Raw genomic sequence first — 47,933 nt, 5'->3', positions numbered from 1 at the left:
CTCCTTCAAAACGTCGAAACCCCGACCAAACGATACACGCCTAATCGAAATTCCCCCATGAATCAGTTCCCGAATGTGCGCAGTAGCTGAGTAAAATTCCTCTGTTAAAAAACTGCATCATATCCCATTATTGACAAGGATACAAAATCTATACAGAGAAATTAAACACGGCGACGTTTTGGCGGACGGCATCCATTATGTGGAACAGGAGTAACGTCTTTAATTGCTGTGATTTCTAATCCTGCAGCTTGAAGTGCACGGATAGCAGCCTCACGACCAGCGCCAGGACCTTTTACGTTTACTTCAACAGTTTTCATGCCATGCTCCATTGAAGCTTTAGCAGCTGCTTCTGCAGCCATTTGCGCCGCAAATGGAGTAGATTTACGAGAACCTTTGAAACCTAATGCACCAGCACTTGACCAAGAGATTGCATTGCCATGAACATCAGTAATTGTCACGATTGTATTGTTAAATGTAGAACGAATATGAGCAATACCTGATTCAATATTCTTTTTCACGCGACGTTTGCGTGTATTTGTTTTACGTGCCATTCGTTCATGTACCTCCTTTGCTTAATTATTTTTTCTTGTTCGCTACTGTACGGCGCGGACCTTTACGTGTGCGAGCGTTGTTTTTCGTATTTTGACCACGCACTGGTAAGCCACGACGGTGACGAAGACCACGATAGCAGCCAATTTCCATAAGACGTTTGATATTTAAAGATACTTCACGACGAAGATCGCCTTCTACTTTCAAGCGGTCAACGATTTCACGAATTTTTCCTAACTCTTCCTCTGTTAAGTCACGAACGCGAGTGTCTTCAGAAACACCTGCTTCAGCAAGAATTTTTTGCGCAGTTGGCTTACCGATACCATAAATGTATGTTAAAGAAATTACTACACGCTTTTCACGAGGAATATCTACACCTGCAATACGTGCCATGATTTGTACACCTCCTTAAAAATTACCCTTGTTTTTGTTTATGTTTTGGGTTTTCACAAATAACCATAACTTTTCCTCGTCTGCGAATAACTTTGCATTTTTCGCAAATCGGCTTCACTGATGGTCTTACTTTCATGATCTTTACCTCCTTATTCATGCGGAGTACTCATTATTTATAACGATACGTAATTCTGCCGCGAGTTAAGTCGTACGGAGATAATTCTACCGTAACTTTATCTCCAGGTAAAATACGAATGAAGTGCATGCGGATTTTACCGGAAACATGTGCTAAAACCGTATGACCATTTTCCAACTCTACTTTAAACATCGCGTTCGGCAATGTTTCAACAACTGTTCCTTCCACTTCAATTACATCGTCCTTCGCCATGGATCGGCTCTCCCTTCTTCGAATCAGTAACATATTCTTTAGCAAATTTCGTTAACGCATAACGCAATTTGCCGTTTGTCACACGACCAGTTTCAATAATGCTGTTTTGCACTTCCAAAGAAATATAGTCTAGCAACTTTAAATGCTGGACATTTTTCAGTTTTGGAAAGTTAAATTTCCGCCTACTTCCATCAGCAAGCAGAACAAATCGCTCATCAACGATTCCAATAATGACAGCATATTGCCCTGCTTCTCGACCATGTGTAATCAACACGATTTGTCCGATTTGGCATAGTGAGCCTGCATGCAATGATTTCATCACCTTCGATTAGAGGGTAGTTAAAATTTCATAGCCGGTCTCTGTAATGGCGATTGTATGCTCAAAATGAGCGCACATTTTTCCGTCGACTGTTACAACTGTCCAATCATCCTCAAGTGTTCTTACATAACGGCTTCCCGCATTCACCATTGGCTCAATACATAAAACCATTCCTGGTTTTAACCTTGGCCCTTTATTTGGCGGACCATAATGTGGTATTTGCGGGTCTTCATGTAAGTTTTGACCAATTCCATGCCCGACATACTCGCGGACAATTGAAAAGTTATATGATTCTACATACGTTTGAATTGCATGGGAAATATTCGATAACCGAGCTCCTGGCTTCGCTTCTTGCAATCCTTTATATAAAGATTGCTCCGTTACTTCAAGAAGCTTTTTCGTTTCCTCAGCAATATTACCGACCGGATACGTCCAAGCTGAATCCGCATGGTAGCCATTATACTGAGCTCCAATATCAATACTAATAATATCGCCTTCTTTTAAGATACGGTCACCCGGAATACCATGAACAAGTTGTTCATTGACAGAAGCGCAAATGCTGCCCGGAAACCCGTTGTACCCTTTAAAAGAAGGGATCGCACCATGCTGGCGAATCACCGTTTCAGCAATATGATCAAGTTCTTTCGTTGTAATTCCCGGTTTTACATGTTTCTGAAGCTCTAAATGAGTAAGGGCAACAATTCGCCCAGCTTCACGCATAATCTCAATTTCGCGAGGGGTTTTACAAATAATCATTACTGTAGGCCCCCAAGCAATTCGCAAATATCAGCAAATACTACTTCAATTGGTTGCTGTCCATCAACGTTGCGTAAGTACCCTTTCGCGCTATAAAAATCAAGCAACGGCTGTGTTTGCTTCATATTGACTTCCAAACGGTTGCCAACCGTCTCTTCATTGTCATCTGCACGCTGGTAAAGCTCACCGCCACATTTATCACAAACACCTGGACGAGCAGGCGGATTAAACACAAGATGATATGTGGCACCACAATCTTTACAAATACGTCTTCCGGTTAAACGTTCCATTAAAATTTCCTTATCGACTTGAATGTTAATTACATAGTCGATAGAACGGCCAAGCTCAGCAAGCATGTTTTCTAATGCTTCTGCTTGAGCCACTGTTCGTGGGAACCCATCAAGCAAAAATCCTTTTTGGCAATCGTCTTTGCTTAAGCGTTCACGAACGATGCCAATGGTGACTTCATCTGGTACAAGATCGCCGCGGTCTATATATGCCTTAGCCTGTAATCCCAATGGTGTACCTTCCTTGATAGCAGCCCGGAACATATCTCCAGTCGAAATATGAGGAATCCCATACTTATCTACAATTTTTTCCGCTTGAGTACCTTTTCCGGCACCCGGCAACCCCATTAAAACTAAGTTCATGATAGTTCCCCCTCAGTTCCAAATGAGGTAGAGGGAATTGGCTTCCCCGAACCTCTTACTTGATAAAACCTTTGTAATGCCGTTTCACTAATTGGCTTTCAAGCTGCTTCATTGTTTCAAGCGCAACACCGACGACGATCAGCAAGCTTGTTCCACCAATTCGGGCCGACTGCGGCACATTAGCAAACTTAACAAAGAACACAGGAAGAATAGCGATTACTGCTAAGAATATTGAACCGACAAATGTTAACCGATAAAGAATTTTTGTAACGTATTCTTGCGTGTTTCTTCCTGGACGAATACCCGGAATGTAGCCGCCTTGTTTTTTCAGATTATCCGCCATTTGTTCTGGATTCACTTGAACAAAGGCATAGAAATACGTAAAGGCGACAATCAGTGCCACGTATATAATCATACCAACTGGTTGTGTATAATCAAACGTTTTCTTAATCCATAATGTTACATCATTCGAACCAAAAAACGATGCAATTGTCGGTGGTGCAACAATAAACGACACCGCAAAGATAACCGGGATCACTCCCGCTGGGTTTACCTTTAAAGGCAAATGAGTAGAGTGACCGCCTACCGGACTGCGTCCCTCTAATCGTTTCGCATATTGAATCGGAATTTTTCTAAACGCCTGTTGGATATAGATAACTCCAACAATTACCGCAATCACAGCTAAAAAGATAAGAAGAACCGTTACAATTCTTAAAAATAGCTGATCACCAGCGTCCTCAAATTGCTGGGCATAAATTTGGTTAAGGGTGGATGGGATCCCTGAAACAATACCGGCAAAGATAATAATCGAAATTCCGTTTCCTACACCTTTTGCCGTAATTTGCTCCCCTAGCCACATTAAAAATGCCGTTCCCGCAGTCAATACAACAGCGATGAGCAAATATGTCGGTATGCCTGGGTTTTTAATTAACACTCCACCTGTCATATTATTAAAGCCATATGACATTCCAAATGCCTCGATTAAACCGAGCACAATGGTAAAGTAGCGGGTAAACTGAGCTAATTTACGCCGTCCAACTTCTCCTTGTTTGGACCACTCCGTAAATTTAGGAACAACATCCATCTGTAGCAACTGCACGATGATGGATGCTGTAATGTAAGGCATAACCCCCATAGCGAAAATGGAGAAGTTTTTTAAAGCCCCTCCTCCAAATGTATTGAGAACGCCGAACACATTTAACTGGTCTTGCACTTTCAACACATCTGCGTTCACATTAGGAACCGGAATAAAGGTTCCAATACGAAACACAATGAGCATAAGGAGGGTAAACAGAATTTTTTTTCTTATGTCACCCACGCGCATAAAATTGGAGATTGTTCGAAACATTAAATCACCTCAGTTTTACCGCCAGCAGCTTCAATCGCTTCTTTCGCAGCAGAGGAGAATTTATGTGCTTTTACAGTCAATTTTTTCTCGATTTGACCGTTGCCTAAAATTTTTACACCAGCTTTTAATTTACTGATGACACCTGTTTCTAGTAAAAGTTCAGGTGTTACCTCTGTACCGTCCTCAAAACGGTTCAACGCCTCAAGATTCACGATCGCATATTCTTTGCGATTGATGTTTGTGAAACCACGTTTTGGAAGACGACGGAATAAAGGAGTTTGACCGCCCTCAAAACCGATTCTTACACCGCCACCTGAACGAGCGTTTTGTCCTTTATGACCTCTACCAGACGTTTTACCGTTACCTGAACCGATACCACGACCCACACGATTGCGCTCTTTGCGGGATCCTGGTGCTGGTTGTAATTCATGAAGTTTCATCGCGAGGCACCTCCTTATATAATTATTGTTCTAATTCTTCTACTTTTACAAGATGTGACACTTTATTGACCATTCCGCGAATCGCTGGATTGTCGTTATGAACCACTGTTTGATGTAATTTTCTTAAACCTAAAGTTTTAACCGTTACGCGCTGATCTTCAGGACGACCGATCACGCTGCGAGTGAGGGTAATCGCTAATTTTTTTGCCATTGTATTTCCCTCCTTATCCTAACAGTTCCTCAACTGTTTTACCGCGCAATTTTGCAACATCTTCTGCACGTTTTAATTGTTTTAAGCCGTCAATTGTTGCACGTACCATGTTGATTGGTGTGTTAGAGCCAATTGATTTTGATAAAATGTCGCTAACACCCGCTAACTCCAACACAGCACGCGCAGGACCACCAGCGATAACTCCTGTACCTTCAGAAGCTGGCTTTAAGATAATTTCACCTGCACCAAAGTGACCTACTACTTCGTGAGGGATTGTTGTACCAACAATCGGTACAGTAATTAAGTTTTTCTTAGCATCCTCGATTGCTTTGCGAATCGCATCTGGAACCTCTTGAGCCTTTCCAGTTCCAAATCCGACATGACCGTTCTTGTCACCAACAACAACTAGAGCAGCGAAACGGAATCGACGTCCACCTTTTACTACTTTTGCTACGCGGTTAACGGCAACAACGCGTTCTTCAAGTTCAAGTTTATTTGGATCAATGCGACGCATCTTTGTCCCTCCTTTATGATTAGAATTCTAAACCAGCTTCACGAGCAGCGTCCGCAAGTGCTTTAACACGACCATGATATAAATATCCGCCGCGGTCAAATACTACGCTCTTAATGCCTTTTTCTAATGCGCGTTTTGCAACTAGCTCGCCCACTTTTTGAGCTGCTTCCACATTTCCAGTCGAATCCAAACCAAACTCTTTATCTAGTGTAGAAGCACTAACAAGTGTTACTGCTTTTACATCATCGATAATTTGCGCATAAATGTGCTTGTTAGAACGGAACACATTTAAGCGTGGACGTTCAGCAGTTCCGAATACTTTTCTACGAACACGAGCGTGTCTTTTTTTACGAACTGCATTTTTATCAAGCTTAGTGATCATTTCCGTCACTCCTTTCATTTACCTAAGCAGCATTATTTCTTACCTGTTTTGCCTTCTTTGCGACGTACAACTTCGCCCTCGTAACGGATACCTTTTCCTTTGTATGGTTCTGGCGCACGTACCGCACGAATATTTGCCGCTAATTCACCAACACGTTGTTTGTCCGTACCTTTAACAACAATTTTTGTTTGTGAAGGCACTTCGATTTCAAGGCCTTCTTCTGGCTCAATTTCAACCGGATGAGAATAACCGACGCTAAGCACCAATTTTTTACCTTGTTTAGAAGCACGGTAACCGACCCCTACTAATTCAAGGGCTTTCTCATATCCTTTTGAAACTCCCTCAACCATGTTTGCAAGTAAGCTGCGAGTTGTTCCATGAAGTGTACGATGTTCTTTCTCATCGCTTGGACGAGAAACTGTTAGAACATTGCCTTCCAACGCAATTGTCATATCAGGATGGAAAGTACGAGTAAGTTCGCCTTTCGGTCCTTTTACTGTAACTGTGCTGCCGTTGATTGTTACTGTTACACCAGCTGGGATTTCAATTGGTTTTTTACCAACACGTGACATACTTGACACCTCCATTCTTAAAAAGACTAATTACCAGATGTATGCTAACACTTCGCCGCCAGTTCCTTTTTGACGAGCTTCCTTATCCGTTAAAATTCCTTGAGACGTAGAAAGGATTGCAATACCTAAACCGTTCAATACACGAGGTACTTCATTTGCTTTCGCATAAACGCGCAAACCAGGTTTGCTGATACGTTTAAGGCCTGTAATAACGCGCTCATTATTTGGACCGTATTTCAAGAAAATACGGAGGATACCTTGTTTGTTATCTTCAATGTATTCGACATCACGAATGAAACCTTCGCGTTTTAGAATTTCTGCGATTTCTTTTTTCATTTTAGAAGCAGGAACTTCTAGTTTCTCGTGACGTACCATGTTCGCATTACGAATGCGAGTAAGCATATCTGCAATTGGATCTGTCATCACCATTATGTTTTACCTCCTTCCCAATTCACGGGTTCATTACCAGCTTGCTTTTTTCACACCAGGAATTTGACCTTTATACGCTAATTCACGGAAACAAATACGGCAAAGTTTAAATTTGCGATACACAGAGTGTGGACGTCCGCAACGCTCGCAACGAGTGTACGCTTGTACTTTAAACTTTGGCGTGCGTTTTTGTTTCGCGATCATCGATTTCTTAGCCACATTTTCGCCTCCCTCTTTTTACGATTGGGATTCATTATTTTTGGAACGGCATACCGAGCAATGCTAATAACTCGCGAGCTTCTTCGTCAGTGTTCGCTGTTGTAACAATTACGATATCCATACCGCGCACTTTGTTCACTTTATCATAGTCGATTTCAGGGAAAATAAGCTGTTCTTTAATCCCTAATGTATAGTTACCGCGACCGTCAAACGATTTTTTCGATACGCCACGGAAGTCACGCACACGTGGAAGAGATACAGAGATTAATTTATCTAAAAATTCATACATGCGCTCTCCACGCAATGTTACTTTTGCACCAATAGGCATACCTTCACGCAGACGGAACCCAGCGATAGATTTTTTCGCACGAGTTACCACAGGTTTTTGACCAGAAATTAGGGCTAACTCTTCAACAGCGTTATCTAAAGCTTTGGCGTTTTGTACCGCATCACCAACACCCATGTTGATGACGATTTTCTCGATTTTTGGAACTTGCATTACAGATTTATAGTTAAACTTGCTCATAAGAGCAGGTGAAACTTCTTTTAGATATTTTTCTTTTAGGCGGTTCATGTAAGTACCTCCTTTCTCACATCACGATTATTTGTCTAAAACTTCACCAGATTTTTTCGCGTAACGTACTTTTTTACCATCTACTAATTTATAACCTACGCGAGTTGGAGTTCCTGTTTTAGGATCTAAAGGCATAACGTTTGAAACATGAATTGGCGCCTCTTTGCTAATAATACCGCCTTGAGGGTTCGCTTGAGATGGTTTTGCGTGTTTTTTAACGATGTTTACACCTTCTACAAGCACTCGGTTCTTTTTCGGGAATGCTGCAAGAACAACGCCTTGTTTTCCTTTATCTTTACCAGAGATTACTTGTACTTTATCACCTTTTTTTACATGCATCGTAGTTCGCACCTCCTTGAAAGGCTTTTCCATTTCGTTAGATCACTTCTGGAGCTAGAGAAACGATTTTCATAAAGTCTTTTTCGCGTAATTCACGCGCAACCGGTCCGAAAATACGAGTTCCGCGTGGGCTTTTGTCGTCACGAATGATGACGCATGCGTTCTCATCAAAACGAATGTAGGAGCCGTCTGTACGACGTACACCGCGTTTAGTGCGGACAACAACCGCTTTTACGACTTGACCTTTTTTAACAACGCCACCTGGTGTTGCGTCCTTAACTGTCGCCACTACTACATCACCAATGTTCGCATAGCGACGGCCTGAGCCACCTAATACTTTAATAACAAGCACTTCACGCGCACCAGAGTTATCAGCAACTTTCATACGAGTTTCTTGTTGAATCATTTACGAAACCTCCCTTCGGAATTATATCAATCATCCGAACAAATTCATTAAAGAATAACTGCTTTTTCTACTACTTCTACAAGACGGAAACGTTTTGTTGCAGAAAGAGGGCGAGTTTCCATGATTTTCACGATGTCGCCAACTTTTGCTACGTTGTTTTCGTCATGAGCCTTATATTTTTTAGAGTACTTAACACGCTTTCCATAAAGCGGATGCTTTTTGTAAGTCTCTACAAGAACCGTAATCGTTTTGTCCATTTTGTCAGACACAACACGGCCAACGTATACTTTGCGTTGATTGCGTTCACTCATGCCGCGAACCTCCTCTCAAGCGTTTATTTATTAGCAGCGATCTCTCTTTCGCGAACAATCGTTTTCATGCGAGCAATAGATTTGCGCACTTCACGAATGCGAGCTGTGTTTTCTAATTGACCTGTCGCTAATTGGAAGCGAAGGTTAAACAATTCCTCTTTTAAAGATTTAATTTTTTGTTCAATCTCGGCAGTGGTAAGGTCACGGATTTCTTTAGTTTTCATTCAGATTCACCACCAATTTCTTCACGTTTTACAAACTTACATTTAATCGGAAGTTTATGAGAAGCAAGACGCAATGCTTCACGTGCCACTTCTTCAGAAACACCGGCAATTTCGAACATTACTTTTCCAGGCTTTACAACCGCTACCCAACCTTCTGGAGCACCTTTACCGGAACCCATGCGCACTTCTAGAGGTTTCGCAGTATAAGGTTTTGAAGGGAAGATTTTGATCCAAACTTTACCGCCACGTCTCATATAACGAGTCATCGCACGACGAGCAGCCTCGATTTGACGGTTTGTAATCCATGCAGACTCTAATGCTTGTAATCCGTATTCACCGAAATGCACTTCTGTGCCGCCTTTTGCACGACCTTTCATGCGTCCGCGATGTTCACGACGGAATTTTACGCGTTTTGGCATTAACATGATTAATTTCCTCCTTCCTCAGTTTTCTTTTTCGCAGGAAGGACCTCTCCACGATAAATCCATACTTTCACACCGATTTTTCCATATGTTGTATCTGCTTCTGCTGTCGCATAATCGATGTCAGCGCGAAGAGTGTGGAGTGGAACTGTTCCTTCACTATAGTGTTCAGAACGAGCGATATCGGCACCGCCTAAACGACCAGATACCATTGTTTTAATTCCTTTTGCACCAGCGCGCATTGTACGCTGAATCGCTTGTTTTTGTGCACGGCGGAATGATACGCGGTTTTCAATTTGACGCGCGATGTTTTCCGCTACTAATTTCGCATCTAGATCCGGTTTTTTAATTTCTAAAATGTTAATATGAACACGTTTCCCAGTTAATTGGCTAAGAGCTTTACGAAGCGCTTCAACTTCTGTACCGCCTTTACCAATAACCATACCAGGTTTTGCTGTATGGATTGTGATGTTGACGCGGTTTGCTGCACGCTCAATTTCTACTTTAGAAACTGCCGCATCACTTAAACGTTTCGTGATGTACTCACGTACTTTAAGGTCTTCATGTAAAAGATCTGCATAGTCTTTTTCCGCATACCATCTTGATTCCCAATCACGGATAATACCGATGCGAAGACCGACTGGATTCACCTTTTGACCCACTGATTATCCCTCCTTCTTTTCTGAAACAACGATTGTAATGTGGCTCGTACGTTTGTTAATCGCGCTGGCACGTCCCATCGCGCGAGGGCGGAAACGTTTCAACGTTGGACCTTCATCAACGTATGCTTGCGTAATCACTAAGTTGTTAACATCCATATCGTAGTTGTGCTCTGCGTTTGCTACAGCAGATTTTAGTACTTTCTCGATAATTGGAGAAGCAGCTTTTGGAGTGTGGCGAAGAATTGCTACTGCTTCACCTACTTGCTTTCCTCGAATTAAATCAATCACTAAGCGAGCTTTACGAGGAGCAATACGAACCGTTCTTGCAACAGCTTTAGCTTGCATAAATTAAGCCTCCTCTCATATTAACGTCTTGTCTTCTTGTCATCAGCAGCATGACCTTTGTATGTGCGTGTTGGCGCGAATTCGCCAAGTTTGTGTCCTACCATATCCTCTGTGATATACACTGGCACATGTTTGCGACCGTCATATACTGCAATCGTATGACCAATGAATTGTGGGAAAATTGTTGAACGACGAGACCACGTTTTAATAACTTGTTTTTGTCCTGTCTCATTTAATTTTTCGATTTTTTTCATTAAATGATCATCACAGAAAGGACCCTTTTTTAAGCTGCGACCCATAAATGAACCTCCCTTCGTGATTGTTCTACGGTTCTTAAGAACCGTAGTTCAACCCCGTTATTTTTTACGACGACGTACAATAAATTTATCAGATTTATTTTTCTTCTTACGAGTCTTGAATCCAAGAGTTGGTTTGCCCCATGGAGTCATTGGAGATTTACGTCCGATTGGTGCTTTACCTTCACCACCACCATGTGGGTGATCCACTGGGTTCATAACAGAACCGCGAACTGTCGGACGAATACCTAACCAGCGAGCACGTCCTGCTTTACCAATGTTAACAAGCTCATGTTGCTCGTTTCCTACTTGACCAATTGTAGCGCGGCAAGTTCCTAAAATCATGCGAACTTCGCCAGAAGCTAAACGAACAAGTACGTATTTTCCTTCTTTACCAAGCACTTGTGCAGATGTACCAGCAGAGCGAACAAGCTGTCCACCTTTACCAGGCTTCAATTCAATGTTGTGTACTAGAGTACCAACAGGAATATTTGCAAGTGGTAATGCGTTACCTACTTTAATATCCGCATCTGGACCAGACATGATTTCCATGCCCACTTCCAAGTTTTTAGGAGCGAGGATATAGCGTTTTTCACCATCTAAATAATGAATCAACGCAATATTCGCTGAACGGTTTGGATCGTACTCGATTGTAGCAACGCGTCCTGGAATACCATCTTTGTCGCGTTTGAAATCGATGATACGATATTGACGTTTATGACCGCCACCTTGGTGACGAACCGTCAATTTACCTTGGTTGTTGCGACCACCTTTTTTCTTTAAAGGCGCAAGCAATGATTTCTCTGGCTTGTCAGTTGTGATTTCTGAGAAATCAAGAACTGTCATGCCACGGCGACCGTTTGACGTTGGTTTGTATTTTTTAATCGCCATGTCGGTTTCCCTCCTTCTCTTTTAAACTTATGCTTCAAATAGTTCGATCTCTTTGCTGTCCGGTGTTAGTGTAACAATCGCTTTGCGACGGCGGTTAGTAAGACCGCTGTAGCGACCAACGCGCTTAAACTTTCCTTTATAGTTCATAATGTTCACTTTTTCAACCTTTACACCGAAAATAGCTTCAACAGCGTCTTTTACTTCTGTTTTGTTCGCCTTCACGTCAACTTCAAATGTATATTTTTTTTGTGCTAACAAATTCATTGAGTTTTCAGTGATAACGGGGCGCTTAATAATATCGCGAGGATCTTTCATTATGCAAGCACCTCCTCTACTTTTTCCACGGCAGCTTTCGTAATAACAAGCTTATCGTGGTTTAGAACATCAAGCACGTTAATTCCGTTTGCAGTAACAACTGTTACTCCTGGAATATTGCGCGCAGACAACATAACGTTTTCGTTCACGTCTGCTGTCACGATTAAAGCTTTGCGATCAACAGAAAGGCTGCTTAAAATTTTCACCATTTCTTTTGTTTTTGGTGCTTCAAGAGCTAAGTTATCTAATACAACAATGTTATTTTCAAGAACTTTTGAAGATAAAGCCGATTTAATCGCTAAACGGCGAACCTTTTTCGGTAGTTTGTAGCTGTAGCTGCGTGGAACTGGTCCGAATACAGTACCACCACCGCGCCATTGTGGAGCACGAATAGAACCTTGACGCGCGCGTCCAGTTCCTTTTTGACGCCATGGTTTACGGCCACCGCCGCTTACTTCAGCACGATTTTTTGTTTTATGCGTTCCTTGACGCAAAGAAGCGCGTTGCATAATTACTGCTTCAAATAAAACATGTTTATTTGGCTCAATACCAAATACGGAATCGCTTAATTCGATTTCTCCAACAGTTGCTCCGTTTTGGTTGTACAATGCTACTTTTGGCATTGGATAATTCCTCCTTTCTTAGAAAAGTTATTTCACTTTTACTTTAACCGCACTTTTGATGACAACGAGTCCTTTATTTGGACCAGGTACATTTCCTTTAACAAGAAGCAAGTTGCGTTCCGCATCTACTTTTACAATCTTTAAGTTTTGAACAGTTACGCGTTCTCCACCCATGCGGCCTGGCAATTCTTTTGATTTAAATACGCGGTTTGGCGCAATAGGACCCATTGAACCAGGGCGACGATGATAACGTGAACCGTGAGCCATAGGTCCGCGAGATTGGCCATGGCGCTTAATCGCACCTTGGAATCCTTTACCTTTCGAAACTCCTGTTACATCTACGATATCGCCTTCAGCGAAAATATCAACTTTGACTTCCTGACCAACTTCGTATTCTGCAACATTTGCTCCGCGGATTTCACGGATGAAGCGCTTAGGTGCAGTATTCGCTTTTGCTGCATGACCTTTTTCTGGTTTATTCGCTAATTTTTCGCGTTTGTCCTCAAAACCTAATTGAATTGCCTCATAGCCGTCGTTTTCTACTGTTTTCTTCTGAAGGACGACGTTTGGAGTCGCTTCAATTACTGTTACAGGAATTAAATCACCGTTTTCCGCGAACACTTGCGTCATACCGATTTTTCTACCTAAGATTCCTTTGGTCATTCGTCACACCTCCTATGATTTCATTTTTAGAATTAAAGCTTAATTTCAATATCGACACCAGATGGTAAATCAAGTCGCATTAACGAGTCCACAGTTTGTGGAGTAGGGTTTACGATATCGATCAAACGTTTATGTGTACGCATTTCAAATTGTTCACGAGAATCTTTGTACTTGTGAACAGCGCGCAAAATCGTATAAACAGTTCTTTCTGTTGGTAATGGGATCGGTCCAGACACTTTTGCACCTGAACGTTTTGCTGTTTCTACGATTTTCTCAGCAGATTGATCAAGAATTCGATGATCGTAAGCTTTTAAACGGATACGGATTTTTTCTTTTGCCATTATTTTCCCTCCTTCTTCGCCTATTTTGAAAATAGACATTCTCCGTGGAAATTTCCTCACACTCGCCATGGCAAAGCGGCCGGGTGTGTCAGCAACCTTCCACTTCATCGCAGTCAAAGACCAACATTAGATATTATACAGATATCTATAGCAAATTGCAAGCGAAATCTCGTGTATTCAAGCATTTCTTACATTATACTTGTATATAGATCGTAATTTATGAACATACCAATATAAAAAACAGGTTTGCGTTCAAGCAAACCTGTTTTTTATTATTACTCGATGATAGAAGATACAACGCCAGCGCCTACTGTACGTCCACCTTCACGGATAGAGAATTTTGTACCTTCTTCGATCGCGATTGGTGCAATCAATTCTACTGTCATTTCGATGTTGTCGCCAGGCATTACCATCTCTACGCCTTCTGGTAGAGTGATGATACCAGTAACGTCAGTTGTACGGAAGTAGAATTGTGGACGGTAGTTAGAGAAGAATGGAGTATGACGTCCACCTTCTTCTTTAGATAATACGTAAACTTCCGCTTTGAATTTTGTGTGTGGTGTGATTGTGCCTGGTTTCGCAAGTACTTGACCGCGTTGGATTTCATCGCGAGCAACACCGCGAAGAAGCGCACCGATGTTATCACCAGCTTCTGCTTGGTCAAGAAGTTTACGGAACATTTCTACACCAGTAACTGTTGTAGATTTTGGTTCTTCAGAAAGACCGATAATGTCTACAACGTCACCAACTTTTAAGATACCGCGCTCAACGCGACCAGTAGCAACTGTACCACGACCTGTGATAGAGAATACGTCCTCAACTGGCATCATGAATGGTTTGTCAGTGTCACGTTGTGGAGTTGGGATGTACTCGTCAACAGCGTTCATAAGCTCGACGATTTTTGCTTCCCACTCAGCATCGCCTTCAAGAGCTTTTAATGCAGAACCTTTAATAACTGGGATTTCGTCTCCAGGGAATTCGTATTCAGATAATAGATCACGAACTTCCATTTCAACAAGCTCTAATAATTCTTCGTCGTCTACCATATCGCATTTGTTTAAGAATACAACGATGTATGGTACACCTACTTGGCGAGAAAGAAGGATGTGCTCACGAGTTTGTGGCATTGGACCGTCAGCAGCAGATACTACAAGGATTGCGCCGTCCATTTGTGCCGCACCAGTGATCATGTTTTTCACGTAGTCAGCGTGACCTGGGCAGTCAACGTGTGCATAGTGGCGGTTGTCAGTTTCATACTCAACGTGTGCAGTTGAGATTGTGATACCGCGCTCACGCTCTTCTGGAGCAGCGTCGATTTGGTCGTATGCACGAGCTTCTGCTTTACCTTGTTTTGCAAGAACTGTTGTGATTGCAGCTGTTAAAGTTGTTTTACCATGGTCAACGTGGCCGATTGTACCAATGTTAACGTGTGGTTTAGAGCGTTCAAATTTCGCTTTAGCCATTATAAATATCCTCCTTAAATATAAATTTCATATTAAGTATTATATTGAATGCTTGGAAGCGCACATGCAAACATGTCCACTTCCAAGTCTTACATAAGTATTTATACTTGAACAGTGCTAGAAAATCAATTATTCACCTTTATTTTTTTTGATGATTTCCTCAGCAATGCTCTTTGGAACTTCTTCATAGTGGTCAAACACCATGGAGAACACTCCGCGACCTTGTGTATTAGAACGCAATGAAGTTGCGTATCCGAACATTTCGGATAGTGGAACCATCGCATGCACAACTTGCGCGTTACCACGAGCTTCCATACCTTCAACGCGTCCTCGACGGGAAGTGATGTCACCCATAATGTCACCAAGGTATTCTTCTGGAATGACAACTTCTACTTTCATAATCGGCTCAAGTAATACTGGGTCACATTTTGTTGCTGCATTTTTCAATGCAAGAGAAGCAGCAATTTTGAACGCCATTTCACTTGAGTCTACATCGTGGTAAGAACCATCGAATAGTTTTGCTTTGATATCAACAACTGGATATCCAGCAAGAACACCATTTTGCATTGCATCTTCAAGGCCCGCTTGGATTGCTGGGATATACTCTCTTGGAACAACCCCACCAACGATCGCGTTCTCAAATTCGAATCCTTTTCCTTCTTCGTTTGGAGTGAATTCAATCCAAACGTGACCGTATTGACCGCGACCTCCGGATTGACGCACAAATTTACCTTCTACTTGTGCAGCCTTACGGAATGTTTCACGGTACGCAACCTGCGGAGCACCTACGTTAGCCTCTACCTTGAATTCACGACGCATACGATCAACAATGATGTCAAGGTGAAGCTCACCCATACCCGCAATAATTGTCTGACCAGTTTCTTGGTCTGTCCACGCGCGGAATGTTGGGTCTTCTTCTTGAAGTTTTTGTAACGCTGTGCTCATTTTGTCTTGGTCGGCTTTTGATTTTGGTTCAATCGCAATTTGGATAACTGGCTCTGGGAATGTCATAGACTCTAGAATTACAGGGTCTTTTTCATCACACAAAGTATCGCCAGTTGTTGTATCTTTTAAACCTACAGCTGCAGCGATGTCACCAGCGTATACTGTGGAAATTTCTTGACGATGGTTAGCATGCATTTGTAGGATACGACCAATGCGCTCGCGTTTGCGTTTTGTCGAGTTCAACACATAAGAACCAGAATCCAATGTACCGGAATATACGCGGAAGAATGTTAATTTTCCAACGTAAGGGTCTGTCATAATTTTGAATGCTAATGCTGCAAACGGTGCATCATCACGAGATTCACGCACTGTTTCTTCTTCCGTATCTGGAACAACCCCTTTAATTGCAGGGATGTCTATTGGAGAAGGTAGATAATCTACGACTCCATCTAGCATTAGCTGAACACCTTTGTTTTTGAACGCAGAACCGCAGAATACAGGGAAGAATTCAACAGAAACTGTTGCCTTGCGGATCGCTGCTTTTAGTTCCTCCGTTGAAATTTCTTCTCCTTCTAAATATCTCATCATTAACTCTTCATCAAGCTCTGCGACAGCCTCAATCAGTTTACCGCGATACTCTTCTGCTAAATCGCGATAATCTTCAGGAATTTCAATACGTTCAATATTTTTACCTAATTCATCGTGATAATGGTATGCGCACATTTCAACAAGATCGATAATACCAGTAAATTGGTCTTCAGCACCGATCGGTAGTTGAACTGGGTGCGCGTTCGCTTGCAAACGGTCATGAAGCGTTTTGACAGAGTATAAGAAATCAGCGCCAATTTTGTCCATTTTGTTAACGAATACGATACGCGGAACACCGTATGTAGTCGCCTGACGCCATACTGTTTCTGTTTGTGGCTCTACCCCGGATTGCGCATCAAGTACCGCCACTGCACCGTCTAGAACACGAAGAGAACGCTCAACCTCTACTGTGAAGTCTACGTGTCCTGGTGTGTCGATGATGTTAATACGGTGACCTTTCCATTGAGCTGTTGTCGCAGCAGACGTGATTGTAATTCCACGCTCTTGCTCTTGCTCCATCCAGTCCATAGTGGCAGCGCCTTCATGCACTTCACCAATTTTATGAACGCGTCCTGTATAGAAAAGGATACGTTCAGTTGTTGTCGTTTTACCGGCATCGATATGGGCCATGATACCAATATTGCGAGTGTTTTCTAAGGAGAACTCTCTTGCCATCTTGGTTTTTCTCCTTCCTTTGAGTAAGTGTCTTGTTTGATAAAATGTCGAATATATAGGAATATAGGTGAGCGTGCGAACAGGATTTCCTGATCGCCTTCACCTATTTCCTAATTATACAAAAATGGATAGCGCAGTTATAAAATCATTACCAACGATAGTGAGCAAACGCTCTGTTTGCTTCAGCCATTTTGTGCGTATCTTCACGCTTCTTCACTGATGCACCTGTGTTGTTTGCAGCATCTAAAATCTCGTTTGCTAGACGCTCTTCCATCGTTTTCTCACCACGAAGACGAGCATAGTTTACTAACCAACGAAGACCCAATGTTGTGCGGCGATCAGGACGAACCTCTACTGGAACTTGGTAGTTAGCACCACCAACACGACGAGCGCGCACCTCAAGAACAGGCATTACATTTTTTAATGCTTGTTCAAATACTTCCATTGGATCTTTGCCAGTGCGTTCACGAATAATATCGAACGCTGTGTAAAGAATTTTTTGCGCCTTTCCTTTTTGACCATCAATCATAATTTTGTTGATAAGGCGAGTTACGAGTTTAGAATTGTAAATTGGATCTGGTAGTACATCTCTTTTCGCAACGGAACCTTTACGTGGCATATTTTTTCCTCCTTTCAAGAAAAAAATCCTAATTTCTCAATCATTCACATTATTTTTTAGCTGCTTTTGGTTTCTTCGCACCGTACTTAGAACGGCCTTGCATGCGGTTTGCTACACCAGCGGTATCAAGCGCACCGCGAACGATATGATAGCGTACCCCTGGCAAGTCTTTTACACGACCACCACGAATTAACACAACGCTGTGTTCTTGCAAGTTATGACCAATACCCGGAATGTATGCTGTTACCTCGATACCGTTTGATAAACGCACACGGGCATATTTACGAAGCGCTGAGTTTGGCTTCTTTGGCGTCATCGTACCTACACGCGTGCACACACCACGTTTTTGCGGAGATGCAACATTTGTTTGTACTTTCTTGAAGCTGTTATACCCTTTATTTAACGCAGGGGATTTAGATTTCACAACTTTTCTCGTACGGCCTTTGCGTACTAATTGATTAATTGTAGGCATGATAAATTTCCTCCCTTCACACATAAGTTCAAGCCCACACATCCAGGTGGCTCATTATTTATGCAAAAACAAAGTTTTTGTAGTAAAACCCACAAAAACAGTTTTAGCGAATAATAGCAACCGCAGCAGCTCCTACTTGAATTTTGCAAACTTCTCCAAGCTTTTTCATGGAATCTACTTTTGCAACAGGAACATTTGCTAATTCTGCTGCTTCCTTGATTTTTTCAACAACCTGCGGATCAGCATCTTCAGCAATAATCAATTCCTTTGCCTTGCCTTCCTTCAGAGCTCGCATTGCTTGCTTCGTTCCCACTACAAATTGTTGAGCCTGTAATACTTTTTCATAAGACATATATATATATCCTCCAAAGTACCAGGTTTTCGGAACACCTTTATTACATTAACATTTTCCGATGACATTGTCAACTGTATATCTAACAAATTTGTTACCGGCAAGTTTTCTTGCCGGTAACTTTTTAATTATTTATTAGACGTTGTTAGTTGCTCATCTTCTTTTTTATTGACTACTGGTTTAATTTTCCGATAACGCGCCATTCCTGTCCCAGCAGGAACTAGTTTACCGATGATAACATTTTCCTTTAAGCCCAACAGCTCGTCACGTTTTCCTTTGATGGCCGCATCTGTCAAGACGCGTGTTGTTTCTTGGAACGAAGCAGCTGATAAGAATGAATCTGTTTCAAGCGATGCTTTCGTAATACCAAGAAGCACAGGCCGAGCTGTAGCTGGACGCTTTCCTTCAAGCAATACTTTTGCATTTGCATCAGTAAACTGATGAATATCCAGCAACGTTCCTGGCAACACATCTGTATCACCAGCGTCGATGACGCGAACTTTGCGAAGCATTTGACGAACCATTACTTCGATATGCTTATCGCTAATTTCTACCCCTTGCATCCGATATACTTTTTGTACTTCACGCAATAAGTATTCCTGCACAGCAGTAATATCTTTCACTTTAAGAAGTTCCTTCGGATCAATCGAACCTTCTGTTAACTCTTGTCCGCGCTCGACTTGTTGCCCTTCTTGAACTTTCAATCTCGCGTTATACGGAGCCGTATACGTTCTTGTTTCCACTTCGCCTTTTACAACAACCTCTTGTTGATGATCACGTGTTTCACTAATCGAGATGACTACACCATCAATCTCGGAAATCACCGCTTGACCTTTTGGATTACGTGCTTCAAATAGCTCTTGGACACGCGGTAAACCTTGTGTGATATCATCTCCTGCTACTCCACCTGTGTGGAATGTGCGCATCGTTAGCTGCGTACCTGGTTCACCGATCGATTGCGCAGCGATGATACCAACCGCTTCACCCACTTCGACTTCTGAACCTGTCGCAAGGTTGCGGCCATAGCATTTCTTACATACTCCGTGTCGAGTATTGCATGTAAATGCGGAGCGAATCCAAACTTGCTCGATGCCGGCTTTAATAATTGCGCTAGCAATATCTTCAGTGATCATTTCATTTTCTTTTACGATAATTTCGCCCGTTTCTGGATGTTTAACTGTTTTTCTCGCGTAGCGGCCAATTAGACGCTCTTCCAATTTCACGATGACTTCTGTGCCATCCGTGAGCGCTCGCACAAGCATGCCCCGGTCCGTTCCACAATCGTCTTCCCGGACAATGACGTCTTGGGCTACATCGACGAGACGTCTTGTTAGATAACCAGAGTCCGCCGTTTTGAGTGCTGTATCCGCAAGACCTTTACGCGCACCGTGCGTCGAAATAAAGTATTCCAATACCGTTAAACCCTCACGGAATGACGATTTAATCGGCAATTCGATAATTCGTCCTGCCGGGTTCGCCATCAGTCCGCGCATACCCGCAAGCTGTGTAAAGTTCGAAGCGTTACCGCGGGCACCCGAATCGCTCATCATGAAGATCGGGTTTCGCTTATCTAAAGACTCCATTAACTTGCTTTGAATTTTATCCTTCGCCGCACTCCAAACCGAAATGACACGCTCATAACGCTCTTCATCAGTAATTAAACCGCGTCTAAACTGCTTTAATACCGTATCAACTTTTGCTTGTGCCTCTTGTAAAATTTCTTGTTTTTCCGGTAATACGACGATATCAGCTACACCGATCGTAATACCCGCTTTCGTCGAATATCGGAAGCCCAGATCTTTCATACGGTCAAGCATTTTTGACGTTTCAGTAATTTTGAAGCGCTTGAACACTTCCGCAATGATGTTACCGAGAATTTTCTTTTTAAACGGCGGGACAAGCGGGCGTTTGCTAATTTCTTCTTTTACGTTTACGCCCTTATCAAGGAAATATTTGTCCGGCGTCCGTTCTTCAATGTTTTCTTGAGTCGGCTCGTTAATGTATGGGAAGGACTTCGGTAAAATTTCATTGAAAATGAGCTTACCAACCGTTGTCAACAACAGTTTGTTATTTTGCTCTTCTGTAAACGTTTCATTTTGCAACGAACCAGCATGAATCGCAATCCGAGTGTGTAAATGCACATAACCGTTATGATAAGCCAGCAGCGCTTCGTCTGTATCTTTAAAGACCATTCCTTCGCCGATCGCGCCTTCGCGCTCCATTGTCAAGTAGTAGTTTCCTAATACCATGTCTTGCGAAGGAGTAACAACTGGCTTTCCGTCTTTCGGGTTCAAAATGTTTTGTGCTGCCAGCATCAACAAACGTGCTTCTGCTTGCGCTTCCGCTGATAGCGGAACGTGTACAGCCATTTGGTCACCATCAAAATCGGCATTATACGCTGTACATACAAGCGGATGCAAACGAATGGCACGACCTTCGACCAATGTTGGCTCGAAAGCTTGGATACCAAGTCTGTGTAACGTTGGAGCACGGTTTAAGAGAACTGGATGTTCTTTGATTACAGACTCCAGCACATCCCATACTTCCGGGTGTACGCGTTCAATTTTTCGTTTCGCGCTCTTAATATTATGCGCCAAGCCTCGCTCTACAAGCTCTTTCATCACAAACGGCTTGAAAAGCTCAAGCGCCATTTCTTTTGGTAAACCGCATTGATACATTTTTAAGTTCGGACCTACAACGATTACGGAACGCCCCGAATAGTCAACACGTTTACCAAGTAAGTTTTGGCGGAAACGCCCTTGCTTACCCTTTAGCATGTGAGATAGAGATTTCAATGGACGATTTCCCGGGCCTGTGACAGGACGACCGCGACGACCGTTATCGATTAACGCATCCACCGCCTCTTGAAGCATCCGTTTCTCGTTTTGCACAATAATGCTTGGCGCTCCTAGATCTAATAAACGTTTAAGACGGTTGTTACGGTTAATGACACGGCGATATAAATCGTTTAAATCAGATGTTGCAAAACGGCCGCCATCTAATTGAACCATTGGGCGCAGTTCAGGAGGAATGACCGGAAGCACATCAAGCACCATCCATGCTGGGTCATTTCCTGAGTTACGAAATGCTTCTAGCACTTCTAAACGCTTAATCGCCCGTGCACGTCGTTGTCCTTGTGCTGTTTTCAACTCTTCCTTTAAAGTGTCTACTTCTTTTTCAAGATCAATATCTTGTAGAAGTTTTTTAATCGCTTCCGCTCCCATTGATGCTTGGAATGAATTCCCGTACTTTTCACGATAGGCACGATACTCTTTTTCTGAAAGGAGCTGCTTCTTCTCAAGCGGTGTATCGCCTGGATCCGTTACAACATATGAAGCGAAATAGATCACTTCCTCCAAAGCGCGCGGGGACATGTCCAAGACAAGTCCCATGCGGCTTGGAATCCCTTTAAAATACCATATATGTGAAACTGGGGCAGCTAGTTCAATATGGCCCATGCGTTCGCGACGAACTTTGGCGCGGGTAACTTCTACACCGCACCGATCACAAACAACGCCTTTATAACGTACGCGCTTATATTTTCCGCAATGGCACTCCCAGTCTTTTGTTGGACCGAAAATGCGCTCGCAGAACAACCCGTCTTTTTCAGGTTTTAACGTGCGATAGTTGATAGTTTCTGGTTTTTTCACTTCGCCGTATGACCAAGAACGAATTTTTTCCGGCGAGGCGAGTCCGATTTTCATATACTCAAAATTATTTACATCTAGCAAGGGGCCTACCTCCCTCTCAATATCCAGGTTTTACCCTTATTGCCTTATCGGTTTATTCTTTTGTTACGGCGTCTTTTTCTTCCTCTTTTTCAGATATTCCGACAGCAATAGCGTCTGCTGGTTGAACATCGTCATCTTCATCGAAGTTTTCCATATTGATTTCTTTCTCATCGCTAGAAAGAATAGTTACATCCATACCTAAGCTTTGTAATTCTTTGATTAAAACTTTAAACGATTCTGGAACACCAGGTTCCGGAACGTTCTCGCCTTTAACAATAGCTTCGTATGTTTTGACGCGGCCGACTACATCGTCTGACTTCACAGTTAAAATTTCCTGTAATGTGTATGCCGCACCATAAGCTTCGAGTGCCCAAACTTCCATCTCACCAAAACGTTGGCCACCGAACTGAGCTTTACCTCCAAGCGGCTGCTGCGTGACAAGCGAGTAAGGTCCTGTTGAGCGAGCATGAAGTTTATCGTCAACCATGTGCGCTAATTTAATCATGTACATAATGCCAACCGATACGCGGTTGTCAAAAGGTTCACCTGTTCTGCCATCATAAAGGACTGTTTTTGCGTCGCGAGCCATTCCCGCTTCTTCTAAAATCGCCCAAACGTCTTCTTCACGAGCACCATCGAATACTGGAGAAGCGACATGAAGACCAAGCTTCTTCGCAGCCATACCAAGGTGCAATTCCAATACCTGACCGATATTCATACGTGAAGGTACGCCTAGAGGGTTTAACATGATATCAACTGGCGTGCCATCTGGTAAGAAAGGCATATCCTCTTCCGGAAGAATTCTTGAAATAACCCCTTTATTACCGTGACGACCAGCCATCTTATCCCCTGCAGAAATTTTACGTTTTTGTACGATATATACGCGCACAAGCTGATTAACCCCAGGAGGAAGTTCGTCCCCATCTTCCCGGTTAAAGACTTTTACATCTAATACGATTCCACCGCCACCGTGCGGCACACGAAGCGATGTATCGCGCACTTCACGCGCTTTTTCTCCGAAGATGGCATGGAGTAGACGCTCCTCTGCGGTCAGCTCCGTCACTCCTTTTGGCGTGACTTTACCTACTAGCAAATCACCATCTTTTACCTCTGCACCAATGCGCACAATGCCACGCTCATCTAGATTGCGCAATGCGTCTTCTCCAACGTTCGGAATATCGCGGGTGATTTCCTCTGGTCCCAATTTTGTGTCGCGGGATTCTGATTCGTATTCTTCAATGTGAATAGACGTATATACATCTTCTTTTACAAGACGCTCGCTCATAATGATCGCGTCTTCGTAGTTATAACCGTCCCATGTCATGAAGGCAACTAATACGTTGCGACCAAGTGCAAGTTCACCTTTTTCCATTGAAGGACCGTCTGCGAGAATTTCGCCCTTCTCAACAATGTCACCTTTCTTTACAATCGGACGCTGATTATAGCAAGTTCCTTGGTTTGAGCGAACAAATTTAAGAAGTCGATATTTGTCAAGGTCGCCCTTCACTTCTTTTCCGTCCACTTCAATTAAACGGCGAACCCAAATTTCTTTTGCTTCTACGCGCTCCACAATTCCACGATGTTTGCAAATAACAGCAGCGCCGGAATCTTTTGCCGAAACATACTCCATTCCTGTGCCAACGATTGGTGCTTCCGGTTGTAATAAAGGTACCGCTTGACGCTGCATGTTTGCACCCATCAACGCACGGTTAGAGTCGTCGTTTTCTAAGAACGGAATACATGCAGTCGCAGCTGATACAACTTGCTTCGGTGATACGTCCATGTAATCAACCCGGTCACGTTTAACAACAATATTTTCACCGCGGAAACGAGCGACGATATCTTCGTCTAAGAATGTACCATCCTCAGCAATTCTTGCATTCGCCTGAGCGACGACATAGTTATCTTCTTCATCCGCCGTTAAGTAATCAATACGATCCGTGATTTTTCCAGTTTCAGGGTCAACACGGCGGTACGGAGTTTCAATAAACCCGAATTTATTAACTTTGGCATACGTAGATAATGAGTTAATTAATCCAATGTTTGGACCCTCAGGAGTTTCAATCGGACACATGCGTCCATAGTGTGAATAGTGTACGTCACGAACTTCCATACCAGCACGCTCGCGTGTTAATCCTCCTGGACCTAAAGCAGATAAACGGCGTTTATGCGTCAATTCTGCCAACGGGTTCGTCTGATCCATAAATTGAGAAAGCTGTGAGCTACCAAAGAATTCTTTAATCGCTGCAATCACTGGCCGAATATTAATTAGCTGCTGAGGTGTGATTGTGTTTGTATCTTGAATCGACATGCGCTCGCGAACTACACGTTCCATGCGCGATAGCCCGATTCGGAATTGGTTTTGCAGCAATTCTCCCACTGAACGAAGACGTCGATTACCTAAATGGTCGATATCATCAGTATCTCCTACCCCATGTAGAAGGTTAAAGAAGTAGCTAATGGACGCAATGATATCGCTAGGAGTAATATGTTTCACGTCTTCGGCAATATATCCGTTTCCAATGATATTAATTACTTGCTCGCCGTCCGGATCATTCGGTGAATAAATTTTGATAGACTGGAGCGTAAATTCCTCATCTACAACGCCACCGGCAGGCTTATACGCACGGAAACCGATACCGTTTTCTAAATATGGCAAGATTCGATCTAATGTTCTGCGATCAATCATTGTTCCTTTTTCGGCAATAATTTCACCAGTTTCCGGGTTTACAAGCGTTTCAGCGAGACGCTGGTTAAACAATCTATTTTTGATGTGCAATTTTTTATTAATTTTATAACGTCCTACGCTTGCTAAGTCGTAGCGTTTCGGATCAAAGAAGCGAGAAATAAGCAAGCTTTTTGCGTTTTCGACTGTTGGAGGCTCACCGGGACGTAAGCGTTCATAAATTTCCAACAACGCTTTTTCCGTGCTTTCCGTATTGTCCTTTTCAAGCGTATTACGAAGATATTCATTTTCACCAATCAAATCAATAATTTCTTGATCGGATCCGAATCCAAGAGCGCGCAAAAGCACCGTCACAGGCAACTTGCGAGTGCGATCGATACGGACGTATACGACATCTTTCGCGTCTGTTTCATATTCTAACCATGCACCACGGTTTGGAATAACAGTCGCCGAAAAACCTCTTTTACCGTTTTTATCTACCTTCCCGCTGTAATACACGCTTGGAGAGCGCACAAGCTGGGAAACAATGACACGTTCAGCACCGTTGATAATGAACGTTCCTGTTTCTGTCATCAAAGGGAAATCGCCCATAAATACATCTTGCTCTTTAACCTCGCCTGTTTCTTTATTGATCAGGCGCACTTTCACGCGAAGTGGTGCTGCATATGTAACGTCGCGTTCTTTTGATTCCTCTACCGAATACTTCGGCTCACCTAAACTATAATCAATAAATTCAAGAGAGAGATTTCCGGAAAAATCTTCGATTGGAGAGATTTCTTTAAACATTTCTCTCAGACCCTCATCAAGAAACCACTGGTAAGAGGAGGTCTGAATTTCAATAAGGTTCGGTAACTCTAGCACTTCACTAATACGCGCGTAACTTCTTCGTTGGCGGTGTCGTCCATATTGAACTAGTTGACCTGTCAACTGATTCACCCCTCAAATTCAAGCGTTGATAAAAATAGGAGGCTATCTTCCTTAAGGAAGACAATTTTTGTCTTACTATCAGACAAAAGAAAAATGGTTTCTATAATAAGAAAACCACATTTTCACCTATTTATTGATTTTATAATTTTTCCCATTGGAAATAAAATTATACATGACTAATACTTGATAACTGAATAAGGTTATACATTTGGCATTTTATAATGCTATCATAGACAAAAAAAACTGTCAATATTTTTTCGCCTTTATGATATAATATCCTTTTTTCTTAGCCACCACTTCCACCTCCGGAAACAGCGACTGAAGCTTTTCAAGCGTTGAAGGAGCTCCTTGCTTTTTTTGAATAACAACCCATAGCTCCCCATTCGGAACGAGATGGGAGGCACTTTGCTCAAAAATGGAGTGAACCACTTTTTTCCCCGCGCGAATCGGTGGATTGGTTAAAATCGCAGCAAACATTTTGTCTCCCACACTTTCAAATAAATCGCTTTCATAAATGACAACGTTATCAATGTGATTAAGCTGCTGGTTCCTTTTTGCTAATTCGATTGCGCGTTCATTAATATCAACCATTTCCACCGTACGATTTGGAAAGGATTTAGCGATCGCCAAGCCTATTGGTCCATAGCCGCAACCAACGTCTAAAAAGCCGCCTTCTACCGCCGGCTCCTCAAACGTTTCAATTAATAAACGCGAACCAAAATCGACTTCACGTTTTGAAAAAACACCTTGATCCGTCATAAAAGTAAACTCATTTTCTCTCAGAGTATACTCCCATACATGCGGATTACTTGAAGAAGAGGGCGTCCTAGAATAGTAGTGTTCACTCAATTACCTCATCCTTTCACTGGTCTTTTACCATTCTTTCCATTTTAATATTTCCCACCATGAAAATATTAAAAACATGGTTCGCGTCGATTCACACATAAAGCACCGTTTACAATAACTCTGTTCATTTCAGAGAATACGACATCTTGTTTTAAAAATAAAATGAAATAGTACGGCACAATTAGACCAAAAAATATTAAAAAAGCCCGCTAATCATTAGCGAGCTTTTCAATGCATTGAACAGAAATTACTTAATTTCTACGCTAGCGCCAGCTTCTTCAAGTTTAGCCTTGATTTCTTCAGCTTCCTCTTTAGAAACGCCTTCTTTAACTGGCTTTGGAGTGTTGTCTACTAAATCTTTTGCTTCTTTTAAGCCGAGGCCAGTAAGTTCACGCACAACTTTGATAACTTTGATTTTTTGTGCGCCGCCATCCGCAAGGATAACGTCGAATTCTGTTTTCTCAGCCGCAGCTTCGCCGCCAGCACCAGCACCGCCAGCAACTACTACAGGAGCAGCAGCAGTTACACCGAACTCTTCTTCAATTGCTTTTACTAAGTCATTTAATTCTAAAACTGTCATATTTTTAACCGCTTCAATGATTTGTTCTTTAGTCATTGTAAGATTCCTCCCTTGATATCAAATTTTTTCGTTTTCAATTTTAATAAGCTAAAGCTATATTACGCTCCTTGCTCTTCTTTCTTCTCTGCAACCGCTTTTGTGACAAGCGCGAAGTTACGGATAGGAGCTTGAAGAACGCTAAGCAACATAGAAAGTAGGCCTTCGCGAGAAGGAAGGTTCGCAAGTGCTTTAACGTCTTCAACAGTAGCAACGTTACCTTCGATAACGCCCGCTTTAATCTCTAATGCTTCGTGAGTTTTTGCGAAGTCATTTAAAATTTTTGCAGGAGCTACGACATCTTCGTTGCTGAACGCGATCGCATTTGGCCCAGTAAGTACTTCATCTAACCCTTCTAGACCAACTTCAGCAAGCGCACGGCGAGTCAACGTGTTTTTATATACTTTGAACTCGATGCCTGCTTCGCGAAGTTGCTTACGAAGCTCTGTAACTTCTGCTACGTTTAGACCGCGATAATCTACAATGATCGTTGATTTGCTCGCGCGGAATTTATCAGCAATTTCCGCGACAATCTGTTGTTTGAGTTCGATTGCGCTGCTCATTTTTACACCTCCTGTAGAAGATAAAATGAGACACCACTTATACCGTTCATGAAAAAACCTCCATGCCAACGTAGACATGGAGGTATCATAAAAGTGCTAATATGAAGCACTTCTAATTATATAACGAAACACCTCGGTAGGAAATTAAGCTCTTATCGAGCACCTACTGTCTACGGTACAAATGATATTCTCTTTTCAGACAAAATTTATGATACTAAATGACTTATGGAAAGTCAACAGCTTCCTTATTTTGCAACTGCAAATGTTGAAGGATCTACTTTAATGCCAGGTCCCATTGTTGAAGTAACTGTAACGTTTTTCACGTACGTACCTTTCGCTGCAGCTGGTTTTACTTTTAAGATTGTTTCATAAATTGTTGTGAAGTTATCAACAAGCTTCTCGTTATCGAATGAGATTTTACCGATCGGAACATGGATGTTACCAGCTTTATCGACACGGTATTCTACTTTACCAGCTTTGATTTCTTTGACTGCTCTCGCTACATCAAATGTAACTGTACCTGTTTTTGGGTTTGGCATTAATCCTTTAGGACCTAATATACGACCTAATTTACCTACTTCACCCATCATATCAGGAGTTGCAACGATTACATCAAAATCAAACCAACCTTGTTGGATTTTGTTGATGTAATCTGTATCGCCAACATAATCTGCTCCCGCAGCTTCGGCTTCTTTCGCTTTTTCACCTTTCGCAAATACTAGTACGCGTTGCACTTTACCAGTTCCGTGCGGCAACACAACCGCTCCACGGATTTGTTGGTCTGCTTTTTTAGGATCTACGCCTAGGCGGAAAGCAACTTCTACAGTTGCATCAAATTTTGCGATGCTTGTTTTCTTTACAAGTTCAATCGCTTCTGTTACAGCATAAGCTTTAAAACGGTCAACATGTTTTGCCGCTTCTACATATTTTTTTCCTCTTTTAGCCATTTAAAAATCCTCCTTTTGTGGTTTTAACGGAATAACCTCCCACGAATAAAGGTTGCGAAACAGAACATTCCTGTATTCGCAACCTTCGCTGGCCAGATTATATTGGGCAATTAGTCTTCGATAACGATACCCATGCTACGCGCAGTACCCTCAACCATGCGCATTGCAGCTTCAATGCTAGCCGCATTTAAATCTGGCATTTTCGTTTCAGCAATCTCACGCACTTTATCGCGCTTGATTGTTGCTACCTTATTACGGTTTGGCTCACCAGAACCTGACTCGATACCAGCTGCTTTTTTAAGTAATACAGCAGCAGGTGGAGTTTTTGTAATGAATGTAAATGAACGGTCCTCGTATACCGTAATTTCAACAGGAATGATCAAACCTGCTTGGTCAGCTGTACGAGCATTGAATTCTTTACAGAACCCCATGATATTAACACCGGCTTGACCTAAAGCTGGACCAACTGGCGGTGCTGGGTTCGCTTTACCTGCAGGAATTTGTAGCTTTACAACCTTGATTACTTTTTTAGCCACGAGACACACCTCCTTAAGTCCGTGATGTGGTATTAGGGATTTTCCCTCCCACTCATTTAGGTTATGAATAATGCTTAACTATAACATTATTCTTGTTAGGATGTAACCTCGCACCCTTTCATCCCTATTATTTAAAAATAGGGGGACACTTTCCTATTCTTAACCGGCTCCCTTATACATATTTTGAGATGTATAAGTTCATTGCAATTTGAATAGAAAGTTGTTTATTTATCGCTTTTATCAGCAGGTTAATACCTGTGTCAAGAGATATACTGACTATAAAATAGTATCACTTTTCCTTTTTGATTGCAAGTTATTTCATATTATATTTTTTCAATTTGCGAAAAATCAAGTTCGACTGGTGTTTCCCGTCCGAACATGTTGACGAGCACTTTAACCTTTCTTCTATCCATATCAATTTCTTCAATGGTTCCAGTGAAGTTCGCAAAAGGCCCTTCCTTTACTTGCACCGTTTCTTTCAACTCGTAATCAAAGTCAAGCTCTGTTAACGGTACTCCCATACGTTTTAGAATCAAATGAACTTCTTCTTCAAGAAGAGGGGTTGGTTTCGATCCCGCTCCGCTCGATCCGACAAATCCCGTCACTCCAGGCGTGTTTCGCACTACGTACCATGAATCGTCGGTCATAATCATTTCAACTAGCACGTATCCCGGGAACACTTTCCGTTTCGTTACTTTTTTCTTTCCGTTTTTTGTATCAGTTTCCTCTTCTTCAGGTACAACTACACGAAAAATTTTATCTTGCATCCCCATTGATTCTAATCTTTTTTCCAAGTTAGCTTTAACTTTGTTTTCATAACCCGAATATGTATGAATGACATACCAATTTTTCTCCATTGACTGGGACTTAAATGTCCTTCCCTCCCTAAGCGACAATTAATATTTTATAAGCAAAATAAAAACCCGTTTCCGGGCTTTAGATTGTCTACCTTATTATTTTTCATTATACCATACTAGAACGTTCATTATTCAAGCACTAAGCGAATTAAAGAAGAAATCCCCAAATCTACAACCGCAAAAAAGATCGTCATAAATGCAACAGTCGCCAGTACAGTAATGGTATAGTTAACAAGTTCTTTTCTTTTAGGCCAACTGACCTTTTTCATCTCACGTGCAACTTCGTTAAAAAATTTTATAATACGCTGCATAATTAGTAACCTCCAACAACTTAGAGCTGCCTTTACAAATATTCACTTCGTTTCGCGGTGGAGTGTATGTCGGTTGCATACTTTGCAAAATTTTTTGATTTCTAGACGCTCCTGAACATTTATAGGATTTTTTCTAGTCGAATAATTACGGCTGCTGCATTCGTTGCAGGCTAATACTACCTTGTTGCTCATAGGTGTCCCACCGTTCTACAGTATGTCTTTAAAAATTTAACACATACATATTTCTTATGTCAATGACCAATAGCGTCCCAGTCGTCTTTGCATGTTTGTTATAAACTAACCTCTCTGTATTCTAAATACCTCTCTAATTTTCGCTTTACACGCTGCAACGCATTGTCGATGGATTTAACATGGCGGTTGAGTTCCTCAGAAATTTCTTGATATGATCGCCCGTCTAAGTATAGAACAAGAACTTTTCGCTCCAAATCACTCAAAAGTTCCGTCATTTTTACTTCAATATCATCTACTTCTTCACGATTAATAATAAGCTCTTCCGGATCTGTCGCTTTTGTCCCAGAAATAACATCCATTAATGTTCGGTCTGATTCATCATCGTAAATCGGTTTGTCAAGGGAAACATACGAATTGAGAGGGATGTGCTTTTGTCTTGTTGCCGTCTTGATTGCGGTAATCATTTGTCGCGTAATGCATAATTCCGCAAAGGCTTTAAAAGAAGTAAGCTTGTCCTCCTTAAAATCACGGATAGCTTTGTATAGCCCAATCATTCCCTCTTGAATAATATCTTCTCGATCTGCCCCTACTAAGAAATAAGAACGTGCTTTTGCCCGAACAAAATTTTGATATTTATGGATCAAGAAGTCTAAGGCGTCGCTATCCCCCTGATGAACACGCTCAACCAATTCTTCATCTTCAAATTGTTCAAATTTTTGATCATTTTTAATTTTGAAGCCTTCGCCCACGCCGATCCCTCCGACCGCACAAATCGCTAGAATTATTATACAGTACAAAATTTTACAGCGTCAACCACTCATTTTTCGCCTCTTCGCCATCTTTCGAAAATTCTTGCTACTTCGTCTGTCAAAGGGATTTTGGATAATGGTTTTTGTTCGTATATTTTTTCGACTTTTTTTGAAATACTCCGTTCGATTGATTCCACTTCAATTAATAATTCCCGGGCAGACTTCCGTAGAGCTCCTTGTCCAAAAATGGCCCATTGTTCTGTATAATCGGAAGTAGCAACATATACTTTTGTTCGAACGTTAATTAATTGTTTAGCAAGTTTTTCGATTCGCTCATCGGCTGTCTCATTCTCTCTTGTAAAAATAACATCGACTTGGTGATTCGTATATTTTTTCTCAATCCCTTGTACGAGATGTGCATCGAAAACGATAATAACTTTATATCCTGTAAACCCTTGGTATTCGGCCATTTTGGAAATCAATAAGTCCCTTGCGGCAGCAAGGTCAAATTCTTTTAATTTCCGAAGCTCTGGCCAAGCACCAATCATGTTATAGCCGTCAACAACAAGGATATCCATAAAAACTATTCTCCTAAAGGATATCGTTTACGATACACCTCATACATTAATAAACTAGCAGCGACCGATGCATTTAAGGATGTGACATGGCCTCGCATCGGCAGGCGGACTAAAAAGTCGCATTTCTCTAAAATTAACCTTCCGATTCCTTTTCCTTCGCTGCCGATTACAAGCGCAAGCGGCATTGTTCCATCGAGCTGGCGATAATCATCGCTTGCTTTCGCGTCTGTACCGACAATCCATACTCCTCGATCTTTTAACTCATCAATCGTTCGTGCCAAATTCGTAACTCGAGCAACGGGAATGTGTTCAATCGCTCCTGTTGAAGCTTTCGCAACCGTGGCTGTTAATCCGACCGAACGGCGCTTCGGAATGATGATCCCATGCGCCCCTACCGCATCTGCTGTTCGCATAATAGATCCTAAGTTATGCGGATCTTCTAGCTCGTCCAAAAGCAAGAAAAAAGGTTGTTCATCTCTGTCTGTTGCACGGCGAAATAAATCGTCAATATCATGGTATTGATAAGCAGCGACTTGGGCGACAACACCTTGATGGTTTCCATCTACCATTTGATCAAGTTTTTGTCTCGGTACATACTGGACAATCACATTTTGTTGCTTCGCCAACTGGATAATGGATTGCATCGTTCCGCGTTGTGATCCTTCAGCTATCCAAATTTTGTTTATGTCTCTTTCCGACTTTAACGCCTCTATCACGGGATTTTTTCCGATAATAAAATCCATTCCTACAACTTCCTTTCTTGGTTTTCAATAATGTCAAACGAATAGCGAATCAATTCTTCCATCCGTTCTTCATTATTTCCTAAGAAATGATAACCAATGAGCGCTTCAAAGGCTGTGCTATAACGATACGTTTGAACATCTGTATTTTTAGGAATCGTGGCTGATTTCGCATTTCTTCCTCGGCGTACAACCGCTTCTTCCTCTTCTGTCAATATCGATTGTTCCAACATCAACAGCAGCGTTTGCGCTTGAGCTTTTGCTGAAACATATCGAATCGCCTGTCGATGAAGTTGATTTGGTTTAACATTGCCTTTAGAAAGGAGGCGATGCCGTACATATAATTCATAGACGGCATCACCAATATAAGCAAGGGCTAGACCATTGAGCTGTTTTACATCTTTTATTTCTGAAAAAAAACCCATTCCGTTCTTATCCTCTTTTCCATCTCGTTCCTTGTGGTGTATCCTCTAAGATAATATTTTTTGCTTTTAATTCATCGCGAATTTGATCCGCTAAAGCAAAATCTCGATTTTTTCGAGCGTCGTTTCGTTTTTGAATCAGTGCTTCAATTTCTTCATCTAACAGCACGTTTTCCTGAAAAACAATACCAAGTACACCAAACAATTGTTCAAACTCATGTAAAAAGGCCTTAATCACTTTCTCAGATGTGTTTTGCTCAAGCAAATATAGATTTGCTTGCTTCGACAGCTCAAATAACACGGCAATCGCGTTTGCTGTATTAAAATCATCGTCCATTTCTTGGATAAACGCATGGTGATATTCTTGAATTTCGTTCAACCACTGCTCATCGTCATGAGTTAAATTGGTGCTGCTTGATAAACGATGCTTTAAATTAAAGTACGACGTCTTTAATCGCTCAAGCCCGTTTTTCGTGCTTTCTAACAATTCTTGACTATAGTTGATTGGATGCCGATAATGAACCGATAGCATAAAGAAGCGTAGCACTTGCGGATCGATTTGTTTAATAATGTCATGAACGAGTACAAAATTTCCAAGTGATTTAGACATTTTTTCATTATTAATATTAATGTAACCGTTGTGCATCCAATATTTCGCAAATGTTTTCCCTGTCAACGCCTCAGACTGGGCAATCTCATTTTCGTGATGCGGAAACGTCAAATCTTGACCACCCGCATGGATATCGATTGTGTCTCCTAAGTACTTGCGTGCCATGGCTGAGCACTCGATGTGCCATCCTGGTCTGCCTTTTCCCCATGGGCTATCCCATGAAATCTCCCCTTCTTTTGCTGCTTTCCACAAAGCAAAATCAAGCGGGTCTTGTTTCTTTTCTCCGATTTCAATGCGCGCTCCAGCTCGGAGTTCGTCAATTGACTGATGAGAAAGCTTCCCATATTCAGCGAATGCTCTTGTTCGATAATATACATCTCCGTTCACTTCATAAGCATATCCTTTTTTAATCAACTGCTCAATAAATTCAATAATAATATCGATGCTTTCTGTGACGCGCGGATGTACGTCTGCCTTTTTGCATCCTAGCGCTGATACATCTTCAAAATACGCTTGAATAAAACGCTCGGCAATGGTTGGAACATCTTCCCCTAATTCTTTAGCTGCTTTAATCAATTTATCATCGACATCGGTAAAGTTGGAGACATATTGAACGTCATAGCCCCGAAATTCTAAATAGCGGCGAATCGTGTCAAAAACAATAGCCGGACGAGCGTTCCCAATATGGATATAATTATATACAGTTGGACCGCAGACATACATTTTCACTTTGTTCGGTTCAATCGGTTCAAATTTTTCTTTTTTACGCGTCAATGTATTATAAAGCTGAATGCTCATTTTGTTTCTTCCCTTCCTTTAATTCTTGAAGTTCTGTCTGCAATTTTTGAATTTGTTCTTCCAATGCTTTTAAACGATCAGCAATTGGATCAGGCAAGTCGGTATGGTTTAAATCTTTCTTCACTTTTACTCCATTACGTACAACCACTGTTCCCGGAATACCGACAACTGTAGAGTTCGGAGGAACATCTTTCAACACAACCGACCCCGCCCCTATTTTTGAGTTTTCCCCGATAGTAATCGATCCGAGCACTTTGGCTCCTGTTGCGATCAAACAATTGTCTTTGATCGTTGGGTGGCGTTTTCCTTTTTCTTTTCCCGTCCCCCCAAGTGTGACACCTTGATATACCGTTACGTTATCCCCAATTTCACACGTTTCCCCAATCACAACTCCCATGCCGTGGTCGATAAAAAAGCGACGGCCAATTTTGGCGCCTGGGTGAATTTCGATCCCTGTAAAAAAGCGGCTGATTTGTGAAATCAATCTTGCAATAAAATAAAATTTCCGTTTGTAAAATGCATGGGCAATGCGGTGTGCCCAAATTGCATGCAGCCCTGAATATGTCAAAATAACTTCCAAATAGCTTCTTGCCGCTGGATCTTGCTCAAACACCACTTCGATGTCTTCCTTCAACGTTTTGAACATATATCCATCCCCCTCCTGCCTGCTTTGAAGAATAATAAAAAGCGTCTCTGTGTTCGTTCACACAGAGACGCTCGACGCGCGGTTCCACTCTGTTTAGCTAAACATTTAATGTGTTTAGCTCCCTTAACTCTTATAACGGAAGAGAATCCGCCCCATTCTACTACAGAGCATCTCTGATTCGAAAGGAGACTCAGAGGCGCATTTCAAAAGCACCGAACATAAATCACTTCCAGCCAAGGTGATTCTCTCTGTAATGTCGATGCTTTTTACTTCTCCTCATCAACGTTTTATGCCACTTTGAATTTGTTTTTTATTACATTAACTATATTATAACATAGCAAAAGTGTTAACTAATCAGTTTTTCCACCCGGCTCATGACCTTTTCTTTGCCTAACAGCTCAATAGCTAGTGGTAACTCTGGTCCGTGCGTTTGTCCCGTCGTTGCTACACGGATTGGCATAAACAGCTTTTTCCCTTTTTGTCCTGTTGCCTTTTGCACTGCTTTAATAGCCGTTTTAATGGCTTCCGCGTTAAACGTGTCAAGAGTTTTTATTTCCTCTAAGAACGTTTTTAGCACATCCGGTACCTGTTCTTCCGCTAATACGGCCTTCGCTTCAGCATCGTAATCAATATCTTCTCTAAAGAATAGATCAGATAACTCTACGATCTCTGCGCCGTAACTCATTTGCTCTTGATATAAAGCGATTAACTGACGTGCCCATTCTTTTTGTTCTTCACTCATTTGCTCTGGCAAGCGTCCTGCCTTGACTAAGTGAGGGAGAGATAATTCAACAAGCCGGTCTAAATCGAGCTTCTTAATATATTGGTTATTCATCCATGTAAGTTTTTGCTTATCAAACATGGAAGGAGATTTCGATAAACGCGACACATCAAATATACGAATCAGCTCTTCTTTTGTGAAAATTTCTTCCTCTCCTTCAGGCGACCATCCTAATAAGGCGAAAAAGTTAAACATTGCTTCCGGTAAATAGCCGAGTTCTTTATATTGAGATACAAATTGAATAATCGATTCATCACGCTTAGACAGCTTCTTGCGGTTCTCGTTCACAATTAATGTCATATGCCCATACTTTGGTTCTTCCCATCCTAAGTAGTCGTAGATCATTAATTGTTTTGGCGTATTAGACAGATGCTCTTCTCCACGGAATACATGGGTGATCTTCATTAAATGGTCATCAATGACTACTGCAAAGTTATACGTCGGAATGCCGTTAGCCTTTACGATGACCCAATCACCAATGTCTTTTGATTCAAATACAACTTTGCCACGAACCATATCTTCAAATTCATATACTTTTCCTTCCGGAACTTTGATGCGAATGGTGTACGGCTTTCCTTCCTCCTCAAGCTGTTTGATTTGCTCAGGAGTTAATCGACGGCATTTTCCGCTGTACTGCGGTGCTGCAATTCCTGCCGCCTTTTGCGCTTCACGTTCTTGTTCGAGCTCTTCCGGCGTACAGAAACACTTATACGCATATCCCTTTTCCAACAATTCATCCGTATATTGGCGGTATATATCAAGACGTTCTGTTTGGCGATAAGGTCCGTATCCGCCATCTTTATCTACTGATTCATCATAATCAATACCGAGCCATTTTAAGTTCTCAAGCTGGGATTGTTCCCCGCCTGCCACGTTCCGCTCAATATCGGTATCCTCAATTCGTACGATAAACTTTCCGTTATGATGACGGGCAAACAAATAGTTAAATAAAGCCGTGCGAGCTCCACCGATATGTAAATGGCCAGTCGGACTCGGTGCATAACGCACTCTTACTTCTTGTGACATTCTCAAAGACCTCCATCAACTAAGCTGTGTATCGTTATTTTACCATCATATAGTTGCAAAATTCAAAGCGATTATGTCTTTGTAAATAAAATCTAGCGTGTTAATTGATATCGATAAAATAAAGTTAAAATGTCTTAATTGCTGCCTTAGTCGGCTAGAATCTAGCCGACCAGGCATGGATATAGCCATCCCAACACGGGACATTTTGACAGCCGATTCGTTTACTCAACTAGCATCTACATTTCGAAAAGCAGAATTACAATCATTATTTCTTAGGGCGCTTATAGCTCGTACAACCAACACGCACCTCTCAACGAGAAACAATCAACGCTTCTGTAATAAAATTACTGCCTGGGCGGCAATTCCTTCTTCACGGCCAGTAAAACCTAATTTTTCTGTCGTTGTTGCTTTCACATTGACTTGCGATAGCTCCCCTTCTAATAATTGAGCAATTCTTTCTTTCATCTTTTCGATATGGGGAGCCATTTTAGGTTTTTGCGCAATGATGGTACAATCTACATTTACTAGCTTGTACCCTTCTTTTTTTACAAGATCCCATACATGCTGTAAAAGTAAGGCGGAGTCAGCATCCTTATACTGCTGTTCTGTATCTGGAAAATGTTTACCGATATCTCCTGCACCAATCGCTCCTAAACAAGCATCTGAAATCGCATGCAATAACACATCTGCGTCGGAATGTCCGAGCAATCCTTTTTCATAAGGAATTTGAACACCGCCGATAATTAAAGGTCGGCCCTCTACTAACTGATGAACATCAAAACCTTGACCAATGCGAAACATATATTCACCTTTCTCCCTTTACTGATAAAATCGCTTCTGCAAACAACAGATCATCCGGAGTCGTTAACTTAATATTGCGATAATCTCCCTCGATGATTTTTACTTTCTTTCCCATTCGCTCAATAAGACTTGCGTCGTCCGTTCCGATATAGCCTTCCGCTCTTGCCTGCTCATGAGCTTCTAAAATAAGGGAAACACGAAAAGCTTGTGGAGTTTGTACAGCCCACAAGCTAGAGCGTTCCACCGTTTCATCCACAAATCCTTGAAAGACTTTTTTTACAGTGTCTTTCATCGGTACAGCGGGTATCGCCGAACCATGCTCTCCCGCTTCTTTGACAAGTTCATGTATCTTTTCAAGAGTAATGAATGGGCGGGCCCCATCATGAACGAGTACAAGGTCGCTTTTGACAGCCTTAAGTCCATTATAAACGCTATGCTGTCGTTCTGCACCACCAGTGACAATCGCCTTCACTTTTCGGATTCGAAACTCCTCTAATAACGCATAAAATCGTTCTCGCTCCGCCTCATTAACTGCCATGATAATTCCTTCGCACCAATCGTCCTGCTCAAACACTTTCAATGTGTGGATGATAACTGGCTGATGGCAGAGTTCAATCAATAGTTTATTTACGCCAGCTTTCATCCGCTTTCCTTGCCCTGCGGCAGGAATGACAACTTGGTATAGCATTTTCATTCCCCTAACTTCACACTTATAATGCTTTTTGGAGAAGCTTTAACTTAGCAAAAATCATTCTTCCCGCTGATGTTTGTAGCACGCTTGTTACTAATACGTCAACCTGCTTGCCGATATAATCCTTGCCATCCTCTACAACGATCATCGTACCGTCATCTAGATAGGCAACGCCCTGATTATGTTCCTTGCCATCCTTAATGACCTGAACACTCAATTCTTCTCCCGGGAGAACAACCGGTTTAACAGCGTTTGCTAAATCATTAATATTAAGCACTCTTACATTTTGAAGCTCACATACTTTATTTAAATTGAAATCATTGGTCACGACAACCCCTGATGTTAATTTCGCCAATTTCACTAATTTGCTATCGACTTCTTGAATATCATCAAAATCTCCCTCATAAATCTCTACTTTCATTTCCAGTTCTTTTTGAATACGATTTAAAATGTCAAGGCCTCGACGGCCACGGTTTCTTTTTAACACATCTGATGAATCAGCAATATGTTGCAGTTCCTCTAAAACAAAGCGAGGAATCACAATAGTTCCTTCTAAGAACCCTGTTTGGCAAATGTCGGCGATTCGTCCGTCAATAATAACACTTGTATCAAGAATTTTTAGGGCACGATTTTTCTGACTTTCATTTTCATCTTCTACGCCTTTTTTCTTCGATATACGATTCGAAATAGAAAATAAATTCATCAACTCATGCCGCTTTTTAAAACCAACTTGAAAACCTAAATACCCAAGCAAAATTGTTAAAAATACAGGTAATACCGTATTAACCACCTGAAATTGAAACGCCTTAAGCGGCATCACTCCTAAAAAAGCAACAATCAATCCAAAAATCAGTCCCAAACTGCCAAACAAAATGTCCGTCACAGGTGCCTTTACAAGAGACTCCTCAATCCAATGAATTACACCAACCGCATAATCAACTAACCAGAAAGTCATGACAAAGAAAATAAGTGCCCCTATAATCGCCAACATATATGGATTATTCAAAAATGATAGATGTCCAATATTCAATAACTTCAATATATTTGGTAAAAAAATAATTCCTAACGTTCCACCAATAACTAAGAAAAACAATTGAACAACTCTTTTTAACATATTTTCACCTCCCTCTACTACATTATAAACAGTTTCGAATGTTTGAAACCAATAATAACAAAGTTTTTAATGTTTTTTAAAAATTTGACACACGTTTGTAAAGTTTATATAGCATTTCTGTTTTCTAACGCATACTCAAGTGCCTCAGCAACGTGAGAAACACCAATAACTTCGACTCCCTCAGGTGCGCTCCATCCTCCAAGATTATTTTTTGGAATAATAATGCGCTGAAACCCCAACTTAACCGCCTCTTGAACCCGCTGTTCAATACGAGAAACACGGCGCACTTCTCCTGTTAATCCCACCTCTCCAATGATTACATCCGATGGGTTGGTAGGTTGATCACGAAAGCTAGAAGCAATGCTCACGGCAATCGCCAAATCAATAGCCGGTTCATCCAATTTTACACCGCCAGCTACCTTCAAATAAGCATCTTGATTTTGGAGAAGAAGCCCGACCCTTTTTTCAAGCACAGCCATTAGTAAAGACACGCGGTTGTGATCAATTCCGGTGGCCATTCTTCGCGGATTCCCAAAGCTAGTTGGAGAGATCAACGCTTGAATTTCTACTAATACAGGCCGTGTCCCTTCCATTGAAGCAACAACCGTCGAACCAGCTACTCCGCTTGAACGTTCCTCTAAAAAAACTTCGGAAGGATTTTCTACTTCTAATAAACCAGACTCCCTCATTTCAAAGATGCCAATCTCGTTCGTCGAGCCAAATCGATTTTTGACCGCACGTAAGATTCGATACGTATGGTGCCGCTCTCCTTCAAAATAAAGAACCGTATCCACCATATGTTCTAAAATTCTTGGGCCTGCGATCGATCCTTCTTTTGTCACGTGGCCCACAATAAAAATCGCAATCCCTTTTGTTTTTGCAATTCTCATTAATTCTCCTGTACACTCTCTTACTTGTGAGACACTTCCAGGGGCAGATGTAATCTCGGCACGATAAATCGTTTGAATCGAATCAATCACCACAAAATCAGGCTGTATCTCCTCGATTGCTTGATGAATATACTCTAAATCTGTTTCTGCTAATACATATAGTTTATCAGTAGAAATGTATAAACGATCCGCACGCAATTTTGTTTGTTTTACAGACTCTTCTCCGGAAATATACAGTACCCTATATTGTTTCAACGCTAACTGTGAAGATACCTGCAAAAGAAGTGTCGATTTTCCAATCCCTGGATCACCGCCGATTAATACGAGGGAGCCTTTTACGATTCCACCGCCTAACACACGATTAAATTCCGCAAGATTCGTTACGATTCTTGGCTCCTGTGATGTTGTTATCGTGGTGATAGGTACTGGCTTCGATATAGCATTCGAAGAGGAATGAATAAATACTCCTCTTGTAGCTGGTTTTCCTCTCTCAATTTCCTCAACCATCGAATTCCATGTTTGGCAACCAGGACACTTTCCCATCCATTTCGCCGATTCATAGCCACACTCTTGACAAACAAACTTTGTTTTCTTTTTCATGCCACTTTCCCTCTCTCTAAGCGAATGCAAAAATAAGGTATGCGCCAAATGATTGCCGCATACCTTACAGCCATGTTTTACTGAACCGTTTGCTTAGATAAAACGACAAATTCTCCGTCTTTTACATCGACGACGACTTTTTGTCCTTTTCCGATCGTTCCTTTTAACAATTCCTCTGACAGACGGTCTTCAATGTGTTTTTGTAGTGCCCGACGCAATGGGCGCGCACCGTATTCTGGATCGTGTCCTTCCTCAGCAATTTTTTCGATCGCTGCTTGGGTCAATTCTAAGTCAATGTCTTGCTCTTTTAGACGTTTTACTAACTGTTCAGCCATCAGATTCACAATTTGTGCTAAATGTTGTTTCTCTAGAGAATGGAACACGATAATTTCATCAATACGGTTTAAAAATTCCGGACGGAATGCTTTTTTCAATTCGTCCATCACTTTGCTCTTCATGTCTTTATATTTCTGGCTTTCATCTTGGACATTAAAGCCAACATACTTATTTCGTTTGAGCGCCTCCGCACCGACGTTCGATGTCATAATGACAATCGTATTACGGAAATCAACAGTTCTTCCTTTTGAATCAGTTAAACGCCCATCCTCGAGTACTTGTAAAAGAATATTGAATACATCTGGATGCGCTTTTTCCATCTCATCTAATAAAACAACGGAGTACGGCTTACGACGCACTTTCTCTGTCAATTGACCGCCTTCTTCATATCCGACATATCCCGGAGGAGAACCAACAAGGCGAGAAGTCGAATGTTTTTCCATATACTCTGACATATCAATTCGAATTAATGCATCCTCATCACCAAACATCGCTTCTGCCAACGCGCGTGCCAATTCTGTTTTACCTACTCCTGTTGGCCCAAGAAAAATAAATGAACCAATTGGACGCTTTGGATCTTTTAATCCCGCGCGAGCTCGACGTACCGCCTTGGCAATAGCTTTAACTGCCTCTTCCTGTCCGATAACGCGTGAGTGTAAAATTTCTTCCATCTTCAATAGTCGCTCTGTTTCCGTTTGGGCTAGCTTAGATACCGGAATTCCGGTCCAGCTTGACACAACCATTGCGATATCTTCAACCGTTACTTCCGAATTTTCCTGTCCTTGTTTTTCTTTCCAAGCTCGCTTCGTTTCCTCTAATTTTTCGCGCAGCCGTTGTTCTGTATCTCGTAAAGAAGCAGCTTTTTCAAATTCTTGACTTTGTACAGCCGCATCCTTCTCTTTACGAACTTCTTCTAACTTTTGCTCCAATTCTTTTAAGTTTGGAGGTGCCGTAAAAGAACGAAGGCGAACTTTTGAGCAAGCTTCGTCAATTAAGTCAATAGCCTTATCTGGAAGAAAACGATCAGTAATATAGCGATCTGATAACTTAACCGCTTGAATAATCGCTTCATCAGAAATGGATACACGATGATGCGCTTCATAGCGATCGCGTAATCCTTTCAAAATTTGAATCGATTCCTCCACTGTAGGCTCATCGACATAAATTGGCTGAAAACGACGCTCTAACGCCGCATCTTTTTCAATATATTTACGATACTCATCTAACGTTGTTGCTCCGATACACTGCAGTTCACCGCGGGCAAGAGAAGGCTTTAAAATGTTAGATGCATCAATAGCCCCTTCTGCGCCTCCTGCGCCGATAAGCGTATGCAGCTCATCAATAAACAAAATAATGTTTCCAGCCTGGCGAATTTCATCCATCACCTTTTTGAGTCGATCTTCGAACTCACCGCGATATTTTGTTCCGGCTACTACTGTGCCCATGTCAAGCGTCATTACCCGCTTATCCCGGAGCGTTTCTGGAACCTCATTATTGACAATTTGTTGCGCTAATCCCTCGGCAATAGCTGTTTTTCCAACACCCGGTTCACCAATTAGAACTGGGTTATTTTTTGTACGACGGCTCAATACCTCAATAACGCGTTGAATTTCTTTACTTCTTCCAATTACAGGATCTAAACTTCCTTCACGAGCAATAGCTGTTAAATCACGAGCAAGGCTGTCTAAAGTTGGCGTACTGACATGGGAAGTATTTCCCTGATGCCCGGAAACTGACTCATTGCTTCCTAACAATTGTAAGACTTGCTGACGCGCCTTGTTTAAACTTACTCCTAAGTTATTAAGAACACGAGCCGCTACCCCTTCTCCTTCACGAATTAAACCGAGCAAAATATGCTCTGTGCCTACATACGAATGTCCGAGCTTTCTGGCTTCATCCATGGAAAGTTCGATCACTTTTTTCGCACGCGGCGTATAGTGAATCGATTGTGAAGCCTCATGTCCTCGACCGATTAACGTTTCTACCTCTTTTTGAATTTTCTCAGGACCGAGCCCTAAAGCAATTAAGGCTTTAGCTGCGATTCCTTCTCCTTCACGAATTAAACCGAGCAAAATATGCTCTGTGCCGATGTTGTTATGTCCTAGACGAACTGCTTCTTCTTGAGCCAACGCTAGCACTTTTTGTGCTCTTTCTGTAAATCTACCGAACATCATTATTCATCACTCTCCATCGCTTTTCTTTCTTCCATTTTTAAACGTTCCCGAATCAGTGTAGCCCTGCGAACATCCCGCTCATTTGGTCTTAATGCTCCTCCGGCATATTGCTGTAAAAATCCCGGTTGCGTCAAAATCATTAGTTCATTCAAGATATTGCGCGAAATATTTTTTATATAACCTAAATCAATTCCTAGACGGACATCGGATAAGCATTGCGCAGCTTCTTTTGATTCAATGACGCGACTATTGGCCAATATACCGTAAGAGCGAAAGACTCTGTCTTCTAATTGTATGTTTAAAGTTTTGACTAATGCCTCCCTTGCCATTCTTTCTTGGGCAATTAATTGTTGAACAACACTCTTCAAATCTTCAACAATATCTTCTTCTGATTTACCAAGTGTGATTTGGTTTGATATTTGGAATATATTACCTAAAGCTTCACTTCCCTCTCCATATGTTCCCCTTACAACTAAGCCAAGCTGATTAATAGCGGGAATAATCCGATTCATTTGCTGAGTTAAAATTAGTGCTGGCAGGTGCATCATCACTGATGCTCTCAGACCTGTTCCTACATTTGTAGGACAGCTCGTTAAATAACCTCTTTTTTCATCGAATGCGTAGTTGACATGCATCTCAATCCAATCATCAAGTTCATTAGCCATTTCCAAAGCCTCTGTTAATTGAAGGCCAGGAAATAAGCATTGAATACGAACATGATCCTCTTCATTAATCATGATGCTGATCTCTTCATTCTCAGAAAGCAAACATGCCCCAAATGGACAATCTTCAGCTAAATGAGGGCTAATCAAATGTTTTTCTACCAGCACCCTTTTCTCAATTGGCTGGAGTTCGTTCATTTTTAAAAGCTCAAAGCGACCAGCTGAACGGTGTGACTGCCAAGCAAATGCCTGTTCGAAACGCTCTACAATTTCCTGAGCTTCCTCGTTGCTGAATACCGTTGGAAACTCATAATCGACAATATTTCTCGCCAGCCTAATTCGGCTACTCAATACAATGTCGGAATCCGGTCCTTCTTGACTCATCCATGAACTTACTGCTGTATTCAAAAATTTTTCAAGCGACATGATTAGTCCCCCTCTCCATGTGCGCTTAATTGCGATTCAAGAAAACGAATTTGGTCACGAACCTCAGCTGCTTTTTCAAATTCCTCTTTTACAATAAAGTCCTGGAGTTTTTGCTTTAAATGTTCTATTTGTTTACGAATATGAATCGTACCGCCAATCCGTCTCGGAATTTTTCCAGCATGAGTAGTATTGCCACTATGAAGCCGTTTCAATATAGGTTGTAGTTGTTTAACAAAAGCATAATAACAATTAGAGCAACCGAAGCGACCAATTTTTGTGAATTGGTGATAGGTCATGTTGCAACGCTCGCATTGCAAAAGTTCTATTCCTTGAAACGCACTTGGTTTTGTTTCTTTTATAGGCGAGTCAAAATTCAACAAACCAGCCAATAAATTGTGAATCGAGAATCCCCCATTCTCGTGAAACATAAATACCTCTCCACGTTCTTGTGCACAATGTTCACAAAGGTGGAATTCCGTTTTTTCTCCATTAATGATTTTGGTAAAATGCATGGTGGCCGGTCTTTGTTTACATTCCTGACATATCAAGGTTCTCACCTCTTTCTTTATTTATATTTCAATGACGTTAACATTGCCTTTAACATTCGTGCTCTTAACTCATCACGTTCAGGCAAATCGATATATAAAACTGAGCGATCCATGACACTCATCATAATGTTTGCTTCCCGCTCAGAAATTACTTTTTCCTCGACTAGGCGGCGAACAATATCTTCAGCGCTCGATTGGCTTACTCGATGATGAACAAGAGCTAATAACTGATCAATTAAATGGGCCTCACTTTTTGTTTTGACCTTCATAATCCGAATATAGCCACCACCGCCTCGTTTACTTTCTACAACATATCCTCTCTCTAGAGTGAAACGGGTATTAATAACATAATTAATTTGCGAAGGAACGCATTGGAACTTATCTGCGATTTCACTCCGTTTGATTTCCACAATCTCTTGCTCACTCATATTTAATACTTGCTTTAAGTATTGCTCGATAATATCAGAAATGTTTCGCACCCTACCCCTCCTTGCATAGCATAGGTAGTTGACTTTGACTATATTTGACCTTAATTTTACTATATAGCAAAGATTGAAAAAATGCAACAAACACGATAAATATCCACAAATTAACGCTCCTTAGAATTTTTTTACTGAATTTAGTTCGATACCGTTAGCTGAAAATCCTTTATATATTTACTAATACCTAACCCGTGGTGCTATATAAATTGAATTTTTGTCTTACATCCTGATTTTTTGTGAACATACAAGTTGAATCGCTTTATTGTAAACCAACTTTGGAAACAGTCTTGCGGAAATTCTTTATTGCAACTTATATAGATAAAATGAGATGAGCATAAAAATAGCCCTTGCATGAGGAATCTCCATTAAAATGAAAGTGCGACCCATCATTCCAAAGAAGGATTCGTATGCAAGAGCACTTTCATTTTTTACAACAGACAAAGCAAACATCCAAAAGCAATATGCAGACATTTTCTTCTTTGTCTCGACTCAACTGTCGTTCATTCAGGTGTATGTTCAGCATCCAATTGTCATTTGGTGAAGCAAGAAGATGTAGTTATCATTGTATCATTGTTATTCATATTCTAAGGAAGTTGTTCGGCTTTACTTCCGAACACGCGCAGCATCGCTTTGTCATCGGTAGTTTGTTCTCAAAACATCGGTTTCTTGAACGTTTCCGATACCATTGTCGTTGTCGATCACTACGTTTTGCGATCAAATGGGTTCGGCATGAGTTGGCGAGACGCGACCAACACCGTGCCTATGCTGTGGTAGATCGCTTACCATTCGAGTTGTGTCATGTCGCGAGAATGTGTCGCGTCAAACGGTTTCAAGGGATCACTAATGTTAGCTATTGCGTTTCGAAAAAGCAATGGTATGATGGGTTTAAGTTTCATCTCCAAATGACAGATTAAGGTCTACCGATGGAATACTTGGTGACGGAAGCATCCTGTCATGATCGAATGGCAGCCGAAAGCGTCATGACCCAACTTCCTTATCCCTATTAGTAGCGGCTTGCAAAAAAGACTGTACAAAGAATATCAAATGACGCTGTGAACTCTATCTCGAAAAAATCAAAAACATCGTCCGTCTGAGACATGGGAAGCGTGGATTAAACAAAAACGAAAAGTCATTGAGACAGTATTCTTTGTTCTGATCGATAGCTATTTGCAGGAATTCTTTTGTTATATTTGAAGTGGGCTAGACGGCATATTGTTAGCGTATTCGCTTATTACACTCATGCTAATTGAGCGCTAACGACCGACTAGCACCACTGGTTAATACCTAATTCTGCTTTATTGAAGAAAAAGAAAACTATTTATTCAAGGATTGGTTTAACATACCTACCGAGAAGTCTCCCACCTCTAAGCTGCGAAGTGTAGGTGGGGGAGGTTCACAGAAAAAATAAAAAAGCATGTTTCATCATGAAACATGCTTTTTTATTTGCCTAGCGACGTCCTACTCTCGCAGGGGCGCTAGCCCCAACTACCATCGGCGCTGGAGAGCTTAACTTCCGTGTTCGGGATGGGAACGGGTGTGACCTCTCCGCCATCGTCACTAGACGGTCTGAAGGATGGTTCCTTCAAAACTAGATAACAGTGAAGGGTTGAAGAAAGGATTTGTGGCGCTTCCGCTTTTCGTGTTGTCTAGTTCCGCAAGCTGCATCCTACGGTCGTTTCCGCTTCTTCTGTCAAAGTCTATCGACTTTTCCGCCAGAAGCTTGAACGCCCTATGGATGCAAGCGAGCTTGCTCCACTTTTCGAATTGGTTAAGTCCTCGATCGATTAGTATCCGTCAGCTGCACGTGTCGCCACGCTTCCACCTCGGACCTATCTACCTTGTCATCTTCAAGGGATCTTACTTGCTTGCGCAATGGGAAATCTCATCTTGAGGGGGGCTTCACGCTTAGATGCTTTCAGCGCTTATCCCTTCCGCACATAGCTACCCAGCG

Annotated in this window: 59 protein-coding genes, 2 rRNA genes, 1 pseudogene and 2 other annotated features; of the genes and pseudogenes, 1 reads left to right on the top strand and 61 read right to left on the bottom strand. The window is 41.7% G+C overall.

Translation table 11 applies throughout. From position 1 onward, the window contains the following. Positions 1–161 precede the first annotated feature (161 nt). The 59 genes from rpsK to N667_RS0114295 form a co-directional block, all read right to left on the bottom strand. Positions 162–551: a 30S ribosomal protein S11 gene (gene rpsK / locus N667_RS0114580; RefSeq protein ID WP_003397692.1), complete on the bottom strand. Its 390-nt coding sequence runs from the start codon at positions 549–551 to the stop codon at positions 162–164. A gap of 25 nt (positions 552–576) precedes the next feature. Then, complete coding sequence (gene rpsM, locus N667_RS0114575; RefSeq protein ID WP_027410257.1) at positions 577–942, bottom strand: 30S ribosomal protein S13; 366 nt, start codon at positions 940–942, stop codon at positions 577–579. Positions 943–964: 22 nt separating this feature from the next. Next, on the bottom strand, positions 965–1,078 hold the full coding sequence (rpmJ, locus tag N667_RS0114570; protein ID WP_000868344.1) for a 50S ribosomal protein L36: 114 nt from the start codon (positions 1,076–1,078) through the stop codon (positions 965–967). A gap of 33 nt (positions 1,079–1,111) precedes the next feature. Next, positions 1,112–1,330, bottom strand: coding sequence for a translation initiation factor IF-1 (gene infA, locus N667_RS0114565; protein WP_003178377.1), 219 nt, complete (start codon positions 1,328–1,330; stop codon positions 1,112–1,114). Beyond that, on the bottom strand, positions 1,308–1,640 hold the full coding sequence (locus tag N667_RS0114560) for a KOW domain-containing RNA-binding protein (protein WP_232223982.1): 333 nt from the start codon (positions 1,638–1,640) through the stop codon (positions 1,308–1,310). Before N667_RS0114560 ends, infA begins: the two co-directional genes overlap by 23 nt. A gap of 18 nt (positions 1,641–1,658) precedes the next feature. After that, positions 1,659–2,405 (bottom strand): type I methionyl aminopeptidase, encoded by a 747-nt coding sequence (gene map, locus N667_RS0114555; protein ID WP_027410255.1) that lies wholly within the window; start codon positions 2,403–2,405, stop codon positions 1,659–1,661. Continuing rightward, positions 2,405–3,055 carry an adenylate kinase gene (locus tag N667_RS0114550; RefSeq protein WP_027410254.1) on the bottom strand — a complete coding sequence of 217 codons (651 nt, stop codon included), beginning with the start codon at positions 3,053–3,055 and terminating at the stop codon, positions 2,405–2,407. Before N667_RS0114550 ends, map begins: the two co-directional genes overlap by 1 nt. Positions 3,056–3,110: 55 nt before the next feature. Next, positions 3,111–4,403, bottom strand: a complete 1,293-nt coding sequence (secY, locus tag N667_RS0114545) for a preprotein translocase subunit SecY (RefSeq protein ID WP_027410253.1) — start codon at positions 4,401–4,403, stop codon at positions 3,111–3,113. Next, positions 4,403–4,843 carry a 50S ribosomal protein L15 gene (gene rplO / locus N667_RS0114540; RefSeq protein ID WP_027410252.1) on the bottom strand — a complete coding sequence of 147 codons (441 nt, stop codon included), beginning with the start codon at positions 4,841–4,843 and terminating at the stop codon, positions 4,403–4,405. Before rplO ends, secY begins: the two co-directional genes overlap by 1 nt. A gap of 22 nt (positions 4,844–4,865) precedes the next feature. Next, the gene (rpmD, locus tag N667_RS0114535) at positions 4,866–5,054 is read right to left on the bottom strand and encodes a 50S ribosomal protein L30 (RefSeq protein WP_027410251.1); all 189 of its coding nucleotides are present in this window, start codon (positions 5,052–5,054) and stop codon (positions 4,866–4,868) included. 13 nt (positions 5,055–5,067) lie between these two features. After that, complete coding sequence (rpsE, locus tag N667_RS0114530; protein WP_027410250.1) at positions 5,068–5,568, bottom strand: 30S ribosomal protein S5; 501 nt, start codon at positions 5,566–5,568, stop codon at positions 5,068–5,070. A gap of 19 nt (positions 5,569–5,587) precedes the next feature. Next, on the bottom strand, positions 5,588–5,950 hold the full coding sequence (gene rplR, locus N667_RS0114525; RefSeq protein ID WP_027410249.1) for a 50S ribosomal protein L18: 363 nt from the start codon (positions 5,948–5,950) through the stop codon (positions 5,588–5,590). A gap of 32 nt (positions 5,951–5,982) precedes the next feature. Beyond that, positions 5,983–6,522, bottom strand: coding sequence for a 50S ribosomal protein L6 (gene rplF / locus N667_RS0114520; protein WP_027410248.1), 540 nt, complete (start codon positions 6,520–6,522; stop codon positions 5,983–5,985). Between the two features lie 30 nt (positions 6,523–6,552). Then, a complete protein-coding gene (rpsH, locus tag N667_RS0114515) occupies positions 6,553–6,951 on the bottom strand; it encodes a 30S ribosomal protein S8 (protein ID WP_027410247.1) in 399 nt (132 codons plus the stop codon). Between the two features lie 33 nt (positions 6,952–6,984). Then, entirely contained in the window at positions 6,985–7,170 is a 186-nt protein-coding gene (gene rpsN, locus N667_RS0114510) for a 30S ribosomal protein S14 (protein WP_003397678.1), read from the bottom strand. A 34-nt stretch (positions 7,171–7,204) separates the two neighbouring features. Continuing rightward, on the bottom strand, positions 7,205–7,744 hold the full coding sequence (gene rplE / locus N667_RS0114505; RefSeq protein ID WP_027410246.1) for a 50S ribosomal protein L5: 540 nt from the start codon (positions 7,742–7,744) through the stop codon (positions 7,205–7,207). Positions 7,745–7,771: 27 nt separating this feature from the next. Beyond that, positions 7,772–8,083 carry a 50S ribosomal protein L24 gene (rplX, locus tag N667_RS0114500; protein ID WP_027410245.1) on the bottom strand — a complete coding sequence of 104 codons (312 nt, stop codon included), beginning with the start codon at positions 8,081–8,083 and terminating at the stop codon, positions 7,772–7,774. Positions 8,084–8,120: 37 nt separating this feature from the next. After that, positions 8,121–8,489, bottom strand: coding sequence for a 50S ribosomal protein L14 (gene rplN / locus N667_RS0114495; RefSeq protein WP_027410244.1), 369 nt, complete (start codon positions 8,487–8,489; stop codon positions 8,121–8,123). A gap of 47 nt (positions 8,490–8,536) precedes the next feature. Beyond that, entirely contained in the window at positions 8,537–8,800 is a 264-nt protein-coding gene (gene rpsQ, locus N667_RS0114490) for a 30S ribosomal protein S17 (RefSeq protein ID WP_027410243.1), read from the bottom strand. Between the two features lie 23 nt (positions 8,801–8,823). Beyond that, positions 8,824–9,024, bottom strand: coding sequence for a 50S ribosomal protein L29 (gene rpmC / locus N667_RS0114485; protein ID WP_027410242.1), 201 nt, complete (start codon positions 9,022–9,024; stop codon positions 8,824–8,826). Then, on the bottom strand, positions 9,021–9,449 hold the full coding sequence (gene rplP, locus N667_RS0114480) for a 50S ribosomal protein L16 (RefSeq protein ID WP_027410241.1): 429 nt from the start codon (positions 9,447–9,449) through the stop codon (positions 9,021–9,023). Before rplP ends, rpmC begins: the two co-directional genes overlap by 4 nt. Before the next feature lie 2 nt (positions 9,450–9,451). Further along, positions 9,452–10,108: a 30S ribosomal protein S3 gene (rpsC, locus tag N667_RS0114475; RefSeq protein WP_027410240.1), complete on the bottom strand. Its 657-nt coding sequence runs from the start codon at positions 10,106–10,108 to the stop codon at positions 9,452–9,454. Between the two features lie 3 nt (positions 10,109–10,111). Beyond that, positions 10,112–10,453 (bottom strand): 50S ribosomal protein L22, encoded by a 342-nt coding sequence (rplV, locus tag N667_RS0114470; RefSeq protein WP_027410239.1) that lies wholly within the window; start codon positions 10,451–10,453, stop codon positions 10,112–10,114. A 20-nt stretch (positions 10,454–10,473) separates the two neighbouring features. Then, positions 10,474–10,752, bottom strand: a complete 279-nt coding sequence (gene rpsS / locus N667_RS0114465) for a 30S ribosomal protein S19 (protein ID WP_003397663.1) — start codon at positions 10,750–10,752, stop codon at positions 10,474–10,476. Positions 10,753–10,809: 57 nt separating this feature from the next. After that, positions 10,810–11,640 (bottom strand): 50S ribosomal protein L2, encoded by an 831-nt coding sequence (gene rplB, locus N667_RS0114460; RefSeq protein ID WP_027410238.1) that lies wholly within the window; start codon positions 11,638–11,640, stop codon positions 10,810–10,812. Between the two features lie 27 nt (positions 11,641–11,667). Beyond that, the gene (gene rplW, locus N667_RS0114455; protein ID WP_027410237.1) at positions 11,668–11,955 is read right to left on the bottom strand and encodes a 50S ribosomal protein L23; all 288 of its coding nucleotides are present in this window, start codon (positions 11,953–11,955) and stop codon (positions 11,668–11,670) included. Then, the gene (gene rplD / locus N667_RS0114450; RefSeq protein WP_027410236.1) at positions 11,955–12,578 is read right to left on the bottom strand and encodes a 50S ribosomal protein L4; all 624 of its coding nucleotides are present in this window, start codon (positions 12,576–12,578) and stop codon (positions 11,955–11,957) included. Before rplD ends, rplW begins: the two co-directional genes overlap by 1 nt. A gap of 27 nt (positions 12,579–12,605) precedes the next feature. Continuing rightward, positions 12,606–13,241 carry a 50S ribosomal protein L3 gene (gene rplC / locus N667_RS0114445; protein WP_027410235.1) on the bottom strand — a complete coding sequence of 212 codons (636 nt, stop codon included), beginning with the start codon at positions 13,239–13,241 and terminating at the stop codon, positions 12,606–12,608. Between the two features lie 32 nt (positions 13,242–13,273). Next, positions 13,274–13,582, bottom strand: coding sequence for a 30S ribosomal protein S10 (gene rpsJ, locus N667_RS0114440; protein ID WP_003247558.1), 309 nt, complete (start codon positions 13,580–13,582; stop codon positions 13,274–13,276). Positions 13,583–13,857: 275 nt separating this feature from the next. Further along, positions 13,858–15,045 (bottom strand): elongation factor Tu, encoded by a 1,188-nt coding sequence (gene tuf / locus N667_RS0114435; RefSeq protein ID WP_027410234.1) that lies wholly within the window; start codon positions 15,043–15,045, stop codon positions 13,858–13,860. Between the two features lie 129 nt (positions 15,046–15,174). Continuing rightward, the gene (gene fusA / locus N667_RS0114430; RefSeq protein WP_027410233.1) at positions 15,175–17,253 is read right to left on the bottom strand and encodes an elongation factor G; all 2,079 of its coding nucleotides are present in this window, start codon (positions 17,251–17,253) and stop codon (positions 15,175–15,177) included. A 148-nt stretch (positions 17,254–17,401) separates the two neighbouring features. Further along, positions 17,402–17,872 carry a 30S ribosomal protein S7 gene (gene rpsG, locus N667_RS0114425; protein WP_027410232.1) on the bottom strand — a complete coding sequence of 157 codons (471 nt, stop codon included), beginning with the start codon at positions 17,870–17,872 and terminating at the stop codon, positions 17,402–17,404. 49 nt (positions 17,873–17,921) lie between these two features. Next, complete coding sequence (rpsL, locus tag N667_RS0114420) at positions 17,922–18,344, bottom strand: 30S ribosomal protein S12 (protein WP_027410231.1); 423 nt, start codon at positions 18,342–18,344, stop codon at positions 17,922–17,924. 103 nt (positions 18,345–18,447) lie between these two features. Then, complete coding sequence (locus N667_RS0114415) at positions 18,448–18,696, bottom strand: 50S ribosomal protein L7ae-like protein (protein WP_027410230.1); 249 nt, start codon at positions 18,694–18,696, stop codon at positions 18,448–18,450. Between the two features lie 128 nt (positions 18,697–18,824). Beyond that, positions 18,825–22,427 (bottom strand): DNA-directed RNA polymerase subunit beta', encoded by a 3,603-nt coding sequence (gene rpoC / locus N667_RS0114410; protein ID WP_027410229.1) that lies wholly within the window; start codon positions 22,425–22,427, stop codon positions 18,825–18,827. A 52-nt stretch (positions 22,428–22,479) separates the two neighbouring features. Further along, complete coding sequence (rpoB, locus tag N667_RS0114405) at positions 22,480–26,040, bottom strand: DNA-directed RNA polymerase subunit beta (protein WP_027410228.1); 3,561 nt, start codon at positions 26,038–26,040, stop codon at positions 22,480–22,482. Between the two features lie 246 nt (positions 26,041–26,286). After that, complete coding sequence (locus N667_RS0114400) at positions 26,287–26,889, bottom strand: class I SAM-dependent methyltransferase (RefSeq protein ID WP_027410227.1); 603 nt, start codon at positions 26,887–26,889, stop codon at positions 26,287–26,289. A 244-nt stretch (positions 26,890–27,133) separates the two neighbouring features. Continuing rightward, positions 27,134–27,502: a 50S ribosomal protein L7/L12 gene (gene rplL, locus N667_RS0114395; RefSeq protein ID WP_027410226.1), complete on the bottom strand. Its 369-nt coding sequence runs from the start codon at positions 27,500–27,502 to the stop codon at positions 27,134–27,136. A 62-nt stretch (positions 27,503–27,564) separates the two neighbouring features. Next, the gene (rplJ, locus tag N667_RS0114390) at positions 27,565–28,065 is read right to left on the bottom strand and encodes a 50S ribosomal protein L10 (RefSeq protein ID WP_027410225.1); all 501 of its coding nucleotides are present in this window, start codon (positions 28,063–28,065) and stop codon (positions 27,565–27,567) included. A 42-nt stretch (positions 28,066–28,107) separates the two neighbouring features. After that, positions 28,108–28,259: a sequence feature (ribosomal protein L10 leader region), on the bottom strand. A 51-nt stretch (positions 28,260–28,310) separates the two neighbouring features. Next, positions 28,311–29,012, bottom strand: a complete 702-nt coding sequence (gene rplA / locus N667_RS0114385) for a 50S ribosomal protein L1 (RefSeq protein ID WP_027410224.1) — start codon at positions 29,010–29,012, stop codon at positions 28,311–28,313. A gap of 110 nt (positions 29,013–29,122) precedes the next feature. Continuing rightward, positions 29,123–29,548, bottom strand: coding sequence for a 50S ribosomal protein L11 (rplK, locus tag N667_RS0114380; protein ID WP_027410223.1), 426 nt, complete (start codon positions 29,546–29,548; stop codon positions 29,123–29,125). Between the two features lie 323 nt (positions 29,549–29,871). Continuing rightward, entirely contained in the window at positions 29,872–30,405 is a 534-nt protein-coding gene (nusG, locus tag N667_RS0114375) for a transcription termination/antitermination protein NusG (RefSeq protein ID WP_027410222.1), read from the bottom strand. 128 nt (positions 30,406–30,533) lie between these two features. Beyond that, positions 30,534–30,716 carry a preprotein translocase subunit SecE gene (gene secE, locus N667_RS0114370; RefSeq protein ID WP_027410221.1) on the bottom strand — a complete coding sequence of 61 codons (183 nt, stop codon included), beginning with the start codon at positions 30,714–30,716 and terminating at the stop codon, positions 30,534–30,536. 42 nt (positions 30,717–30,758) lie between these two features. Further along, positions 30,759–30,908, bottom strand: coding sequence for a 50S ribosomal protein L33 (gene rpmG, locus N667_RS19550; RefSeq protein WP_084279236.1), 150 nt, complete (start codon positions 30,906–30,908; stop codon positions 30,759–30,761). 98 nt (positions 30,909–31,006) lie between these two features. After that, positions 31,007–31,657, bottom strand: coding sequence for an RNA polymerase sporulation sigma factor SigH (gene sigH / locus N667_RS0114365; protein WP_027410220.1), 651 nt, complete (start codon positions 31,655–31,657; stop codon positions 31,007–31,009). A 68-nt stretch (positions 31,658–31,725) separates the two neighbouring features. Beyond that, on the bottom strand, positions 31,726–32,235 hold the full coding sequence (locus N667_RS0114360) for an NYN domain-containing protein (RefSeq protein WP_027410219.1): 510 nt from the start codon (positions 32,233–32,235) through the stop codon (positions 31,726–31,728). A gap of 5 nt (positions 32,236–32,240) precedes the next feature. After that, entirely contained in the window at positions 32,241–32,978 is a 738-nt protein-coding gene (gene rlmB / locus N667_RS0114355; protein WP_027410218.1) for a 23S rRNA (guanosine(2251)-2'-O)-methyltransferase RlmB, read from the bottom strand. A 2-nt stretch (positions 32,979–32,980) separates the two neighbouring features. Then, positions 32,981–33,400: a Mini-ribonuclease 3 gene (locus N667_RS0114350; RefSeq protein WP_027410217.1), complete on the bottom strand. Its 420-nt coding sequence runs from the start codon at positions 33,398–33,400 to the stop codon at positions 32,981–32,983. Positions 33,401–33,407: 7 nt separating this feature from the next. Then, positions 33,408–34,805 carry a cysteine--tRNA ligase gene (cysS, locus tag N667_RS0114345; RefSeq protein ID WP_027410216.1) on the bottom strand — a complete coding sequence of 466 codons (1,398 nt, stop codon included), beginning with the start codon at positions 34,803–34,805 and terminating at the stop codon, positions 33,408–33,410. Beyond that, complete coding sequence (gene cysE / locus N667_RS0114340) at positions 34,786–35,484, bottom strand: serine O-acetyltransferase (RefSeq protein ID WP_269528359.1); 699 nt, start codon at positions 35,482–35,484, stop codon at positions 34,786–34,788. The genes cysS and cysE overlap by 20 nt, the downstream gene beginning before the upstream one ends. A gap of 27 nt (positions 35,485–35,511) precedes the next feature. Beyond that, positions 35,512–35,743 (bottom strand) — a binding site (T-box leader). A 54-nt stretch (positions 35,744–35,797) separates the two neighbouring features. Then, positions 35,798–37,258 (bottom strand): glutamate--tRNA ligase, encoded by a 1,461-nt coding sequence (gene gltX, locus N667_RS0114335; protein ID WP_027410214.1) that lies wholly within the window; start codon positions 37,256–37,258, stop codon positions 35,798–35,800. Positions 37,259–37,582: 324 nt separating this feature from the next. Beyond that, positions 37,583–38,059: a 2-C-methyl-D-erythritol 2,4-cyclodiphosphate synthase gene (gene ispF, locus N667_RS0114330; RefSeq protein WP_027410213.1), complete on the bottom strand. Its 477-nt coding sequence runs from the start codon at positions 38,057–38,059 to the stop codon at positions 37,583–37,585. Between the two features lie 4 nt (positions 38,060–38,063). Next, on the bottom strand, positions 38,064–38,747 hold the full coding sequence (gene ispD, locus N667_RS0114325; protein WP_027410212.1) for a 2-C-methyl-D-erythritol 4-phosphate cytidylyltransferase: 684 nt from the start codon (positions 38,745–38,747) through the stop codon (positions 38,064–38,066). Positions 38,748–38,769: 22 nt separating this feature from the next. Continuing rightward, positions 38,770–39,864 (bottom strand): PIN/TRAM domain-containing protein, encoded by a 1,095-nt coding sequence (locus N667_RS0114320; RefSeq protein ID WP_027410211.1) that lies wholly within the window; start codon positions 39,862–39,864, stop codon positions 38,770–38,772. 104 nt (positions 39,865–39,968) lie between these two features. Beyond that, entirely contained in the window at positions 39,969–41,354 is a 1,386-nt protein-coding gene (gene radA / locus N667_RS0114315) for a DNA repair protein RadA (protein ID WP_035099017.1), read from the bottom strand. Positions 41,355–41,431: 77 nt separating this feature from the next. Next, entirely contained in the window at positions 41,432–43,864 is a 2,433-nt protein-coding gene (gene clpC, locus N667_RS0114310; protein ID WP_027410209.1) for an ATP-dependent protease ATP-binding subunit ClpC, read from the bottom strand. After that, complete coding sequence (locus tag N667_RS0114305; protein WP_027410208.1) at positions 43,864–44,952, bottom strand: protein arginine kinase; 1,089 nt, start codon at positions 44,950–44,952, stop codon at positions 43,864–43,866. Before N667_RS0114305 ends, clpC begins: the two co-directional genes overlap by 1 nt. 2 nt (positions 44,953–44,954) lie before the next feature. Continuing rightward, positions 44,955–45,500 carry a UvrB/UvrC motif-containing protein gene (locus tag N667_RS0114300; protein WP_027410207.1) on the bottom strand — a complete coding sequence of 182 codons (546 nt, stop codon included), beginning with the start codon at positions 45,498–45,500 and terminating at the stop codon, positions 44,955–44,957. Between the two features lie 17 nt (positions 45,501–45,517). Next, on the bottom strand, positions 45,518–45,979 hold the full coding sequence (locus N667_RS0114295) for a CtsR family transcriptional regulator (protein ID WP_027410206.1): 462 nt from the start codon (positions 45,977–45,979) through the stop codon (positions 45,518–45,520). Positions 45,980–46,389: 410 nt separating this feature from the next. Between N667_RS0114295 and N667_RS18780 the strand changes: the two are divergent. Then, positions 46,390–47,239 (top strand): annotated as a pseudogene (locus tag N667_RS18780) (IS982 family transposase). Between the two features lie 188 nt (positions 47,240–47,427). Here the strand turns inward: N667_RS18780 and rrf are convergent. Beyond that, a 5S ribosomal RNA gene (gene rrf / locus N667_RS0114285) occupies positions 47,428–47,544 on the bottom strand. A gap of 202 nt (positions 47,545–47,746) precedes the next feature. Next, a 23S ribosomal RNA gene (locus N667_RS0114280) occupies positions 47,747–47,933 on the bottom strand; the annotation flags it as partial.

It is taken from the genome of Anoxybacillus tepidamans PS2 (assembly GCF_000620165.1).
Lineage (GTDB): Bacteria > Bacillota > Bacilli > Bacillales > Anoxybacillaceae > Anoxybacteroides > Anoxybacteroides tepidamans_A.
This window is presented reverse-complemented; position numbering and strand designations above follow the sequence as displayed.

Bases quoted from the DNA above. Each gene is read 5' to 3' on its own strand.
- fusA (WP_027410233.1), bottom strand. From the start codon at position 17,253: ATGGCAAGAGAGTTCTCCTTAGAAAACACTCGCAATATTGGTATCATG.
- rplD (WP_027410236.1), bottom strand. From the start codon at position 12,578: ATGCCAAAAGTAGCATTGTACAACCAAAACGGAGCAACTGTTGGAGAA.
- rpmJ (WP_000868344.1), bottom strand. From the start codon at position 1,078: ATGAAAGTAAGACCATCAGTGAAGCCGATTTGCGAAAAATGCAAAGTT.
- N667_RS0114415 (WP_027410230.1), bottom strand. From the start codon at position 18,696: ATGTCTTATGAAAAAGTATTACAGGCTCAACAATTTGTAGTGGGAACG.
- secE (WP_027410221.1), bottom strand. From the start codon at position 30,716: ATGCAGCGTATTATAAAATTTTTTAACGAAGTTGCACGTGAGATGAAA.
- secY (WP_027410253.1), bottom strand. From the start codon at position 4,403: ATGTTTCGAACAATCTCCAATTTTATGCGCGTGGGTGACATAAGAAAA.
- rplX (WP_027410245.1), bottom strand. From the start codon at position 8,083: ATGCATGTAAAAAAAGGTGATAAAGTACAAGTAATCTCTGGTAAAGAT.
- N667_RS0114360 (WP_027410219.1), bottom strand. From the start codon at position 32,235: ATGGATATCCTTGTTGTTGACGGCTATAACATGATTGGTGCTTGGCCA.
- rpsQ (WP_027410243.1), bottom strand. From the start codon at position 8,800: ATGAGTGAACGCAATCAACGCAAAGTATACGTTGGCCGTGTTGTGTCT.
- nusG (WP_027410222.1), bottom strand. From the start codon at position 30,405: ATGGAGAAAAATTGGTATGTCATTCATACATATTCGGGTTATGAAAAC.
- rplW (WP_027410237.1), bottom strand. From the start codon at position 11,955: ATGAAAGATCCTCGCGATATTATTAAGCGCCCCGTTATCACTGAAAAC.
- radA (WP_035099017.1), bottom strand. From the start codon at position 41,354: ATGAAAAAGAAAACAAAGTTTGTTTGTCAAGAGTGTGGCTATGAATCG.
- rplL (WP_027410226.1), bottom strand. From the start codon at position 27,502: ATGACTAAAGAACAAATCATTGAAGCGGTTAAAAATATGACAGTTTTA.
- rpsE (WP_027410250.1), bottom strand. From the start codon at position 5,568: ATGCGTCGCATTGATCCAAATAAACTTGAACTTGAAGAACGCGTTGTT.
- rplE (WP_027410246.1), bottom strand. From the start codon at position 7,744: ATGAACCGCCTAAAAGAAAAATATCTAAAAGAAGTTTCACCTGCTCTT.
- rplB (WP_027410238.1), bottom strand. From the start codon at position 11,640: ATGGCGATTAAAAAATACAAACCAACGTCAAACGGTCGCCGTGGCATG.
- rpsH (WP_027410247.1), bottom strand. From the start codon at position 6,951: ATGGTGATGACAGATCCAATTGCAGATATGCTTACTCGCATTCGTAAT.
- clpC (WP_027410209.1), bottom strand. From the start codon at position 43,864: ATGATGTTCGGTAGATTTACAGAAAGAGCACAAAAAGTGCTAGCGTTG.
- rplJ (WP_027410225.1), bottom strand. From the start codon at position 28,065: ATGAGCAGCGCAATCGAACTCAAACAACAGATTGTCGCGGAAATTGCT.
- rpsJ (WP_003247558.1), bottom strand. From the start codon at position 13,582: ATGGCAAAAGAAAAAATCCGTATCCGTTTAAAAGCTTACGATCATCGA.
- rpmC (WP_027410242.1), bottom strand. From the start codon at position 9,024: ATGAAAACTAAAGAAATCCGTGACCTTACCACTGCCGAGATTGAACAA.
- rpsL (WP_027410231.1), bottom strand. From the start codon at position 18,344: ATGCCTACAATTAATCAATTAGTACGCAAAGGCCGTACGAGAAAAGTT.
- gltX (WP_027410214.1), bottom strand. From the start codon at position 37,258: ATGTCACAAGAAGTAAGAGTGCGTTATGCACCGAGTCCGACTGGCCAT.
- N667_RS0114320 (WP_027410211.1), bottom strand. From the start codon at position 39,864: ATGTTAAAAAGAGTTGTTCAATTGTTTTTCTTAGTTATTGGTGGAACG.
- rplO (WP_027410252.1), bottom strand. From the start codon at position 4,843: ATGAAACTTCATGAATTACAACCAGCACCAGGATCCCGCAAAGAGCGC.
- infA (WP_003178377.1), bottom strand. From the start codon at position 1,330: ATGGCGAAGGACGATGTAATTGAAGTGGAAGGAACAGTTGTTGAAACA.
- rpsK (WP_003397692.1), bottom strand. From the start codon at position 551: ATGGCACGTAAAACAAATACACGCAAACGTCGCGTGAAAAAGAATATT.
- rpmG (WP_084279236.1), bottom strand. From the start codon at position 30,908: ATGAGCAACAAGGTAGTATTAGCCTGCAACGAATGCAGCAGCCGTAAT.
- tuf (WP_027410234.1), bottom strand. From the start codon at position 15,045: ATGGCTAAAGCGAAATTTGAACGCTCTAAACCACACGTTAACATTGGT.
- rplN (WP_027410244.1), bottom strand. From the start codon at position 8,489: ATGATTCAACAAGAAACTCGTATGAAAGTTGCTGATAACTCTGGTGCG.
- cysS (WP_027410216.1), bottom strand. From the start codon at position 34,805: ATGAGCATTCAGCTTTATAATACATTGACGCGTAAAAAAGAAAAATTT.
- rplV (WP_027410239.1), bottom strand. From the start codon at position 10,453: ATGCAAGCTAAAGCTGTTGCAAGAACGGTTCGTATTGCTCCTCGTAAA.
- rplP (WP_027410241.1), bottom strand. From the start codon at position 9,449: ATGTTAATGCCAAAACGCGTAAAATTCCGTCGTGAACATCGCGGACGC.
- rplF (WP_027410248.1), bottom strand. From the start codon at position 6,522: ATGTCACGTGTTGGTAAAAAACCAATTGAAATCCCAGCTGGTGTAACA.
- N667_RS0114305 (WP_027410208.1), bottom strand. From the start codon at position 44,952: ATGTCGCTTGAAAAATTTTTGAATACAGCAGTAAGTTCATGGATGAGT.
- rplC (WP_027410235.1), bottom strand. From the start codon at position 13,241: ATGACCAAAGGAATCTTAGGTAGAAAAATCGGTATGACGCAAGTGTTC.
- ispF (WP_027410213.1), bottom strand. From the start codon at position 38,059: ATGTTTCGCATTGGTCAAGGTTTTGATGTTCATCAGTTAGTAGAGGGC.
- rpsS (WP_003397663.1), bottom strand. From the start codon at position 10,752: ATGGGTCGCAGCTTAAAAAAGGGTCCTTTCTGTGATGATCATTTAATG.
- N667_RS0114550 (WP_027410254.1), bottom strand. From the start codon at position 3,055: ATGAACTTAGTTTTAATGGGGTTGCCGGGTGCCGGAAAAGGTACTCAA.
- rpmD (WP_027410251.1), bottom strand. From the start codon at position 5,054: ATGGCAAAAAAATTAGCGATTACCCTCACTCGCAGCGTGATCGGTCGT.
- ispD (WP_027410212.1), bottom strand. From the start codon at position 38,747: ATGCTATACCAAGTTGTCATTCCTGCCGCAGGGCAAGGAAAGCGGATG.
- rplA (WP_027410224.1), bottom strand. From the start codon at position 29,012: ATGGCTAAAAGAGGAAAAAAATATGTAGAAGCGGCAAAACATGTTGAC.
- rpsG (WP_027410232.1), bottom strand. From the start codon at position 17,872: ATGCCACGTAAAGGTTCCGTTGCGAAAAGAGATGTACTACCAGATCCA.
- rlmB (WP_027410218.1), bottom strand. From the start codon at position 32,978: ATGGATTTTATTATCGGAAAAAATCCCGTGATAGAGGCGTTAAAGTCG.
- N667_RS0114350 (WP_027410217.1), bottom strand. From the start codon at position 33,400: ATGGGTTTTTTTTCAGAAATAAAAGATGTAAAACAGCTCAATGGTCTA.
- rpsM (WP_027410257.1), bottom strand. From the start codon at position 942: ATGGCACGTATTGCAGGTGTAGATATTCCTCGTGAAAAGCGTGTAGTA.
- rplR (WP_027410249.1), bottom strand. From the start codon at position 5,950: ATGATCACTAAGCTTGATAAAAATGCAGTTCGTAAAAAAAGACACGCT.
- map (WP_027410255.1), bottom strand. From the start codon at position 2,405: ATGATTATTTGTAAAACCCCTCGCGAAATTGAGATTATGCGTGAAGCT.